The organism is Umezawaea sp. (assembly GCF_057122925.1).
This window is the reverse complement of sequence record NZ_DBNGPQ010000093.1, coordinates 56,652-114,322: the sequence shown is the minus strand read 5'-3', so window position 1 is coordinate 114,322 and position 57,671 is coordinate 56,652. Positions and strand designations below refer to the sequence as shown.

General features: G+C 71.7%; 51 protein-coding genes, 1 pseudogene and 1 riboswitch (1 of these 53 only partly in view). Of the genes and pseudogenes, 12 read left to right on the top strand and 40 right to left on the bottom strand.

All coding sequences use genetic code 11. From position 1 onward, the window contains the following. Positions 1–181, bottom strand: the start of a protein-coding gene (locus AC156L_RS21275) for a cytochrome P450 family protein (protein WP_330876979.1). 1,049 nt of this gene lie to the left of the window's left edge; 181 of the gene's 1,230 nt are visible here — the first part of the coding sequence; the start codon lies at positions 179–181; its stop codon lies beyond the left edge, outside the window. A gap of 252 nt (positions 182–433) precedes the next feature. Between AC156L_RS21275 and AC156L_RS21270 the strand changes: the two genes are divergently transcribed. Then, positions 434–1,252, top strand: coding sequence for an AsnC family protein (locus AC156L_RS21270; RefSeq protein ID WP_330876980.1), 819 nt, complete (start codon positions 434–436; stop codon positions 1,250–1,252). A gap of 67 nt (positions 1,253–1,319) precedes the next feature. On the opposite strand, the gene AC156L_RS21265 is transcribed toward AC156L_RS21270, so the two are convergent. The 4 genes from AC156L_RS21265 to AC156L_RS21250 form a co-directional block, all read right to left on the bottom strand. Continuing rightward, positions 1,320–2,249, bottom strand: a complete 930-nt coding sequence (locus AC156L_RS21265) for an RluA family pseudouridine synthase (RefSeq protein ID WP_330876981.1) — start codon at positions 2,247–2,249, stop codon at positions 1,320–1,322. After that, complete coding sequence (lspA, locus tag AC156L_RS21260; protein WP_330876982.1) at positions 2,246–2,800, bottom strand: signal peptidase II; 555 nt, start codon at positions 2,798–2,800, stop codon at positions 2,246–2,248. The genes AC156L_RS21265 and lspA overlap by 4 nt, the downstream gene beginning before the upstream one ends. Positions 2,801–2,823: 23 nt before the next feature. Then, the gene (locus AC156L_RS21255; RefSeq protein WP_484407189.1) at positions 2,824–4,158 is read right to left on the bottom strand and encodes an aminotransferase class V-fold PLP-dependent enzyme; all 1,335 of its coding nucleotides are present in this window, start codon (positions 4,156–4,158) and stop codon (positions 2,824–2,826) included. 34 nt (positions 4,159–4,192) lie between these two features. After that, positions 4,193–4,307, bottom strand: a riboswitch (SAM riboswitch). Positions 4,308–4,355: 48 nt separating this feature from the next. Next, positions 4,356–5,846, bottom strand: coding sequence for a potassium/proton antiporter (locus tag AC156L_RS21250; protein ID WP_414719924.1), 1,491 nt, complete (start codon positions 5,844–5,846; stop codon positions 4,356–4,358). Positions 5,847–6,102: 256 nt separating this feature from the next. On the opposite strand from AC156L_RS21250, the gene AC156L_RS21245 reads away from it, so the two are divergent. After that, positions 6,103–7,059, top strand: a complete 957-nt coding sequence (locus AC156L_RS21245; RefSeq protein ID WP_330876984.1) for a M28 family metallopeptidase — start codon at positions 6,103–6,105, stop codon at positions 7,057–7,059. A gap of 240 nt (positions 7,060–7,299) precedes the next feature. Here AC156L_RS21245 and AC156L_RS21240 read toward each other — a convergent pair whose 3' ends face one another. Beyond that, entirely contained in the window at positions 7,300–7,860 is a 561-nt protein-coding gene (locus tag AC156L_RS21240; RefSeq protein ID WP_330876985.1) for a TetR/AcrR family transcriptional regulator, read from the bottom strand. Positions 7,861–7,919: 59 nt separating this feature from the next. Between AC156L_RS21240 and AC156L_RS21235 the strand changes: the two genes are divergently transcribed. After that, entirely contained in the window at positions 7,920–8,492 is a 573-nt protein-coding gene (locus AC156L_RS21235) for an RNA polymerase sigma factor (RefSeq protein ID WP_414719919.1), read from the top strand. A gap of 60 nt (positions 8,493–8,552) precedes the next feature. On the opposite strand, the gene ileS is transcribed toward AC156L_RS21235, so the two are convergent. The 21 genes from ileS to mraZ form a co-directional block, all read right to left on the bottom strand. Further along, complete coding sequence (gene ileS, locus AC156L_RS21230) at positions 8,553–11,663, bottom strand: isoleucine--tRNA ligase (RefSeq protein WP_330876986.1); 3,111 nt, start codon at positions 11,661–11,663, stop codon at positions 8,553–8,555. Between the two features lie 468 nt (positions 11,664–12,131). After that, a complete protein-coding gene (locus tag AC156L_RS21225) occupies positions 12,132–12,656 on the bottom strand; it encodes a hypothetical protein (protein WP_330876987.1) in 525 nt (174 codons plus the stop codon). 39 nt (positions 12,657–12,695) lie between these two features. After that, entirely contained in the window at positions 12,696–13,520 is an 825-nt protein-coding gene (gene wag31 / locus AC156L_RS21220; RefSeq protein ID WP_259623835.1) for a DivIVA-like cell division protein Wag31, read from the bottom strand. Between the two features lie 46 nt (positions 13,521–13,566). Further along, entirely contained in the window at positions 13,567–13,851 is a 285-nt protein-coding gene (locus AC156L_RS21215; protein ID WP_259623836.1) for a YggT family protein, read from the bottom strand. A 19-nt stretch (positions 13,852–13,870) separates the two neighbouring features. Continuing rightward, a complete protein-coding gene (locus AC156L_RS21210; RefSeq protein ID WP_330876988.1) occupies positions 13,871–14,515 on the bottom strand; it encodes a cell division protein SepF in 645 nt (214 codons plus the stop codon). Between the two features lie 70 nt (positions 14,516–14,585). Further along, on the bottom strand, positions 14,586–15,293 hold the full coding sequence (locus AC156L_RS21205; RefSeq protein ID WP_330876989.1) for a YggS family pyridoxal phosphate-dependent enzyme: 708 nt from the start codon (positions 15,291–15,293) through the stop codon (positions 14,586–14,588). Continuing rightward, complete coding sequence (pgeF, locus tag AC156L_RS21200) at positions 15,280–15,987, bottom strand: peptidoglycan editing factor PgeF (RefSeq protein ID WP_330876990.1); 708 nt, start codon at positions 15,985–15,987, stop codon at positions 15,280–15,282. The genes AC156L_RS21205 and pgeF overlap by 14 nt, the downstream gene beginning before the upstream one ends. Positions 15,988–16,816: 829 nt before the next feature. Further along, complete coding sequence (gene ftsZ, locus AC156L_RS21195) at positions 16,817–18,112, bottom strand: cell division protein FtsZ (protein WP_330875956.1); 1,296 nt, start codon at positions 18,110–18,112, stop codon at positions 16,817–16,819. Between the two features lie 219 nt (positions 18,113–18,331). Further along, complete coding sequence (locus AC156L_RS21190; protein WP_330875872.1) at positions 18,332–18,838, bottom strand: DinB family protein; 507 nt, start codon at positions 18,836–18,838, stop codon at positions 18,332–18,334. A 53-nt stretch (positions 18,839–18,891) separates the two neighbouring features. Continuing rightward, positions 18,892–19,656: a cell division protein FtsQ/DivIB gene (locus tag AC156L_RS21185; RefSeq protein ID WP_330875873.1), complete on the bottom strand. Its 765-nt coding sequence runs from the start codon at positions 19,654–19,656 to the stop codon at positions 18,892–18,894. Next, entirely contained in the window at positions 19,653–21,050 is a 1,398-nt protein-coding gene (gene murC / locus AC156L_RS21180) for a UDP-N-acetylmuramate--L-alanine ligase (protein ID WP_330875874.1), read from the bottom strand. Before murC ends, AC156L_RS21185 begins: the two co-directional genes overlap by 4 nt. Next, positions 21,047–22,159, bottom strand: coding sequence for an undecaprenyldiphospho-muramoylpentapeptide beta-N-acetylglucosaminyltransferase (gene murG / locus AC156L_RS21175; RefSeq protein ID WP_330875875.1), 1,113 nt, complete (start codon positions 22,157–22,159; stop codon positions 21,047–21,049). The genes murC and murG overlap by 4 nt, the downstream gene beginning before the upstream one ends. Before the next feature lie 36 nt (positions 22,160–22,195). Continuing rightward, positions 22,196–23,659, bottom strand: coding sequence for a putative lipid II flippase FtsW (ftsW, locus tag AC156L_RS21170; protein ID WP_414719868.1), 1,464 nt, complete (start codon positions 23,657–23,659; stop codon positions 22,196–22,198). A gap of 100 nt (positions 23,660–23,759) precedes the next feature. After that, positions 23,760–25,148, bottom strand: a complete 1,389-nt coding sequence (gene murD, locus AC156L_RS21165) for a UDP-N-acetylmuramoyl-L-alanine--D-glutamate ligase (protein WP_330875876.1) — start codon at positions 25,146–25,148, stop codon at positions 23,760–23,762. A gap of 5 nt (positions 25,149–25,153) precedes the next feature. Next, positions 25,154–26,242 carry a phospho-N-acetylmuramoyl-pentapeptide-transferase gene (gene mraY / locus AC156L_RS21160; protein ID WP_330875877.1) on the bottom strand — a complete coding sequence of 363 codons (1,089 nt, stop codon included), beginning with the start codon at positions 26,240–26,242 and terminating at the stop codon, positions 25,154–25,156. Continuing rightward, positions 26,239–27,738 carry a UDP-N-acetylmuramoyl-tripeptide--D-alanyl-D-alanine ligase gene (locus AC156L_RS21155; RefSeq protein ID WP_330875878.1) on the bottom strand — a complete coding sequence of 500 codons (1,500 nt, stop codon included), beginning with the start codon at positions 27,736–27,738 and terminating at the stop codon, positions 26,239–26,241. The genes mraY and AC156L_RS21155 overlap by 4 nt, the downstream gene beginning before the upstream one ends. Next, positions 27,735–29,207 (bottom strand): UDP-N-acetylmuramoyl-L-alanyl-D-glutamate--2,6-diaminopimelate ligase, encoded by a 1,473-nt coding sequence (locus AC156L_RS21150; protein ID WP_330875879.1) that lies wholly within the window; start codon positions 29,205–29,207, stop codon positions 27,735–27,737. The genes AC156L_RS21155 and AC156L_RS21150 overlap by 4 nt, the downstream gene beginning before the upstream one ends. Before the next feature lie 462 nt (positions 29,208–29,669). Next, positions 29,670–31,565: a peptidoglycan D,D-transpeptidase FtsI family protein gene (locus tag AC156L_RS21145; protein ID WP_330875880.1), complete on the bottom strand. Its 1,896-nt coding sequence runs from the start codon at positions 31,563–31,565 to the stop codon at positions 29,670–29,672. A 2-nt stretch (positions 31,566–31,567) separates the two neighbouring features. Further along, positions 31,568–32,230: a cell division protein FtsL gene (ftsL, locus tag AC156L_RS21140; RefSeq protein ID WP_330875881.1), complete on the bottom strand. Its 663-nt coding sequence runs from the start codon at positions 32,228–32,230 to the stop codon at positions 31,568–31,570. Next, a complete protein-coding gene (gene rsmH, locus AC156L_RS21135) occupies positions 32,230–33,183 on the bottom strand; it encodes a 16S rRNA (cytosine(1402)-N(4))-methyltransferase RsmH (RefSeq protein ID WP_330875882.1) in 954 nt (317 codons plus the stop codon). The genes ftsL and rsmH overlap by 1 nt, the downstream gene beginning before the upstream one ends. Positions 33,184–33,355: 172 nt before the next feature. Beyond that, a complete protein-coding gene (gene mraZ / locus AC156L_RS21130) occupies positions 33,356–33,787 on the bottom strand; it encodes a division/cell wall cluster transcriptional repressor MraZ (RefSeq protein ID WP_330875883.1) in 432 nt (143 codons plus the stop codon). 456 nt (positions 33,788–34,243) lie between these two features. Here mraZ and AC156L_RS21125 point away from each other — a divergent pair, with 456 nt between their 5' ends. From AC156L_RS21125 to AC156L_RS21115, 3 genes are all read left to right on the top strand, one after another. Continuing rightward, positions 34,244–35,350, top strand: coding sequence for an AAA family ATPase (locus AC156L_RS21125; RefSeq protein ID WP_414719869.1), 1,107 nt, complete (start codon positions 34,244–34,246; stop codon positions 35,348–35,350). A 1-nt stretch (position 35,351) separates the two neighbouring features. Continuing rightward, positions 35,352–36,617 (top strand): DUF58 domain-containing protein, encoded by a 1,266-nt coding sequence (locus AC156L_RS21120; protein WP_484407186.1) that lies wholly within the window; start codon positions 35,352–35,354, stop codon positions 36,615–36,617. 217 nt (positions 36,618–36,834) lie between these two features. After that, a complete protein-coding gene (locus AC156L_RS21115; protein WP_330875885.1) occupies positions 36,835–39,231 on the top strand; it encodes a transglutaminase TgpA family protein in 2,397 nt (798 codons plus the stop codon). 291 nt (positions 39,232–39,522) lie between these two features. Here AC156L_RS21115 and AC156L_RS21110 read toward each other — a convergent pair whose 3' ends face one another. Next, complete coding sequence (locus AC156L_RS21110; RefSeq protein WP_330875886.1) at positions 39,523–39,912, bottom strand: DUF3040 domain-containing protein; 390 nt, start codon at positions 39,910–39,912, stop codon at positions 39,523–39,525. A 1,282-nt stretch (positions 39,913–41,194) separates the two neighbouring features. Continuing rightward, entirely contained in the window at positions 41,195–41,485 is a 291-nt protein-coding gene (locus AC156L_RS21105; RefSeq protein ID WP_484407191.1) for a hypothetical protein, read from the bottom strand. Between the two features lie 179 nt (positions 41,486–41,664). Here AC156L_RS21105 and AC156L_RS21100 point away from each other — a divergent pair. Next, positions 41,665–41,793: pseudogene (locus AC156L_RS21100) on the top strand (IS982 family transposase); the annotation flags it as partial. A gap of 230 nt (positions 41,794–42,023) precedes the next feature. On the opposite strand, the gene AC156L_RS21095 reads toward AC156L_RS21100, so the two are convergent. The 5 genes from AC156L_RS21095 to AC156L_RS21075 form a co-directional block, all read right to left on the bottom strand. After that, complete coding sequence (locus AC156L_RS21095) at positions 42,024–42,878, bottom strand: hypothetical protein (RefSeq protein WP_330875887.1); 855 nt, start codon at positions 42,876–42,878, stop codon at positions 42,024–42,026. An 87-nt stretch (positions 42,879–42,965) separates the two neighbouring features. Continuing rightward, complete coding sequence (locus tag AC156L_RS21090; RefSeq protein WP_330875888.1) at positions 42,966–43,190, bottom strand: hypothetical protein; 225 nt, start codon at positions 43,188–43,190, stop codon at positions 42,966–42,968. 86 nt (positions 43,191–43,276) lie between these two features. Continuing rightward, the gene (locus AC156L_RS21085; RefSeq protein ID WP_330875889.1) at positions 43,277–43,930 is read right to left on the bottom strand and encodes a Crp/Fnr family transcriptional regulator; all 654 of its coding nucleotides are present in this window, start codon (positions 43,928–43,930) and stop codon (positions 43,277–43,279) included. An 849-nt stretch (positions 43,931–44,779) separates the two neighbouring features. Continuing rightward, positions 44,780–46,057, bottom strand: a complete 1,278-nt coding sequence (locus AC156L_RS21080; RefSeq protein ID WP_330875890.1) for a DNA polymerase IV — start codon at positions 46,055–46,057, stop codon at positions 44,780–44,782. A gap of 37 nt (positions 46,058–46,094) precedes the next feature. Then, positions 46,095–47,198 (bottom strand): amidohydrolase family protein, encoded by a 1,104-nt coding sequence (locus AC156L_RS21075; protein ID WP_330875891.1) that lies wholly within the window; start codon positions 47,196–47,198, stop codon positions 46,095–46,097. Between the two features lie 26 nt (positions 47,199–47,224). Here AC156L_RS21075 and AC156L_RS21070 point away from each other — a divergent pair, with 26 nt between their 5' ends. After that, on the top strand, positions 47,225–48,499 hold the full coding sequence (locus tag AC156L_RS21070; RefSeq protein ID WP_330875892.1) for a glutamine synthetase family protein: 1,275 nt from the start codon (positions 47,225–47,227) through the stop codon (positions 48,497–48,499). Here the strand turns inward: AC156L_RS21070 and AC156L_RS21065 are convergent. The 5 genes from AC156L_RS21065 to AC156L_RS21045 form a co-directional block, all read right to left on the bottom strand. Further along, the gene (locus tag AC156L_RS21065; RefSeq protein WP_330875893.1) at positions 48,480–49,211 is read right to left on the bottom strand and encodes a class I SAM-dependent methyltransferase; all 732 of its coding nucleotides are present in this window, start codon (positions 49,209–49,211) and stop codon (positions 48,480–48,482) included. The two genes, AC156L_RS21070 and AC156L_RS21065, sit on opposite strands and share 20 nt — an antisense overlap. 10 nt (positions 49,212–49,221) lie before the next feature. Continuing rightward, positions 49,222–49,830 (bottom strand): sigma-70 family RNA polymerase sigma factor, encoded by a 609-nt coding sequence (locus tag AC156L_RS21060; RefSeq protein WP_330875894.1) that lies wholly within the window; start codon positions 49,828–49,830, stop codon positions 49,222–49,224. A gap of 610 nt (positions 49,831–50,440) precedes the next feature. Next, positions 50,441–51,022 carry a sigma-70 family RNA polymerase sigma factor gene (locus tag AC156L_RS21055; protein ID WP_330875959.1) on the bottom strand — a complete coding sequence of 194 codons (582 nt, stop codon included), beginning with the start codon at positions 51,020–51,022 and terminating at the stop codon, positions 50,441–50,443. A gap of 200 nt (positions 51,023–51,222) precedes the next feature. After that, complete coding sequence (locus AC156L_RS21050) at positions 51,223–51,978, bottom strand: RNA polymerase sigma factor (protein ID WP_330875895.1); 756 nt, start codon at positions 51,976–51,978, stop codon at positions 51,223–51,225. Between the two features lie 95 nt (positions 51,979–52,073). After that, positions 52,074–52,805: a class I SAM-dependent methyltransferase gene (locus AC156L_RS21045; RefSeq protein WP_330875896.1), complete on the bottom strand. Its 732-nt coding sequence runs from the start codon at positions 52,803–52,805 to the stop codon at positions 52,074–52,076. 106 nt (positions 52,806–52,911) lie between these two features. Here AC156L_RS21045 and AC156L_RS21040 point away from each other — a divergent pair, with 106 nt between their 5' ends. The 4 genes from AC156L_RS21040 to AC156L_RS21025 are packed head-to-tail and all read left to right on the top strand — an operon-like array spanning position 52,912 to position 56,217. Continuing rightward, positions 52,912–53,754 (top strand): ParA family protein, encoded by an 843-nt coding sequence (locus AC156L_RS21040; protein ID WP_330875897.1) that lies wholly within the window; start codon positions 52,912–52,914, stop codon positions 53,752–53,754. After that, the gene (locus tag AC156L_RS21035) at positions 53,751–54,386 is read left to right on the top strand and encodes a LysE family translocator (RefSeq protein WP_330875898.1); all 636 of its coding nucleotides are present in this window, start codon (positions 53,751–53,753) and stop codon (positions 54,384–54,386) included. Before AC156L_RS21040 ends, AC156L_RS21035 begins: the two co-directional genes overlap by 4 nt. Continuing rightward, complete coding sequence (locus tag AC156L_RS21030) at positions 54,373–55,158, top strand: Fpg/Nei family DNA glycosylase (protein WP_330875899.1); 786 nt, start codon at positions 54,373–54,375, stop codon at positions 55,156–55,158. The genes AC156L_RS21035 and AC156L_RS21030 overlap by 14 nt, the downstream gene beginning before the upstream one ends. A gap of 33 nt (positions 55,159–55,191) precedes the next feature. Then, a complete protein-coding gene (locus tag AC156L_RS21025; RefSeq protein WP_330875900.1) occupies positions 55,192–56,217 on the top strand; it encodes a quinone-dependent dihydroorotate dehydrogenase in 1,026 nt (341 codons plus the stop codon). A 12-nt stretch (positions 56,218–56,229) separates the two neighbouring features. Here AC156L_RS21025 and AC156L_RS21020 read toward each other — a convergent pair whose 3' ends face one another. Beyond that, a complete protein-coding gene (locus AC156L_RS21020; protein ID WP_330875901.1) occupies positions 56,230–57,450 on the bottom strand; it encodes a uracil-xanthine permease family protein in 1,221 nt (406 codons plus the stop codon). Positions 57,451–57,671: the final 221 nt, after the last annotated feature.

Here is a 57,671-nt window from a genome sequence, read left to right as displayed (position 1 = left end):
AGCGCGGGTCGGACAGCGCGATCCGCGCCTCCTCGTGCCGCGTCACCACCCACACCTTCAGGCCGCGCGGCAGCACCAGCTCGGACACCGGACCCGTCCGGCGCAGCCGCTCGTGCACCGCGTGCGGGTCCTGCTGGTACTCGCCCCCGAGTCGCTCAAGACCGGCCTCGGTCGTGTGCATGACACCCCTCCCGTGGTGAGTTAACTGTGTTAACTGAACGTCCGGGCATCCGTCCGTGTCCCGTGAACCCGACCTTGTCACTCGAATGGCGCAGCCACTTCCGACAAACCCGACCAAGCACCACCCGAGGTGTCCCGGAACCCCGGCACCTCACGCCCGGCCACCACCTGCTCCTCCTCCGCGCGGGGAGGCCGTCCCGCGCCCGGGGTGGCGGCCACACGACGATCACCCCGGACGGGTAGCGTTCGAAGCGTGGTATCGCCTGATCCCGTTGACGCCCGCCTCCTCGCCGTGATCGCGGAGATGGGCCGTGCGGCCGTGCACGAGGTAGCCGCGAGACTGGGCATGGACCCCCGCGAGGCCGCGTCGAGGTTGATCACCCTGTCGGGCAGCGGCCTGCCCCTGCTGGTCGGCGTCGAGTGCGACCCCAACGGCATCCGCCAGGCCCTGTCCAACAGCATGGTGTGGGGCTCCTACAGCGGTCCCCCGGCAGGCCCCAGGCCGTACCCGCCGTACCAGTCGCCCCCCAGCGTCCCGTTCCCGGCGCAGCAGGCCCCACCGCAGCAAACGTGGGGCCCGCCCCAGTCGGCGGGCTGGGCGAGGGGTGACCAGCAACCGGTGTTCGGCGGCTCGAAGGGGGCGACGGGCCAGCGCACCGGCAAGATCGGCACCTCGCTGGAGACGGAGGGCCTGGAAGGCGCCACCTTCTCCATCCAGCTGATCGAGGTGGTGGACCCGGCGGACTTCCTCTTCACCGCGGCGGGCTACAAGCTCGCGGACGGCGAACGCGCCGTGGTGGTGCACACGGAACTGACGAACACCGGCACCATCCCGTTCAACTCACTGCCGGACATGTACCTGGTGCTGATGGCCCGCACCGGAGAACCGGTGGCGAAGGCCCCCGTGTCCCTCTCGTCCCGCCCACCGCACAAGATCGGCGTGCAGCCGGGCGAGACAGCGGGCGGGCACACCGTCTACGTGCTGCCGGAGGACACCGCGATCACGGCGGTCCGCTGGAGCGCCAGACCGGAGATCGACCTCAACACCCTCGTCTGGACGATCGACGACTGACGAGCGGACCGCGAGCGAAACCGGCACGCGCCGCGGCCCCCGCCCACGACGAGCGGCCGCCGAGCCCCTACCCCTCGGCCCGCAGCAGCTCCAGGGCGTCGGCCAGGTCGGCCGGGTACTCGGACGTGAAGGACACCCACTGGCCGTCGGCGGGGTGGTGGAACCCCAGCGTCCGGGCGTGCAGCCACTGCCGGGTGATCTTCAACCGCTTGGCCAACGTCGGATCGGCCCCGTACGTCAGGTCCCCCACGCACGGGTGGTGCAGCGCCGAGAAGTGCACCCGGATCTGGTGCGTGCGCCCGGTCTCCAGGTGCACGTCCAGCAGCGACGCGGCCCGGAAGGCCTCCACGACCTCGTAGTGCGTGATGCTGGGCCGTCCGTTGGCCATCACGGCGAACTTGTAGTCGTGCTTGGGGTGCCGGTCGATCGGCGCGTCGATCGTCCCCTTGATCGGGTCCGGGTGCCCCTGCACCAGCGCGTGGTACAGCTTGTCGACCGTCCGCTCCTTGAACGCGTGCTTCAACGCCGAGTAGGCGTTCTCGGACTTCGCCACCACCATCACCCCGGTGGTGCCGACGTCGAGGCGGTGCACGACGCCCTGGCGCTCGGCGGCACCGGAGGTTGCCACGTGGATCCCCGCGCCTGCCAGGCCGCCGACCACCGTGGGTCCGGTCCAACCGGGACTCGGGTGGACGGCCACCCCCACCGGCTTGTCCACCACGATGATGTCGTCGTCCTGGTACAGCACGACGAGGCCCTCGACCGGCACGGCCTGGATCGACACCGGCCGAGGCGGCTCGGGCAGCGTCACCTCCAGCGTCGCCCCGGCGACCAGCCGATCCGACTTCCCGGCGGCCTGCCCGTCCAGCACCACGTCGCCGGACTCGGTCAACGCCGCGACCGCCGTCCGCGACAGCCCGAGCAACTTCGCCAACCCGGCGTCGACGCGCATCCCGTCGAGACCGTCCGGCACGGGCAGGGTGCGATACCCGCTCATCCTTTGTCCTTCTTCACGGCACGAGTGCCGTCGTAGTCGCGCTGGAGCAGCGCCATCGTCACGATGAGCACCCCGCCAACGCAGATCGCCGAGTCGGCGACGTTGAACACCGGCCACACCCGGCCGTAGGGGTCGAACAGGGACAGGAAGTCCACCACGTGCCCGCGCAGCGGCCCAGGGGCCCGGAAGATCCGGTCGCCCAGGTTGCCCAGCGCGCCGCCCAGCACCATCCCGAGCCCGAGGGCCCACGGGCCGGACCGCAGCTTGCGCGCGATCCACACGATGAACCCGACCACGCCGAGCGAGATCAGGGCCAGGACGGCCGTCCAGCCCTCGGCGAGGCCGAACGCGGCGCCGCCGTTGCGGATCAGCGGCAGGTACAGCGCGCCGCCCAGCAGCGAGACCGGCTCACGGCCCTCCAGGAGGGCCACCGCGACGATCTTGCTGACCACGTCGACGACGAGCACCACCACGGCCGCCGAGGCGAGCAGCGCCAGGCGCCGCCGGGGCAGCGCGGCAGGCGTCACGTCGACGTCGGGTTGGGTGGACACGCACCCATTGTCCCAGTCGCCGCTCAGGACAGGAACGGCGGGAGCGGACGCGGGTCGTTTTCCGGCTCCCAGCGCCCGTCGCGCTGGACGTAGCTCCACTTCGGCCCCTCCGACACGAGGGTGCGCAGGGCCGCGACCAGCCGGTCCACGTGGTCGACCGTGCTGCCGAGCCCCAGCGACGCCCGCAGCGCGCGGTGCTCGTGCGCCCCGACCCCGTCCAGCAGCCTGGTCACGGCGACGTGGGCGCAGAACGCCCCGTCCCGGACCCCGATGCCGTGCTCGGCGGACAGCGCGGCGGCGAGGTAGCCGGCGTCGTGGCCGCTGATCGTGAAGCTGACGACCCCGACGCGGTCGTGCTCGGCCCCGAACAGGCTCAGCTCGCTCAGGCCGGGGATGGTGGCCAGCCCGGCGCGGAGGCGGGCGAGCAGCACCCGCTCGTGCTCGACGGTCTGCTCCCAGTGGCGCCCGAGCACGTCGCAGGCGACGGCCAGCGCGTGCACGCCGACCACGTTCGGCGACCCGGCCTCGTGCCGCTCGGGCACGGCGGACCAGGCCACGCCGAGCCGGTCGCCGTGGTCGGTGACCAGCTTCGTGGCGCCACCGCCGACGAGGTACGGCTCGGCGGCCTGCAACCAGTCGGACCGGCCGACGAGCACGCCGGAGCCGAAGGGCGCGTAGACCTTGTGGCCGGAGAACACGGCGTAGTCCACGTCCAGCGCCCGCACGTCCACCGGGCGGTGCGGGGCGAGCTGCGCGGCGTCCAGGGCGATCCGCGCGCCGTGCCCGCGGGCGACCTTCGCGAGTTCGGCGACGGGCCACACCTCGCCCGTCACGTTCGACGCGCCGGTCACCACGACCAGCCTCGGTCCGACGGGGCAGGACGCGAGTTCCCGGTCCAGCACGGCGACGGCGGCCTCGGCGGAGGACGGGGTGGCGATCCGGCGGACGTTCGGGCCGCGCCACGGCAGCAGCGCCGCGTGGTGCTCGGCGTCGAACAGCACGACCGACGTGTGCCGGGGAAGGCTGCGCGCCAACAGGTTCAGCGCGTCGGTGGTGTTGCGGGTGAAGACGACGGCCTCGGTGGGGCGGGCGTTCACGAAGCGGCGCACGGAATCCCGCGCCTGCTCGTAGACCCGCGTCGACACCTGGGAGGCGAACCCGGCGCCGCGGTGCACGCTGGCGTACCAGGGCAGCAGCTCGTCGACCGCGTCCCGCACCTGCTCCAGGCAGGGCGCGCTGGCGGCGTGGTCGAGGTTGGCGTACTCCACGCGCTCCCCGGTCACGAGCGGCACGCGCAGCGACGAGCCGACGACTCCGGGAACGGCGGGAGCGGTGCTGCGGGGGATGGCGATGGTCATGGTGACTGCCCTTCGGGTCCAGGACCCCGGCGAGGGCCCGCGCTTGCCCGGACGCGCTGCGCGCCGGACCAGGTCCTCACCGTGGGCACCCCACCGCGGAGGAGGGTTGCCGGCCAGCTAGCACGGGCTTCGCGCTGGCACTCATGACCTTTCGTGGACGACGCTAGCCGACGGGCACGCCGTCCGTCGAGCCCCGCTCAGATGCTGGGAAACGCCGGGCGCCCGCCGTCCTCGCCCTTCCAGCGGGCGTACCGGCCCGCCCTGTCGATCGACCGCAGCCGCTTCTCGGTCGCCTCCCGAGCCGCCTCGGTCGACACCACGAGCATCTGGTCCTCCACCTGGAGCCTGGTGGTCGGCTGGGGTGTGAAACCCTTGCCACCGCGGGAGATCAGGCTCACCACGGCCCCCTGCGGCAACCGCAGTTCCGACAGGTACACGCCGTGCAGCTTCGACCCCTGCTGGATGCGCACCTGGAGCAGCTCCGCCCCCAGCTCGTCCAGCGGCGCGGCGTCCACGTGCACCTCGTGCGCCTCACCCGTCCGCACCAGCCCGAGCAGCTTCGCCAGCGCGGGCAGCGTGCTGCCCTGCAGCAGGGTCAGCACCACGACGAGCACGAAGACCGCGTCCACCAGTTCCTGCGACCCCGGCACGCCCTGGATCACCGGGATGAGCGCGAACACGATCGGCACCGCCCCGCGCAGCCCGGACCAGGCGACGAACACCTGCTCCCGCCACGGCACCTTGAACGGGATCGCGGCCAGCGCCACCGACAGCGGTCTGGCCAGCAGCACCAGCACCGCCCCGGCGACCAGCGCGGGCACCAGCGCGTCCAGCACCCGCCCCGGCGAGGCGAACAGGCCGAGCAGCACGAAGAGGCCGATCTGCGCCAGCCAGCCGAGGCCCTCGGCGAACGACAGCGTGTCCGACCGGTGGGGCAGCCGGGAGTTCCCCAGCACCAGCGCGGCGATGTACACGGCGAGGAAACCGGACGCGTGCGCCAGGTCGCCCGCCGTGTAGGCGAGCACGCACACCGCGACGGTCGCCAACGGGTACAGGCCGGTGGCGGGCAGGGCGGCCCGGCGCAGCGCGGCGGCACCCATCCAGCCCAGCGCCACCCCGATCAGCCCGCCCACGACGAGTTCGTAGACGAGCAGCAGCGGGGCGGTCCACGTGATCGGGTCGGGCGAGGCGAGCAGCACGACGGCGATGTACACGGGCGCGTCGTTGATGCCGGACTCCAGTTCCAGCGCACCGGTCAGGCGTTTGCCGACACCCACCGCGCGCAGCACGCTGAACACGGCCGCCGCGTCGGTGGACGACAGCACCGCGCCCCACAGCAGCGCGATCCGCCAGTCCAGGCCGAGCAGGTGGTGCAGCGCCGCGCCGGTGACGGCGACGCTCACGCCGACGCCCACAGTGGACAGTGCGATCCCCAGTCCCAGGGCGGGTTTCACCGCCGACCACCGCGTGGTGAGGCCACCTTCGGCGAGGATGAGGACCAGCGCGACGGTGCCGAGCGACCGGGTCAGGTCGGCGTCCTCGAAGTCGATCCCGAGCACGCTCTCGCCCAGCACCACACCGATGCCGAGGTACAGCAGCAGCGACGGCAGGCCGAGTTTCGTCGACAACCTCACCGCGATCACCGAGACGAGGAGGACCGCCGCGCCTATGCCGAGGATGGCCGTGATTCCCAACGCGACCTCCCTGACGTGCTCGACGGTGACGCCATTGTTCCCCGTCACCACTGAATTGGACTAATCAGACAGCGGATCTTCCCGTGCTCCAGTGCTCAGGGTCACGGCCGATCCGGACACGAAGGCGTGAATCAGCCGAACGTACCTAGCGGCACGCGTCCGGGGCGGTGCAGGTTGGCCAGAGGGCCGCGCGCCACCCCCTGTCCGGTGCCGACCCGTTCCACCCACACCCCTGCATGGAGTTGAGAACGTGAAGCTGCGAACAACCCCAGGCCGGTCGATCCCGGCCCTGATGATCACCAGCGTGCTGATCGGCACCGGGTCCGCCACCGCGGCCCCCGCGCCCGCCGCACTGGCCGCGCCGAACATCTCGGTGGCCGCCGTCCAGGCCGACCTGAACCAGTTGCAGAGCATCGCGACCGCCAACGGCGGCAACCGCGCCCACGGACGGCCGGGCTTCAAGGCGTCCATCGACTGGGTCAGGGGCAAGCTGGACGCGGCGGGCTTCACCACCCAGGTGCAGACGTTCACCCGCAACGGCGCGACGGGCTACAACCTGATCGCGGACATGCCCGGTGGCGACCTGAACAACGTCCTGATGGTCGGCGGCCACCTCGACAGCGTCACCGCGGGTCCCGGCATCAACGACAACGGCACCGGCTCGGCGTCGATCCTGGAGGTCGCGCTGGCCGCGAGGGCGAGCGGGGCCGCGTTCACCAGGCACCTGCGCTTCGGCTGGTGGGGCGCGGAGGAACTGGGCCTCGTCGGCTCGACCTTCTACGTGAACTCGTTGTCCGCCGCCGAGAGGTCGCGGATCAAGACCTACCTGAACTTCGACATGACCGGTTCCCCGAACCCCGGCTACTTCGTCTACTCGGGCGCCAGTCAGCCCTCGGGCTCCGTCGCCGTGCAGCAGACGCTGGTCGCCTACTTCACCTCGATCGGCGTGCAGCCCGAGCTGACGGAGGTCGGCGGGCGCTCCGACCACGCGGCGTTCGCGCGGGCGGGCATCGCCACCGGGGGCACGTTCTCCGGTGCCGAGGTCGTCAAGACCGCGGCGCAGGCCGCCAAGTGGGGCGGCACGTCCGGGGTCGCGTTCGACCGCTGCTACCACCGCTCGTGCGACACCACGGCGAACGTCAACGCGACGTCGCTCGACCGGAACGCCGACGCCATCGCGCACGCCGTGTGGACGCTGGCCGCCTAGCGGTTCGGTGAGCCGTTCCACCGCGCCCGCCGGGGCGGGGTCGATCTCCACGACCCCGTCCCGGCCCGGTCGCCCCACCACCGGCACGTCCTGCTCGCGCACCCCGAAAGCCCTGGCCAGAGCCTTGCGCACGACCTCGTTCGCCTGTGCCCTCCGCAGCCGGTGCCGCGACCGGCGCGGCGTCGGCCCACCACCTCGCGCCGGGCGCCCGGCCCCACCCCGATGCCGAGCCGGAGACGCTCAGCCGTGCGCGCTCAGCGCGACGAGCGTGTCGTCGAGCAGCGTCAGGCTCCCGCTCACGACGTGCGGCGCCGTGGCGCGCAGCTGCGCCTGCCCGAGGTACACCGAGTACGCCAGCAGGGCCCGGCGGCAGCTCGCCTCCGCGGTGAAGCCGAGCGAGGAGAACAGGGCCTCCAGGTAGCGCAGGCGCCCGTCGGTGACCCGCTTGAGGATCGGCGCGACGATCGGGTCGTCCGCGGCGGCCAGCAGGGCCGCCTCGACCGCGCGGCCCCCGCCGCACTCGTCCAGCACGCGGCCGAAGATCAGCCTCAGCCTGGCGAGCGGGTCGTTCTCGCCGTTGACGAGCTGCCGCATCTCCGCGAGGTGCTCGCGCTCCCAGCGCTCGACCGTCGCCAGCAGCAGCGCGTCGCGGTTGGGGAAGTGCCAGTACGCGCTGCCCTTCGTGGCACCGACGCGGGCGGCCAGCGGTTCGACCGCGACGGCGGCCAGACCTCCCTCGGCCAGCGCCTGAAGCGCCGCACGGGTCCAGTCGTCCCGTGTCCGTCGTCTCCGCTCGGCCACGAGTCCATACGCTACCGTATGGTCGGCTCCGCACGGTGCCGTTCGGATGGTGGTGGACGTTGATCGAGACCCCTGACACCCCGTGGGAAGACCTGACCGGGATCGACCGGCACGCGGCGTGCCTCCAGGCCGCGCGCGGGGGCGACCGCAAGGCGCTCGACGCCCTCGTGGCCGACCTGACCCCGTTGATCTGGCACGTCGCCAGGGGCAACGGCCTCGACCGGCAGGCCGCGGAGGACGTCGCGCAGAACGTGTGGCTCGGCTTCCTGCGCCACCTGCACCGGATGCGGGAACCCCGCGCCCTCGTCGGGTGGCTCGTCGTGGCGGCCCGCCGCGAAGCCCGGCGCACGTGGCCCGAGTCGAAGCGCGTCACCACCGGGGAGACCGAGGAGGTGCCGTCGAACTTCGGCCTCCCCGAGGTCGAGGCGCTGCGCGACGAGCGCGACCGCACCCTGTGGGCCGCCTTCGCCCGCCTCCCCCGCCGCTGCCAGGAACTGCTCCGCCTCACCGTGCTGGAGGGGCGGGCGCAGTACGAGGCCGTGTCCCAGGCCCTCGTGATGCCGCGCGGCAGCATCGGCCCCACGCGGGGCCGGTGCCTGAAGAACCTGCGGGCGGAGCTGGAGCGGGGCTGACGCCCCGGAACGCCGAAGAGGGCGCCCGCCAGGCGGACGCCCTCCCCACGACGCTCGGGATCAGCTCCGGGTGACGTGCACCCGGACCTTCACGCCGTCGCCGACGACACCGTCGGACCCCTCGGCGACCTCACCGTGGACGACCACGTCCGCCAGCACCTCGCCCGCGAGGAACGCCTCGTGCGTGCGGACCGCACCGACGACCGACTCCGGCACCTGGAGGGTCAGCGCGATCCGGTCGGACACGTCCAGGTCGGCGTCCTTGCGGGCCTGCTGGACCACGCGCACCAGGTCGCGCGCCACGCCCTCGTCGGCCAGCTCGGGGCTGACGACGGTGTCGAGCACGACCAGGCCACCGCCACCCGGCAGCGCGGCCGTGGCGGCCGGGTCGGTGGCGACGAGCCGCTGCTCGTACTCCTCCGGGAAGAGTTCGATGCCCGCGGCGACGATCGCGCCGGACTCCGTCGTCGTCCAGTCCCCCGCCTTCACGGCCTTGATCACCGTCTGCACGTCGCGCCCGATCCGGGGACCGGCCGCGCGGGCGTTGACCGCGAGCTGGAAGTGGCCGTGCGCGTCGACGTCCGTGGTCAGCTCGACCGCCTTGACGTTGACCTCGTCGCGCAGGATCTCCGAGAACGGCTCCAGCGACGCGACCTCGTCGGCGGCGATGACGAGCTTCGCCAGCGGCAGGCGGACGCGCAGCTTGGCCGCCTTGCGCAGCGACAGCGCCGTCGACGCCACCTGGCGCACGCGGTCCATCGCCGTGACGAGCGCGGCGTCGGCGGGCAGGTCGGCGGCGACCGGGAAGTCGGCCAGGTGCACCGAACGGCCACCGGTCAGCCCCCGCCACACGACCTCGGTCGTCAGCGGCAGCAGCGGCGCGGCGACCCGGCTCACGACCTCCAGCACGGTGTGCAGGGTGTCGATCGCGTCGGCGTCACCGGACCAGAAGCGGTCGCGCGACCGGCGCACGTACCAGTTGGTCAGCACCTCCAGGAACTCGCGGATCTGCGCGCACGACCCGGAGATGTCGTACACGTCCATCGCGGCCTGCACGTCCCGCACCAGGTCGTGCGTCTTCGCGAGCACGTACCGGTCCAGCACGTTCTGCGAGTCGGTGCGCGAGGTGCCCTCGCGGCCCGCGGCGTTGGAGTACAGCGCCAGGAAGTACCAGGAGTTCCACAGCGGCAGCACGGCCTGGCGGACGGCGTCGCGGATGCCCCGCTCGGTCACCACCAGGTCGCCGCCCCGGAGGATCGGCGAGGACATCAGGAACCAGCGCATGGCGTCCGAGCCGTCGCGGTCGAACACCTCGTTGACGTCCGGGTAGTTCTTGCGCGACTTGGACATCTTCTGGCCGTCGTCGCCCAGCACGATGCCGTGCGCCAGCACGTTGGTGAACGCGGGCCGGTCGAACAGCGCCGTGGCCAGCACGTGCATCGTGTAGAACCAGCCGCGCGTCTGGCCGTTGTACTCGACGATGAAGTCACCGGGGAAGTGGTCGTCGAACCACTGCGCGTTCTCGAACGGGTAGTGCACCTGGGCGAACGACATGGACCCGGACTCGAACCAGCAGTCCAGCACCTCGGGGACGCGGCGCATGGTCGACTTCCCCGTCGGGTCGTCCGGGTTGGGACGGGTCAGCAGGTCGACGTGCGGGCGGTGCAGGTCGGTCGGGCGCGTGCCGAAGTCGCGCTCCAGCTCGTCCAGCGAGCCGTACACGTCGACGCGCGGGTGCTCGGGGTTGTCCGACACCCACACGGGCAGCGGCGAGCCCCAGAACCGGTTGCGCGAGATGTTCCAGTCGCGCGCGTTCTCCAGCCACTTGCCGAACTGGCCGTCCTTGATGTGCTCGGGCACCCAGTTGATCTGCTGGTTGACCTCGACCATGCGGTCCTTGAACTGCGACACGGCGACGAACCACGCCGAGACGGCCCGCTGGATCAGCGGGTTGTCGCAGCGCCAGCAGTGCGGGTACGGGTGGTCGTAGGTCTCGTGGCGCAGCAGCAGACCGGCGGCCTTGAGGTCGCGGATGATCGTCTTGTTCGCCTCGAACACGTGCACGCCCTGGTACGGCGGCACCTCGGCGGTGAACTCGCCGTTGGGGCCGACCGGGACGACGACCTCGATGCCCGCGGCGTCCGTGACGACCTTGTCGTCCTCACCGAACGCGGGGGCGATGTGCACGATGCCCGTGCCGTCCTCGGTCGTGACGTAGTCCGCCGCGAGGACCTGGTGGGCGTTCTCGCGGCCGACGAAGAAGTCGAACGGCGGCGTGTACCTCCGACCGACGAGGTCGGCGCCCTTGACCCGCGCGACGACCGGCGGCTCCTCGCCCAGCTCGCGGGCGTACGCGGGCACGCGGGCCTCGGCGAGCAGGTAGCGCTCGCCGTTCGCCTCGACGGTCACGTAGTCGACGTCCGGGTGCACCGCGGCGGCCAGGTTGCTCGGCAGCGTCCACGGCGTCGTCGTCCAGACCAGCGCCAGCTCACCGGTCTCCAGGCGCAGGCCGACCGTGACGGCCGGGTCCTGCCGGTCGCGGTAGACGTCGTCCATCTTGGTCTCGGTGTTGGACAGCGGCGTCTCGCAGCGCCAGCAGTACCAGAGCACCCGGAAGCCCTCGTAGACCAGGCCCTTGTCGTAGAGCGACTTGAAGGCCCACATGACGGACTCCATGTAGTCCAGGTCGAGGGTCGTGTAGTCGTTGTCGAAGTCGACCCAGCGGGACTGCCGGGTCACGTAGTCGCGCCACTGGTCGGCGTACTGGAGCACGGACGTGCGGCAGGCGTCGTTGAACTTCTCGATGCCCATCGCCTCGATCTCGCTCTTGTGCGAGATGCCGAGCTGCTTCTCCGCCTCGACCTCGGCGGGCAGGCCGTGCGTGTCCCAGCCGAAGCGGCGCTCGACGTGCTTGCCGCGCATGGTCTGGTAGCGCGGGACGACGTCCTTCACGTACCCGGTCAGCAGGTGGCCGTAGTGCGGGAGGCCGTTCGCGAAAGGGGGGCCGTCGTAGAAGACGAACTCGTTCGCGCCGTTGTCGCCCGCCGGGCGGGCCTCGACACTGGCCTGGAAGGTGCCGTCGGCCTTCCAGTACGCGAGCACGTCCTGCTCGACCTGGGGGAAGGACGGCTGGGAGGGGACTGCGCCCTCGCCCGCCTTGGGGTACGCCATCGTGCTGCTCCTCGCGCGTCGATCCGGCTCACGGGGACGACACGCCTGTTCGGCGCACCGCGGTACCACCCCGCTTGCCGACGCTCGCGCGACGGCCACTCTGTGACGGCTGTGACGGGCCGATCCCGTCCGGTTCTACTGAGGCCCTCGCGGGCCCGTTCTTCCGGAGGCTCCCCGGTGATGGCCGGATCGACGCCTGTTCTCGTCCAAGCCTAACGCCCGCGGGCAAGCGACTTGTTCCGGGCCGCTCGGAGTGGTCGTCCGACCACGCGGGGGCGGGGCACCGCACAACCCACGACCAACCACACGATCGAGTGAACCGTTCCGCGGTGCGGCTCGTGTTCCGGGTGTCGAGGGTGGCGAGCGGCTCGGAACCGGGCCGCGTGGGAACGGGCCTGGACCGGACCTCGGCGAGGGGTGGGGGTCGGGTCCGGGCCCGGCACGCGGGAGGAGGTGGCTCCGGTGACGTCAGGACCGCGCATCGGAGCGGTGGGCCTCGGCGAGGGTGTTGTCCGGGCGGCAGACGGCGCACGGGGTGAAGCCGAGCTGGCGGGCCTCGTTGACGGGCAGCCCCAGGGAGGGGCGCCGGTCCAGCCAGGCGCACGCGGCGAGGTGGTACCGGGGGCGCTCGTCGAGCACGCGGACCTCGGCCGTGAGATCGGTGACGATCAGCAGGTCGGCCGCGTCGGTGTCTTCCTCGACGGGCTCGGTGCCCTGATCGGGCGAAACGGGGGTGTCAGTTGGCACCCGGTCCAGGTGTCCTTGATCATCAGCGCTAATCTTCTGATCAAGGGACACCGGAGCGGCAGCCATCGGGGCGACCGCGGCCTCGTACCTCGACCGGCGGCGGAGCCACCAGTCGAGCACCAGGACGCACGCGGCCGCTCCGCTCGCTCCCACGGACAACCACGCCCAGACGTGCTCGGACGTGGTCAGCGCGGGAACGAGCAACCCGAGGGCTGCCAGCACCAGCAGCAGAACTATGTACAGCACGTTCCGCACCTTAGTTCAGCGCGGCACGACCGTTGTGGATCAGCCCGCCTCGGCGCGCGCACCGAACGAGTAGCCCTGCTGGCCACCTGCCCGACCGTCGGACGGCGCGGCGGGGCCGCGGTCCTGGAGGTCGCGCAGAGAGGACTCCAGCATGGTCTTGAGCCTCGTGCGGTACTCGCGCTCGAACGTCTGCAACTTGTCGATCTGCTTCTCCAGCGCGTTCTTCTCCGACGTGATGTTGCCCATCACCTCGGCGTGCTTGCGCTGCGCGTCCCGGTCGAGCGCACTGGCCTTCTCACGGGCCTGCCGCTCAAGCGTCTCCGACCGCGTGCGGGCGTCGTTCAGCATGGTCTCGGCACGCGTGCGCGCCTCGTTCACCATGGTGTCCGCCTTGGCCCGCGCCTCGGACAGCAACTGCTCGGACTTGGTCCGGGCCTCCGACAGCATGCCGTCGGCTTCGGCCTTCGCCTCACCGGTCAGCCTGTCGGCCATCTCCTGGGCCAGTCCGAGGACCTTGGCGGCCTGGACGTGGTGGTCACCACCGCCGCCGGGAGAGGTCTGCTCCATGACCGAGGGCGGTGGCACCGGCGCGAGACGCCGGGGCTCCTCCACGACACGGCTGGGGCCGACGGGACCGGCCGAGACCTTGGCGCGGGCGTCATCGAGGTCGGCACGCGCGGTCTCGACCTGCTGGTCGAGCTGTTCGACCTGCTGGCGCAGCTCGTTGTTCTCCTCGATCAGGCGGGCGAGCTCGCCCTCAACCAGGTCGAGGAACGCGTCCACCTCGTCCTCGTTGTAGCCCCGCTTGCCAATCGGTGGCTTGCTGAATGCAACATTGTGCACGTCAGCGGGGGTCAACGGCATCAGATCACCTCACGCACTCCTGGGCTGTTGGCATCCCTGGTCCCCGTCACCTGGGATCTGCCGTTCGCATCAGAATGATAACGAGCAGCAACAGCACAATAATGGACAAGTCCAGCCCGATGCCTCCGATCCGCACCGTCGGTATGACCCGGCGGAACAAGCGGATCGGTGGATCGGTCACTGTGTACACGGTCTCCAGGGCCACCGCGACCCCTCCAGCCGGACGCCACTCCCTGGCGAACGACCGGACGAGCTCCACCACGACACGTGCCGTGAGCAGCAGCCAGAACGAGAACAGCAGGTAGTACAGCACGAACAGGAGGACATCCACCCCTCAACTGTGCCACCACTCAGGTGAGACTTCCGAACCCACCCTCGGCTAGACGCCTGCGGTCCTCCGCCGTGACGTCGATGTTGGGTGGTGAGAGAAGGAACACCTTGTTCGTGACCTTGTCGATCGAGCCGCGCAGCGCGAAGGCCAAACCCGCCGCGAAGTCGACGAGCCGCTTCGCGTCCGCGTCGTCCATCTCGGTGAGGTTCATGATCACCGGGGTGCCGTCGCGGTAGTGCTCGCCGATGGTCCGCGCCTCGTTGTAGCTGCGCGGATTCAACGTCGTGATGCGCCCCAAGGGGTGGCCCGTCTGCTCTGCCGCAGGCCTCGGCCTGCTGATCGGCTCGCGCACCGGCTCGACAGCCAGTGCACCGTGGACGGGTGCGTCGGTGTTCCAGCTGCGGCGAGTGGTCCGCGACCGGGCCTCCGGCTCGAAGTCGTCGGACTCGTCGAGCTCCGACCGGTACTCCGACCTCGCCCCGCTGAACACGCGACGACGCCCTCCACGCTCAGGGTACGGGTCGTACTCCTCGGCCTCGGTGCCGTACTCGGACCGGTAGTCGGCTTGGTAGCGGCCTCGCTCGTCCTCGTAAGCCCCAGGGTCGTCCGCGTACTCGGCGGGAACCATCCCGAAGTAGGCCTTCAGCTTGTGAAATCCACTCATTGCCAGGGGACCCTTCCTCCGCGATTCCCACCACCAAGGACGGTGCGGCCACCCCTGAGGTTCCATACAGTTACGGCGAGGCTAGCGTTCGGCCTCCCAGCAGCGCCGTTCCGACACGCACGCAGGTACTTCCGTGCGCGATCGCATCTTCCAGGTCCCCGCTCATGCCCGCTGAGACAACAGTCGCAGCGGGATGATCACGACGCAAGCGGTATACCTCATCCGCGAGCACGGAAAACGCGCCTGCGGGGTTCATCCCGATCGGTGCGACGGCCATCACACCCCGCAGGAAAAGTTCACCCGTTCCAGCGACGTGGTCCGCGAGCGCCGACAGCTCGGGGACCGGACATCCGCCGCGGGCCGGATCGCCGTCGATGCTCACCTGGATCAACACGTCCAGCCGCCGCCCCCGCCGCGCCGCGGCCTTGGCCAGCGCGTCGGCCAACCGCACCGAGTCGATCGTGTCCACCCGGTCCGCCCACTCCACGACCGACCGCGCCTTGTTCCGCTGCACGTTGCCGACCATGTGCCACCGAGCGGCCACCTCCGGCCGGAGCCCGCCGAACTCGACGACCTTCGCGGCCGCCTCCTGGTCCCGGTTCTCCGCGAAGGCGGACAGGCCCAGGTCGCTCAGCAGTGCCACGTCGGACGCGGGGAAGGTCTTGGTGACGGCGAGCAGCTCAACCTCGGCCGGTGACCGCCCTGCGGCCCCGCAAGCCGCCTCGATGCGCGCGCGGACGTCGGCCAGGTTCGCGGCCAGCTCGTCACGACGGGTCAACCCAGATCACCCCTCCCAACCGACCGGTACCGGGCTCCCGCCGGTGGCTGAACAGCGTGCGCTCCTCGAAGGTGCACCGCGGGTCCACCCCCAGCTTGCCGACGCCGAGCCCGGCGAGCTGCGCCCAGAGGCCCGCCCGCAGGTCCAGCGCGGGCTTCGCGGCCCGCGACTTCGACGCGCTGCCGGGCAGGTGCTTCTCGACGTCGGCCATCATCGCTGCGGGCACCTCGTAGCACTTCCCGCAGACGGCGGGCCCGAGCAGCACCTCGATCCGCTCGACGGCGGCCCCCAGCTCGACCATCGCCTTCACCGCGGCGGGCACCACCCCGACCCGCGCCCCGACCCGCCCGGCGTGAACGGCCCCGACGACCCCGGCGACCGGGTCGCCGAGCAGCACGGGCACGCAGTCGGCGGTCAACACCACCAGCGCGAGCCCCGGCTCAGCCGTGACGAGCGCGTCGGTGGCCTCGGCGGGCGCGGCGAGCGGCCCGGACACAGCCGTCACGGTCCGCCCGTGCACCTGCTCCATCCACACCAGTCGTTCCCCGTCGAGCCCGATGCCCTCGGCCAACCGCTTGCGGTTGGCCGCGACGGCGGCCGGGTCGTCACCGACGTGGTCGCCGAGGTTGAAGGACTCGTAGGGCGGCTTCGACACCCCACCGTCACGGGTGGTCAGAACTCGACGGATACGCACGGGTACAGCTTTCCACGTGCCGGGGCGACGACGGCGACAGCGCCGGCCGAAGGGAACCCGCCCAAGGCGAGACACCACGCCAAGCAGACCACTCAAGCCACCTGACCACCGCAAAGCGGACCCCACAAAGCCACCCGACCACCGCAAAGCGGACCTGCTCAAGCCGCCCGACCTGCGCCCAAGCGAACCCGCTCAAGCCGCCTGACCACCGCAACGCGGACCCGCTCAAGCCGCCCGGCCACCGCAACGCGGACCCGCACAAGCCGCCCGGCCACCACCCAAGCGGACCCGCACAAGCCGCCCGACCACCACCCAAGCGGACCCGCACAAGCCGTGTGACCAGGGCAAAGCGGACCCGCCAAAGCCGACTGTCGCCCACACCCCACCCTGCCCCCCGATCCCCCGCGCCCTCATGGCCGGACGTGCCGGGTCAAGGCATCTTTCCCGCCTTGACGCGGCACGCCCGGCCATGACGACACCCGCGCACCGGGGGGACAGCCCCACCACCCCACAGGGCCACACACCCACAGCCCCACGAACCCGGAGGACCCACAGCGACAGGCGCCGGCGGACTCAGAGGACCCGCAGCCGCACAAACCCGCTGACCCCACAGAACCCACAAACCCGCAGGACCCACAGCCGCACAAAACCGCAGGACCAGCACGCCCCACAACCCCCTGACCAGCCCAAACCAGGAGTCCCCCATCAAGCAAGACCCCCCGACGCACACGCTACGACAAGGGTCCGACATTCCCCGAAACCCACGACGGGCAAACGAAAAGGCCCCCCGCGTTCCCGCGAAGGGCCTCCCCAAGCACCGCTGAACCACCTACCGCCGCATGAACGGCGGCACGTCCACCTCGTCGTCCGGGTCGTCCGTCACCGGCAGCGGCCGACTGGGCAGTGAAGACCCCGTCCCGTGCTGGTTGGGCAGGTTGCTCTGCGGGAACGTCCTGGGCATCGTCGGCTGGGGCGTCTGGAACGCCCCGGTGTTCTGCACCGGCTGCGCCTGCTGCGGCACGGCCGCCGGTCGGGGCGGGATCGGCGGCGGGGCCTGCTCCACCGGCGGCTGGGGCGCCACCGGTGCGGGCTGGCTCAGCTGGCCCGACTGGCCGGACACCACGGTGCCCCGCTGCGGTGAGCTGAGCACCTGCGGTTCCAGCTTCTTGTGCGTGGGACCGCCGCTGTCGAAGCCCGCGGCGATCACCGTGACCCGCACCTCGTCGCCGAGCGAGTCGTCGATCACCGTTCCGAAGATGATGTTCGCGTCCGGGTGCGCGGCCTCCTGGACCAGCGACGCGGACTCGTTGATCTCGAACAGCCCGAGGTCGGACCCGCCCGCGATCGACAGCAGCACCCCGTGGGCGCCCTCCATCGACGCCTCCAGCAGGGGCGAGTTGATCGCCTTCTGCGCGGCGGTGACGGCTCTGCCCTCGCCGCGCGCCGAGCCGATGCCCATCAGGGCCGAACCGGCCCCGGACATCACGCTCTTCACGTCGGCGAAGTCGAGGTTGATCAGACCGGGGGTCGTGATCAGGTCGGTGATGCCCTGGACACCGGACAGCAGCACCTCGTCCGCGGAGCGGAAGGCGTCCATCAGGCTCACGCCGATGTCGCCGAGCTGGAGCAGCCGGTCGTTCGGGATGACGATCAGCGTGTCGCACTCGTTGCGGAGCTGCTGGATGCCCTCTTCAGCCTGCTTCGCGCGCCGCTTCCCCTCGAAGGAGAACGGCCGGGTGACGACACCGATCGTCAGGGCGCCCTGCTTGCGGGCCATGGCCGCGATGACGGGCGCGCCACCGGTGCCCGTGCCGCCACCCTCACCAGCGGTGACGAACACCATGTCGGCGCCCTTGAGGACTTCTTCGATCTCTTCGCGGTGGTCTTCGGCGGCCTTGTGGCCGACGTCGGGGTTCGCCCCGGCGCCGAGTCCGCGGGTCAACTCGCGGCCGATGTCCAGCTTGACGTCGGCGTCGGACATCAGCAGTGCCTGTGCATCGGTGTTGACCGCGATGAACTCGACGCCCTTGAGCCCGACCTCGATCATGCGGTTGACGGCGTTCACGCCGCCTCCACCGATACCGACGACCTTTATCACCGCGAGGTAGTTGTGCGGGGGCGTCATCGGATCCGCCTTCCTGATCGTGTTCGTGCCCATGCGCTGGGATGGTGGTCGCCGGGTCAGCCCGGAAGGACCTCCACCCGGATTGAAACCCTCGACCTCAACCAGAGGTCCAGAGTTGTGTCAACCCCGTATGTTGTTTCTGGACGGTATGCACCAGTGGTGCGTCGGTCCAGCAGCCACGCCGTACGCCGCGACACCTATCAGCACTGTGCGCTACCACTACTCGCCGGTCAGACCGTCCAGCAGCTCGCGCACGACGTCCAAGTGCCCTGCGTGCCGCCCGGTCTCCTCGACCATGTGGATCAGCACCCAGCGCACGGAAACCGTGCTTCCGTCACGGAACGGAACCTCGTGGTCGAACTCCAGGCCCGTGACGATCTCGCGACTCACTTCGCACTGCGCAGCGTAGTCGTTCAGCAATCCGGAGATCGTCTCACCCGTCTCGACCCGCCAGTCGGCGTCCGGATCCTCCCGGCTGTAGGGCGCCCGGTCCTGCTTGCCGAGGAGGACCGTCTCGAACCAGTACGCCTCGACCCACCGCAGGTGCTTGACGATCCCGGCCGCCGTCAGCAGCGGCGAGGGCAGCGTCGAGCGCGACGCCTGCTCGTCCGTCAGGCCCTGGCACTTGTACACGATCGTGTCGCGGAGGTAGTCGAGGAACCCGCCCAGCTGAACGCGCTCGCCGCCGGTGAGGGCGGGGTCTACCCGGTCGTCCTTGATGTCCATGCCGGAAGTATCAACGGCCGCCCCGTCGGTCTTCGACCGATTTCGGGAACCGCTCAGGACACCGTCGGCAGCTCGGGGCTGGACACGTCGAAGACGGTTCCCTCCCTGGTCAGCAGCACCTTGAGGACCGCGGCCTTGCGCGCGGTGTCGTCGAGGTCGCCCCACCGCACCTCGCGCCCGCCCGAGAGCGCCAGCTTCACGTCGGCGCCGGTCTGCGCCGACATCGTCAGCACCTCGGCGCGCAGCTCCTCCGGCAGCTGCACCAGGATGCCGACCGCCGACGTCACCGCGGGCTTCGCCTCGACGGGCAGCTGGAGCTCCGGCAGGCCGATGGGCGGCACCGCCACGATCGCGTAGTCCTCGGCCGTGGCGTCGACGAGGTGGACGCCGTCGTTCGCCTTGACGAACGCGACCGGCGACCGCTCGACGATGGTCAGGCGGATCGTGCCGGGCAGGCTGCGGGCCACCTCCACCGATTCGACGCGCGGGAGCTGCCGCACCCGGTCGGCGATGCCGTGGACGTCGACGCGGACGATCGGCGAGCCCTGCTTGACGCCCGCCTTCGCCCTGACCTGCTCGACGGTCAGCTCCTTCGCGCCGCGGACGTCGACCTCGTCGACGCCGAGGAGCGGGGTGAAGAAGATCCCGACGACCAGTCCGACGATGCTCAGCAGGACGAGGAGGGCGACGACCCGCCGCCGCACCACGGTCCTGCGGGTCACCCGGCCCGGTACCCGCCGGGCCCGACGGGCGCGGGCCCGGTCCGCGGCGGGCGACGTCCCGGTGCGGGGTGGCCGACCGCGAACCGGCGTGCTCATGCCTCCTGCCCCAGCTCGCTCACGATCTCCGGGCCCAGCATCGTGACGTCGCCCGCGCCCATCGTGACGACCAGGTCACCCTCGGTGACGAGGCTCGCCACCAGCGCGGGCACGCGGTCGAACGACGGCTCGTAGTGCACCCGCTCCGGCGGCAGCGGCACGGCCTCGGTGACCAGCGCCCCGGTCACGCCGGGCTCCGGGTCCTCGCGGGCGCCGTAGACGTCCAGCACCACGACCTCGTCGGCCAGGCCGAGGGCCGTGCCGAACTCGGTCGCGAACGTGCGGGTGCGCGAGTACAGGTGCGGCTGGAACACGACGACGAGCTTGCCCTCGCCCGCGACCGGGCGGGCGGCCGTGAGCTGCGCGGCCACCTCGGTCGGGTGGTGGGCGTAGTCGTCGTAGACGCGCACGCCCGCCTCGCGGCCCTTGAACTCGAACCGCCGCCGGACACCGCCGAACGCCGCCAGCCCCTCCAGGAGGCCGTCGCGGTCCGCACCCAGCTCCAGACCCGCGAGGAGCGCCGCGAGGGCGTTGCCCGCCATGTGCTCGCCGGGAACGGCCACCTCGACGTCGACGGTCTCGCCGTCGAGTTCGACGGTCGCCAGGCCACCGCCGCCGTGCGGGCGGAAGCCGGTCAGCCGCGCGGAGCCCTTGCCGGACGCGGTCCGGCCGTACGGGCGGACCCGGATGCCGAGCTTGCCCGCGCGCTCGGCCAGCGCCCCGGCGCCGGGGTCGTCGACGCAGGCGATCAGCACGCCGTCGGGCTCGATGCGCTCCAGGAACGAGTCGAACACGGCCACGTACGCCTCGACGGTGCCGTGGTGGTCGAGGTGGTCGGCCTCGACGTTCGTCACGACCGCCACCGACGGCGAGAAGTACAGGAACGAGCCGTCGCTCTCGTCGGCCTCGGCCACGAACACGCCGCCGGTGCCCTGGTGGGCGTTGGCGCCGGACTCGTTGAGGTCGCCGCCGATCGCGAACGACGGGTCGACCCGGCAGTGCTGGAGCGCGACGGTGAGCATCGACGTGGTCGACGTCTTGCCGTGGGTACCGGCGACGCAGGCGACGCGGTGGTCCAGCATCAGCGCGGCCAGCGCCTCGGCGCGGCGCAGCACGGTGATGCCGCGCGACCGGGCCTCGACCAGCTCCGGGTTGTCCTCGCGGATCGCGGTGGACACCACGACCGCCGTCGGACCGCCGTCGAGCTGGTCCAGGTTCTTCGGGTCGTGGCCGACCGCGACCAGCGCGCCCTGCGCGCGCAGCGCGAGCACCGTGCGCGAGTCCTTGGCGTCGGTCCCGGACACCTGGCCGCCGCGGGCGAGCAGGATGCGGGCGATGCCGCTCATCCCCGCCCCGCCGATGCCGACCAGGTGCACCCGCTCCAGCGTGCTCACTTCTTGATCACCTCGAGGACCATCCTGGCGAGAACTTCGTCGGCTTCGCGTCGACCGGTGCCCAGGGTCGCGGCGCTCATCGCGGCCAGCCGCCCCCGGTCGGCCATCAGCGGGACGATCTCGCGGGCGACCCGCTCCGGCGTCAGGTCGGCGTCCATGATCATCATGCCGCCGCCCGCCGACACCACGGGACCGGCGTTGAGGGCCTGCTCGCCGTTGCCGATCGGCAGCGGCACGAACACCGCGGGCAGGCCGACCGCCGACACCTCGGCCACCGTCATGGCGCCGGAGCGGCACAGCACCGCGTCGGCGGCGGCGTAGGCGAGGTCCATCCGCTCCAGGTACGGCACGGGGACGTACGCCGGGGCGCCCGCCATCGCCTGCACCGCCAGGGTGTTCTTGGGGCCGTGCGCGTGCAGCACGCCGATGCCCGCCGAGGCGAACGCCGTCGCCGCACCGGACACGGCCCTGTTGAGCGACTGCGCGCCCTGCGAGCCGCCGAACACCAGCAGCGTCGGGGCGTGCGGGTGCAGCCCGAAGAACTGGCGGGCCTGCGCGCGCAGCGCCATCCGGTTCAGGCCGGTGATCGACCGCCGCAGCGGGATGCCGATGATCTCGGCCTCCGCCAGCCCCGAGTCCGGGACGGCCGCGGCGACGCGCTCGGCGAACTTGGCACCGACCTTGTTGGCCAGCCCCGCCTTCGCGTTCGCCTCGTGCACGACGATCGGCACCCGGCCGCGGGCCGCGAGGTACGCGGGCAGCGCCACGTAACCGCCGAAGCCGACCACGACGTCCGCGTGGTAGCGCTCCAGGATCTCCCTGGTCCGGCGCACCGAGTCGCGGACCTTCAGCGGCAGCTTCAGCAGGTCCGTCGTCGGCTTGCGCGGCATCGGCACCGGCGGGATGAGTTCGAGCTGGTAGCCCCTGGCGGGCACCAGCTTCGACTCCAGGCCGCGCTCGGTGCCGAGCGCGATGACCCGCGCGTCCGGCCGCAGCCTCATGACCGCGTCGGCCAGGGCCAGTGCGGGCTCGATGTGCCCCGCGGTGCCGCCTCCGGCGACCACCACGCACGGTCCGCCCCGTTGGGGAACCCGGTCCTGCCCCGTCACGCGTTTCCTCCTAGATCGACTGCACGAGTTGTGCGACTAGCGCCCGTCACGACCGGTTCGCCGGTTGCGGGCTGATCTGTCCTGGGTCGCCTTGCGCGATTCGCGGCGACGGTACTCCGACGGTGGTGCGGACCTCCCGGCCATCCGCCGTTCGTCCGGCGGCTGGGGTGCGGCGGCCCGCCTGCCCGGTGCGCGCGGCGGCGACGACGGCCGCACCGGCTTGCGCTTGGGCGGCGGCTTGTAGGCCTCCGGCGCGGGCAGCCGCAGCACGCCGCCGACGCGGCCGGGACCGATGTGCCGCAGCGCGGACACCGCCTCCGCCTCGTGCCGGGCGCAGCTCGCCAGCAGACCGAACACGACCATGGTCGTCACGACGGACGTGCCGCCGGAGGAGATCATCGGGAGCGTGATGCCGGTGACCGGCAGGAGCCGGACGACGTAGCCGATGTTGATGGCGGCCTGCGCGACCAGCCACACCGTCAGCGTCGCGGCGACCATCCGGATCCACGGGTCGGTGTTGCGGGCGGCGATCCGCAGCCCCACCACGGCGAGCATGGCGAACAGGCCGAGGACCATGGCGCAGCCCACGAAGCCGAGTTCCTCGCCGATGACCGCGAAGATGAAGTCGCTGTGCACGTTCGGCAGGTAGTCCCACTTGGAGCTGGCCTGGCCGAGCCCCTTGCCGAACAGCCCGCCCTCGGCGAGCGCGTACTCCGCCTGCTGCGCCTGGAGTCCGGCGCCCAGCGGGTCGGCCTCGGGGTCGAGGAACGACACCAGCCGCTTGAGCCGGTAGGTCGCGCCGATGCCGAGCACGATCGCGCCGCCGACCGCGCCGAGCAGCAGCACGCCGAACACCCGCATCGGGGCCCCGACGAACCACAGCAGGCTGAGCAGCACCACGCCGAGCGTGATCGTGCCGCCCAGGTCGGGCTGGAGCATCACCAGCGTGAAGATCCCGAGCCCGACGGGCACCACCGGCACCAGCAGGTGCCGGTACTGGTTCAGCAGCGCCCGCTTGGTCACCAGCACGTGCGCGCCCCACAGCGCCAGCGCGAGCTTGGCCGCCTCGACAGGCTGGAACGACACCGGCCCCACGACGAACCAGGAGCGGGTGTCGTTGATGTCCGTGCCCAGCGGCGTCAGCACCAGCACCAGCAGCAGCACGCACACCAGCATCGCCATCGTGCTCAGGTGCCGGACCTGGCGCAGCGGGATCCGCAGCGCCACCCAGAACAGCACCGCGCCGACGGCGACGTAGGTGAGCTGCTTCTGGAACACCGAGTACGCCGACTGCCCGACGGCGACCTCACCGGGCACCGACGCCGACAGCACCATCACGAGCCCGATGGCGGTCAGCAGACCGAAGATCGCCAGCAGCAGGTGGAAGTCCGCCAGCGGACGGCTCAGCCACGCCGTCAGCGAACCCTTGACCCCCACGACCCGCCGCCGCCGCGGCTTGGCGGCCTTGACGGCGCCCGTCGGCCGGTCCACCACCGTCACGTCCCCACCACCGCAGTCATGTCCCTACTGTTACACGGCCGCTCCCCCGGAGGCGGCAGGCTCGGCCGCCTCCGGCCTCGCGCGGTGGTCGCCAGGGCGATCACGTCGAAGAGCCCGCCTTCTCGTGCTCGACCAGGTGCAGCACCGCCTCGGTGAAGGCGTGGCCCCTGTGGGCGTAGTCGGTGAACATGTCCATGGACGCCGCGGCGGGTGCCAGGAGCACCACGTCGCCGGGCTGGGCCAGTTCGCGGGCGGCGTGCACGACCGTCGCCATGGCGTCGCGGTCCGTCGCGTCCACCAGCGCGCACGGGACGTGCGGGGCGTGGCGGCGCAGCGCGTCGGCGATCTCCTCGCGGTCCGCCCCGAACAGCACGACGGCCCGCAGCCGGTGCGCCTCGGCGGCGACCAGGTCGTCCACCGACGCGCCCTTGAGCAGTCCGCCCGCGAGCCACACGACGCTGCCGTGCGAGCGCAGCGACGCGACGGCCGCGTGCGGGTTCGTGGCCTTGGAGTCGTTGACGTAGGTGATGCCCGCGGACTCGGCCACGACGACCGCGCGGTGCGCACCGGGCCGGAAGTTCAGCAGCCCCCGGCGCACGGACTCGGCCGGGACGCCGTACGCGCGGGCCAGCGCGGCCGCGGCCAGGGCGTCGGCCAGTCCGGGCGGGCCCGCGGGGAGTACCTCGTCGACCTCGATCAGGTCCTCGTCCACGCTGAACGCGCGGTCGACCAGCCTGCCGTCCACGATGCCCAGCTGGCCGTCGACGGGTTCCCCGAGGGTGAACCCGACGTGCCTGCCAGACGGGGCGGCCTTGAGCAGCGCGGCCACCAGCGGGTCGTCGACGCCGCCGACGGCGATCTCACCGGACAGCACGCGCGCCTTCGCCTCGGCGTACGCGGTCATGCCGCCGTGCCAGTCGAGGTGGTCCTCGGCCAGGTTGAGCAGCACGCCCGCGAACGGCCGCACGGACGGCGACCAGTAGAGCTGGAAGCTCGACAGCTCGACCGCCAGCACCCGGTGGCCCGCCAGCAGGGCGTCCACGACGGGCAGGCCGACGTTGCCGCAGGCGACCGCGTCGATGCCCGCGGTGCGCAGGATCGACTCCAGCATCCCGACGGTGGTGGTCTTGCCGTTGGTTCCGGTGACGGCCAGCCAGACGGGCGGGTCGGCCAGCTCGGCGGCCATCCGCCACGCCAGCTCGACCTCGCCGACGACCTCGATCCCCGCGGCGGTGGCGGCGGCGAGCAGCGGGCTCTCCGGCCGCCAGCCCGGACTGGTGACGACCAGGTCCGTGCCCTGCGGCGGTTCGGTCAGACCGGGCACCAGCGAAACACCGGACAGCAGCGTCTCCAGCGCGAGCAGCCGGTCGGCCGAACCGTCCGTGACGGTCACCTGCGCGCCCGCGGCCAGCAGGGCTTCGGCGGCGGAGCGGCCGGTCACGCCCGCTCCCGCCACCAGGACGTGCTTGCCGTCGAGGAAGGTCGTCACCGGGTTCAACTCCCGACCGCGGTCAGCCACTCGCTGTAGAACAGGCCGAGCCCGAGCATGCAGCAGATGCCCGCGAGCAGCCAGAACCTGATGATCACCGTGGTTTCGGCCCACCCGGCGAGTTCGAAGTGGTGGTGGAACGGGGCCATGCGGAAGAGCCGCCGCCGGGACGTGCGGAAGACCGCGACCTGGAGCACCACCGACAGCGCCTCGACCACGAACAGACCGCCGATGACGACCATCAGCAGCTCGGTGCGGGTGGTGATGGACAGACCGGCCACGAGACCACCGAGCGCGAGCGAGCCGGTGTCACCCATGAAGATCTTGGCCGGGGCCGCGTTCCACCACAGGAAGCCGATGCAGCCCGCCATCGCGGCGGCGGCGATCAGCGCGAGGTCCAGCGGGTCGCGCACGTCGTAGCAGCCCGCGAGCGGCGAGGTGGAGCAGTTGTAGCGGAACTGCCAGAAGCTGATGACCACGTAGGTGCCGAACACCATCGCCGAGCTGCCGCCCGCGAGGCCGTCGAGGCCGTCGGTCAGGTTCACGGCGTTGGACCACGCGGAGATGGCGGCGTAGCAGAACACCACGAAGCCGACGACGCCGAACGACACCACGGGGATGTCGCGGACGAACGAGAGGTTCACCGACGCGGGCGTGATGCCCTCGCGGTTGGCGAACTGCACGACCAGGACCGCGAAGATGATGGTGGCCACGAACTGGCCGACCAGCTTCGCCGTCTTGTTCAGGCCGAGGTTGCGCTGCTTGCGGATCTTGATGAAGTCGTCGAGGAAGCCGACGATGCCGAGCGACGTCGTCAGCATCAGCACCAGCAGGCCGGACGCGCTCGGCGTCTGCCCCTGCGCGGAGTCCGACATGGCGTTCACCGCGTGCGCGCCGAGGTACCCGGCCCACATCGCGATCAGGATCGCGACGCCACCCATGGTGGGCGTGCCGCGCTTGGTCTTGTGGCTCTGCGGACCCTCTTCCCGGATCTCCTGGCCGAACCCCTGCCGGGAGAAGACCTTGATCAGGTACGGGGTCAGCATGATCGAGACGAGCAGCGCGATGGCCGCGGCGATCAGGATGCTCTTCACTTGGTGCCCGCCTCCAGCAGCGCGTCCGCGACCCGCCACAACGCGGCGGCCTTCGATGCCTTCACCAGCACAACGTCATCTCCCCGCAGCTCCTCGCGCAGTAGCGCGATCGCCGCCTCGACGTCCGGCACCAGCACCGACTCCTCTCCCCACGAACCTTCGAGGTTCGCGCCCTGGTGCATCGGCCTCGCCTGCTCGCCGACCACAACCAAACGACTGATGTCCAAGCGGACCGCCAAGCGCCCGATCTCGTCGTGCGCTGAGACGGTGTTGTCCCCCAGCTCACCCATGACGCCGAGCACCGCCCAGGCGCGCCGCCTGGGGTTGCCCGCGCGCGCCATCGTGGCGAGCGTCTTCAGTGCGGCGCTCATCGACTCCGGGTTCGCGTTGAAGGAGTCGTTGAGCACGGTCACGCCGTCGGGACGGGTGGTGACCTCCATGCGGCGGTCGGACCGCCGCTGCGCGGTGGACAGCCAGTCCGCGACCTGCGCGGTCGTGGCGCCCAGTTCCAGCGCGACCGCGGCGGCGGCCAGCGCGTTGCCGACGTGGTGGGCGCCGTGCAGGTCGAGTTCGACCGGCGCGCTGCCCTCCGCCGTCACCAGCGTGAAGCGGGCGCGGGCCTGGTCGTCCAGCTCCACGGCCTCGGCGCGCACGTCGGCCGTGGACTTCTGGCCGACGAACACGACCCGCGCCTTCGTGCGCTCGGCCATCGCGGCGACCAGCGGGTCGTCGGCGTTGAGGATCGCCACGCCGTCGGCGGGCAGCTCCTCGACCAGTTCGCCCTTGGTCTTCGCCACGGCCTCCTGCGAGCCGAACTCGCTCAGGTGGGCGGTGCCGACGTTCAGCACCGCGCCGATGCGCGGCGGCGCGGTGCGGCACAGCGCCGCGATGTGGCCCGGTCCGCGGGCGGACAGCTCCAGCACCAGGTGCTTGGTGGCCTCGGTCGCGCGCAGCACGGTCCACGGGTGGCCCAGCTCGTTGTTGAACGAGCCGGGGGGCGCGACCGTGGAGCCGAGGTGCTCCAGCAGCTGCGCGATGAGGTCCTTGGTCGACGTCTTGCCGGACGAGCCGGTGACGCCCACCACGGCGAGCCCGTCGGCGGCCAGCGCGTCCGTCACGTGGCGGGCCAGCTTCGCCAGCGCGGCGAGCACGGCGGCTCCCGAGCCGTCGGTGTCGCCGGTCAGCGCCACCGAGCGGCGGTGCGCGTCGTCGACCGGCGGCACGACCACGGCGGGGGCGTCGACCTCGCGGGCCGCCAGCACGCCCACCGCGCCCGCGGCGACGGCCGAGGCGGCGAAGGCGTGGCCGTCGACCCGGACACCGGGCAGCGCCACGAACAGGCCGCCCGGCCCGACGGCGCGGGTGTCGAACTCCACGGAGCCGGTCACGACGGTGCGGCCGACCTCGTCCGCGCTCGACCCCGCGAGCAGGGCGTCGGGCACGTGCAGGGTCCCACCGACGATCGTGGCGATCTCGGCGAGGCTGAGTCGGATCACGTGCGGGCTCCCCTGATCGCGGCGGCGAGCGTGTCCACGTCCGAGAACGGCTGGATCACGCCCGCGACCTCCTGGCCGGTCTCGTGGCCCTTGCCCGCGACGACGACGACGTCACCGGGACGTGCCTGGGCCACGGCGTGCTCGATGGCGGCCCCTCGGTCGCCGATCTCCACGACCTCACCACGCTCGCCCTCCGGCACCGCGAGCGCCCCCGCCAGCATGGCCGCCCGGATGGTCGCCGGGTCCTCGCTGCGCGGGTTGTCGTCGGTGACGACCAGCAGGTCGCTGCGCCGCGCCGCCTCCTCGCCCATCAGCGGGCGCTTGGCCGTGTCGCGGTCGCCGCCGCAGCCGAGCACGGTGATGACCCGGCCCTCGACCTGCCTGCGGACGGCGTCGAGCGCCAGCGCCACGGCGGCGGGCTTGTGCGAGTAGTCGACGACGGCGGTGAACGCCTGGCCCTCGTCGACGCGCTGCATCCGGCCGGGCACCCGCACGGCCGACAGGCCCGCCTGGATGTCCGCCGGGGCGACCCCCGCGGCGTGCAGGCAGCCGATGGCCAGCAGCGCGTTGGCGACGTTGAACGAGCCGGGGAGCCGGAGCGTGATCGGCAGCGCGAGCCCGTCCGGGCCGTGCGCGGTGAACGACTGCTCGCCGGTCGGCGTCACGGACACCTCGCCGGAGGTCCACGCGGCGTCGGTCGTCATCGCCACGGTCACCGTGTCCGGCGTGACCAGGCGGCGACCCCACTCGCCGTCCACGCAGACCACCTCGGTGCGGGCGCGGCCGTCGAACAGCTGCGCCTTCGCCCGGAAGTAGTCCTCCATGTCCGGGTGGAAGTCCAGGTGGTCCTGCGACAGGTTGGTGAACGCGCCGATCGCGAACTCGGTGCCCGCGACCCGACCGAGGTCGAGGGCGTGGCTGGACACCTCCATCACGACGTCGAGCACCTCGCGCTCGACCATGACGGCGAGCAGCGCCTGGAGGTCGGGCGCCTCGGGCGTGGTGAACGCGCTGTCCAGGCGCTCACCGGCGATGCGGGTCTCGACCGTGCCGATGAGGCCGGTGCGGTGGCCCGCGGCGCGCAGCGCGGACTCGACCAGGTAGCTGGTCGTCGTCTTGCCGGACGTGCCGGTGATGCCCCAGACGGCGAGCTTCGTGGACGGGTAGCCGTAGACGCGGGCGGCGAGCAGGCCGAGCACGCCGCGCGGGTCCGGGTGCACCAGCACCGGCACGCGCGCGTCGCGCAGGGCGGGCCGGGCGGCGCCCGCTTCGTCGGTGAGGACGGCGGCGGCCCCCGCGGCCAGCGCGCCTTCGACGAAGTCGGCACCGTGCGCACGCGCGCCCGGCAGGGCGGCGAAGAGGTCTCCGGGGACCACGTGCTGGGCGCGCAGCGTCGCGCCGCTCACCCGCACGTGGGCGTAGGTGGGCGTGGTCAGGTGCGCGTCGACCACCGAGGCGAGCTCGGACACGGTGACAGGCTGGATGCGGGAAGGGCGAGGCGGGGCGGTCGCGACCTTGCCCTGGAGCTTGGCAGGCACGCGCGGAAGGCTACCGGCGCACGGAGCGTGGCCGACCGGCGCATGCGCGTTCGGCGGGTGATCAGCCAAGATCGAACTCTCCGCCCGCTCGGTGGTCCAAGGTGGACATCTCGTCGTCCCGCCCGGAAACTACACGGCCACGGGGTCGCTCCGACGACCGCGGTGGCTCCGGACCGCACCTGATTCCCCGGTGCCGCAAGGCTTGTGACGTCCGACGGGCCCTCGCGGTTGCCCGTGCTGCGACATCGGCCGCGGTGTCCCGATCGGACCGACGACGGTCTTCACGGGGACATCCGGTCACGGAGCGGGGTGAACGCGACCACCTCCGCGGCGGACCGGGCGGCCACCGCGTGGACCGGTGGGACGCAGATCACGTCCCGTGGCGAGCCGTGCTCACGGCGTGAGCGTGATCAGCGGGGACTGCTCGGCCGACAGCGGCACCTGGTACCGCTGGGCCAGGTACGAGGCGATGTCGTGGAACAGCGGCGCCGCGGAGCTGCTGAACGGCGTGCCCGTGGGCCCGTCGAGCATGATCCCCACGACGTAGCGGGGGTTGTCCGCGGGCAGGATGCCCGCGAAGGTGATCCAGTAGTCGGTGCTGCTGTACCGGCCGTCCGGGTCGATCTGCTGCGCCGTGCCCGTCTTGCCCGCGATCTGGTAGCCCGACAGGGCGGCGGCGGCACCGGTTCCGGTCTGGCCCGGCGCGTCCTGCACGACCGAGCGGAACATCTCGCGCACCGTCTTCGCGGTCTCCGGGCTCACCACGCGGACGGCCTCCGGCCGCTCGGTCTCCTTGCGGGAGCCGTTGCCGTCGACCTCCGCGCGGATGATCCTCGGCGGGATGCGCAGACCGTCGTTGGCCATCGCCTGGTACATCCCGGTCATCTGGAGCAGCGTCATGCTCAGGCCCTGCCCGATCGGCAGGTTGCCGAACGTCGACCCCGACCACTGGTTGAGCGGCGGGACCAGCCCGGCCTCCTCGCCGGTGAGGCCGGAACCGGTGCGCTTGCCGAGCCCGAACTTGCGCAGCAGGTCGGCGTACCGCTCCTCGCCGAGCTTCTGCGCGGCCATCAGCGTGCCGACGTTGGAGGACTTGCCGAACACGCCCGTGAACGTCATGTCGAGGTCGCCGTGCGGCCAGGCGTCCCTGATCCAGCGGTCGGCGACCTGGATGCGGCCCGGCACCGTGAGGACCTCGTCCGGCTTGAACAGCCCGTCCTCGATCGCGCCCGCCGCGGTGATGATCTTGTTCACCGAGCCGGGCTCGTACACCGAGGTCACCGCGATGTTGCGCTTCTCGTCCTCGGTGGCCTTGCCGAAGTTCGCCGGGTCGAACGTCTTGTCGTTCGCCATGGCCAGGATCTCGCCGGTCTTGCTGTCGAGCACCACCGCCGAGCCGCTCTTCGCGCCGCTCTTGGCCGTGTAGTCGGTGACCATGTTCTGCACGACGTACTGGGTGTCGATGTCGAGCGTCAGCTCCAGGCTCTTGCCCGGTGTCGCGGGTTCCAGCTCCCGGTCGCGGTCGGCGCCGGGGATCACGACGTCACCGCCCTGGATGGTGTCCACGACCCGGCGGCCGTTGCGGCCCGCGAGCAGGTTGTCCTGCGAGCTCTCCAGCCCGAGCTGGCCGTGCGTCGCGCCGGGCGTCATGTCCTTGCGCCAGTTCGCCGCGCCGACGATGTTCGACGCCAGCTTGCCGTTGGGGTACACCCGGACCGCGCGGAACTCCGAGCCGATCTCGTTGAACTGCTTGCGGATCGCGGCGGCCTTCGTCGGCTCGACGTTGTCCACCAGCTCGATGTAGGTGGTGTCCCTCAGCAGCTTCTCGGTCATGGTCTGCTCGTCGGTCCTCTGACCGTCGACCTCGGTGCCGAGCACCTGCTGGATCGCCGCCCCGATGGCCTTGGCGTGGTCCTCGAAGCTGCCGATCGACGGGTCCTTCTCCAGCTGCTCGGCCCAGTTCTTGCGCATCAGCTTCGGCACGGCGTAGAGCGCCCGCGCCTCGATGCTGAACGCGAGCTGGTTGCCGTTGCGGTCCAGGATCGCCCCGCGCTCGGCGGGGATGTCCTGCGGCGTGGCGCGCTGCTGCTGGGCCTTGAGCGACAGCTCGGCGGCCTCGAAGCCCTGCACCTGCACGAGCTTGATCCCCGCCAGCAGCAGGGCGCTGACGAGCAGCAGCCGCCCGACCGTGAGGCGGACGCGGGCGTTGGCTCCCCGCCGCTTGGCCGGACGGGTCGCCCGCACCGACAGCGGACGTCGTGCTTGCCTGCCGCTGCTGGGCCCCGGCATGACTAACCTCCTGGCACCGCTGGCGGCTGTTGGGCTTGCGTGTCGGTCGGTGTCTGCTGCTGCTCGCCGGGCGGCGGCGTCGCGGACTGGCCGGTGGTCGGCGCGGTCGTGCTCGGCGCGGTGGTGGCCGACGGCGGGGGCGCGGGGGCCTCCACGGCGGAGGGCTTGCCGTAGACCTCGACCGTGCCGTCCGGGAGCTGCTTGAGCTTCGCCGGGTCGCCCGCGAGCACCAGCCCGAGCTTCGCCGCGGCCTCGGCGAGCTTGGTCGGCGACTCCGCGAGCGCGACCTCCTGGCGCAGCTGCTCGACCCGCAGCGAGAGCTGCGTGGCCTGGTTGTGCGCTTCCTGGAGCTTGTAGGAGTCGGCGGCGGCCTGCGTGGACAGCCACATGATCGTGGCGAGGCCGACGATCAGCATGGCCATCACCATGACGACGAACGGCGCCTTGGCCACCGGGCCCGGCTTGCGCCGCGGCGCGGCGACGCTCCCGCCCCTGAGGTTCTGGGCGCGCTGGGCCCGCCGGGCGTAGGCGCGCTCGGTCGAGGCGGACCTGGACCGCGGCGAGCCCGCCGGTGCGGGAACGGACTTGAGGGCGCGCTCGCGCGGCTTCTCCGGGCGGGGCCGCGGGTTCGGCGAGGTGCCGCCCGCCCTGGCTGGTGCGGTCACTACGCCTCCTCGATCCGTTCCGCGGCCCGCAGGCGGACCGGTGCCGCCCTCGGGTTCTCCTCGATCTCCTGCTCGTTGGCCAGCTCGGCGCCCTTGGTGACGAGCTTGAACCGCGGCCCGTAGCCGGGCAGTTCCACGGGCAGGCCCTGCGGACTGCGCGACACCGCGACCTCGGCGATGGCCCGCTTGACCATCCGGTCCTCCAGCGACTGGTAGGCCTCCACGACGAGCCGCCCTCCGACGCCGAGCACCGACAGCGCGGCGGGGAGCGCGAGCCGCAACGACTCCAGCTCCTCGTTCACCTCGATGCGCAGCGCCTGGAACGTCCGCTTGGCCGGGTGGCCGCCGGTGCGCCTGGTCGCCGCGGGCACGGCCGCGTACAGCAGCTCGACGAGCCGCCCGCTGTTGGTGAACGGCTCGCGCTCGCGCTCCCGGACCACCGCGCCGACGATCTTCTTGGCGAACCGCTCCTCGCCGTAGTCGCGCAGGATCCGCACCAGGTCGCCGGGCGGGTAGGTGTTCAGCACGTCCGCCGCGGTCTGGCCGGTGCCCGCGCTCATCCTCATGTCCAGCGGCGCGTCCCTGGAGTACGCGAACCCGCGCTCCCGGGCGTCGAGCTGGAGCGAGGAGACGCCGAGGTCCATCAGGACGCCGTCCACGTGGGACAGTCCGAGGTCCGAGACGGCGTCGGCGATGCGGTCGTAGGTGACGTTGACGAACGTGACGCGGTCGCCGAAGTCCGCGAGCCGCTTGCTCGACAGCTCGATGGCCTGCGGGTCGCGGTCGAGGCCGATCAGCCTGAGCCGGGGGTGCGCCCGCAGCAGGGCCTCGGCGTGACCGCCGAGCCCGAGGGTCGCGTCCACCACGACGGCGGGCCGGTCGGCCAGTGCGGGAGCCAGCAGCTCGAGGACGCGGTTCAGCAGGACCGGTACGTGCCGTGGTCGCTCCGCCATCTCAAGCCCCCTCCCTTGCTTCGTGATCGACCGCCACAACGTGGAGATCGGGTGTCGTCAGGTCCCCGCCCGCCCGTCGAACCTGGCGCCGGGGAAGGTGCGCCAGGGCCGAAAGCCGAGCGGACCGAGGCCTCACGGCACCCGAACCACGTCGTGCTCTACTCACGGCCGATCAGAAGACGCCAGGGAGGACCTCCTCCCGCGCTTCGGCGTAGCTGTCCTCATGGGCCTCGAGGTAGCGCTGCCAGGCCTGGGAGTCCCAGATCTCCAACCGGTTGATGGCGCCGATGACCGCGCACTCCTTGGTCAAACCGGCGTAGTTGCGCAGCTCCTGGACGATCGAGATGCGGCCCTGCCCGTCCGGCCGCTGCTCGTCCGTGCTGGCGAACAGGTAGCGCTGGTAGGCGCGAACGGACTCGTTCGTGAAGGAGGCGCTCGCGACCTTCGTCGCCATCTGCTCGAACTCGGCTCGCGGGAACACGAAGAGGCAGTGGTCCTGGCCCTTGGTGACCATGACACCCCCCGCTAGCGCATCCCGGAACTTCGCGGGCAGCGTCAGCCGACCCTTGTCGTCCAGCCTGGGGAGGTGAGTGCCGAGGAACATGGCACCTCCACACCTCCTGCCGACCGGACTCCGAGCGGCAGTGGAGCCCCCGTCAGCCCCACCGGGCGCCACAGTACCCCACTTTTCACCACAGTCAACGCTGAAACGGGTGTTTCCATCGGGTGCCGTTTGATATAACCGCAGGTAGAAGGCTTGCGAGCGGCGTGGAGCCAGGTGGGGGAAGCGAGCGACACCCACCTCCCCGAGTGAGCTTCCAGGGCCGTTTTGCCACCCGGATGGACCAGTGAAATCGGCGAAAACGGGTTCGCGGACGCCCGTGGTGGGGAATCGTGGGGATGGGGGAAAATGAACCGCTGTGCAACCCCGCACGTCCTCACTACCGTCAGGATCCTGTCGAATCGGGGGTAGGGCACTTCGCCCTGGTTTGACACACTGCGTGAAACGCTCACCGCTTCCGTGCACCGGTCGCGGGCGAGCCCCGCTCCAGGAGGTCGAGTGACCCCGAGTACCCAGCCAGCAGCACTCCCGGACCACGCGTTCGGACAGGGCGCGCAGGCCGTCAACCCCACGGTGAACAGTGCTGCCCACGCACCGCAGACGCGACCTGACGACGTGCTCGGAGAGCTGCACACCGCGGTCCAGCGGATCGCCGCCAACGTGGAGAAGGTCCTCGTCGGCAAACCCGACGTGGTCCGGATCTCGCTGGTCGCCCTGCTCGCCGAGGGTCACCTGCTGGTGGAGGACGTGCCCGGCGTCGGCAAGACGTCGCTGGCGAAGGCGCTGGCCCGGTCGATCGACTGCACGGTGAGCCGCATCCAGTTCACCCCCGACCTGCTGCCCAGCGACATCACCGGGTCGTCGATCTACAACCGGCAGGGCAACGAGTTCGAGTTCCGGCCAGGCCCGGTGTTCGCGAACATCGTGGTCGGCGACGAGATCAACCGCGCCTCCCCCAAGACGCAGTCCGCGCTGCTGGAGTGCATGGAGGAGCACCAGGTCACCGTCGACGGGAAGACCTACCCGCTCGGTGCGCCGTTCATGGTGATCGCGACCCAGAACCCGATCGAGATGGAGGGCACGTACGCGCTGCCCGAGGCCCAGCGGGACCGGTTCACCGCACGCGTCTCCATCGGCTACCCGGACCCGGCCGCCGAGCTGGCGATGGTCGACGAGCACGCGGGCACCAACCCGATGGACGAGCTGCGGCCGGTGTCGGACGCCGCGCAGATCCTGAAACTGGTGCAGACGGTCCGCCGGGTGCACCTGTCGCAGGAGATCCGCCGGTACGCCGTGGAACTCGTCTCGGCCACCCGCAGGCTGCCCGAGCTGCGGCTCGGCGCGTCCCCGCGGTCCACGCTGCACCTGGTCCGCGCCGCTCGCGCGCAGGCCGCGCTGGCGGGCCGCGACTTCGTCGTCCCGGACGACATCCACGCCGTCGCGGTCCCCGTGCTGGCGCACCGGCTGGTGCTCACCGCCGAGGCGCAGGCCGCCCGCCGCTCCCCCGCCGACCTGGTCCGCTCGCTGATCCAGCGGGTGCCCGTGCCGCAGGCGACGGCGTCGCCGAACGGCCAGTTCCCCAAGAACGCAGGGACGAACCGCTGAGATGCGCGGAGCCCTCTCCGGCCTGACGACCCGCGGCCGCTGCCTGCTCGCCGCGGGGTTCGCCGCCGGGCTGTGCGCGCTCGTCCTCAACGAGCGCGACCTGCTCAGGGTGGCGGCCTTCGTGGTCGCCCTGCCGCTGCTGGCGGCGTGGCTGGCCACCCGAGCCAGGGTCGGGCTGCACGCGTCCCGCTTCCTGCACCCCAGCCGGGTGCCGGTCGGCTCCGCGACCGAGGTGCGCGTCGAGCTGCGGAGCACCGGCAGGCTGCCCACCGGCGGCCTGCTCCTGGAGGACAACGTCCCGTACGCGCTCGGCAGCAGGCCCCGGTTCGTGGTGGAGCGGCTGCCCCGCAGCACGGCCACCGCGCTGCGCTACCCCCTCAAGCCCGTCATGCGCGGCATCCAGCAGGTGGGCCCGCTGATGGCCCGCATCACCGCCCCGTTCGGGCTGGTGGAGTACGACCGCGAACTCGCGGGCCGCAGCAGGCTGGTCGTGGTGCCCCGGATCACCGGGCTCAGCGGCCTGCCCAGCGGCTCCGGCATGGGCGCGGGCGACGACGGCTCGATCCGGCTGCGCAGCGGCCAGGGCGAGGACGACGCGATCGTCCGCGAGTACCGGCACGGCGACGACCTGCGCAAGGTGCACTGGCGCTCGACGGCCCGCCGCGACCAGCTCATGGTCCGCGTGGAGGAACGCCCGTGGCGCGGCGGCACGACCGTGCTGCTCGACCACCGGCTGACCGCGCACCGCGGCAGCGGTCCGAGCGCGAGCCTGGAGTGGGCCGTCTCCATGACCGCCAGCATCTGCCTGCACCTGCACCGCTTCGGCCACCAGGTGAAGCTCGTCGCCGAGGACGGCCGCGTCCTCGCGGGCGGCTCGGGCGACGGCGGCCACAGCGACGCCGTGGTGCTCGACTCGCTGGCCGCCCTGCAACCCTCGCACCGCAAGGAGTTGGCGGCAGGCCTCGACCCCGGCGCGGGCCAGGAGGTCATCGCCGTGCTCGGCGCGTGCACCCCGGCCGTCGTGGACGGGCTCGTCCGCTACCGGCCGCGCGGCATGCGCAGCCTCGCCGTGCTGCTCGACGTCGGCGAGTGGGCGGGCTCGACCGAGGACCCGTCGCCCGACGTGACCGAGGCCCAGCGCCTGCTGCACATCGCGGGGTGGGGCGTGTCGATCGCCAAGCCCTCCAGCCCGATGAACCAGGTCTGGCAGGAGCTGTGCCACAGCGCGGGCAACCGGGGCCCCGTGGTGCGCACGGAGGTCGGCTGATGCCGCGACCAGCCCCGTCCCCGACCACCGACCGAACGCCGCGCACCTCGACCACCCACCCGTCGAGCCGCGTGAGCCGGGTCCGGCACGAGCTTCACCACGGCAGTCCCGTGGTGCCCACGGAGGTTGGCTGATGCCCGGAGCTTTTCAGCAGAGACCGCCCGCGGCGGCACCTCCCGGCCGCCCCCCGGCCGCCGGGGGGGACTGGTCGGGGTCGGTGACGCCCGCAGTCGCCGCGCTCGCGGTGGTGTGCTCGGCGACGGCGCTGTCCGGTGTCGTCACCGGCGGGCTGTGGATCTTCTACGTGCTGATCGCGGTCGCCGTGGTCAGCGGCACCGGCCTGCTGCTGCGCGCGGTCCGGCTGCCCGCCCCGCTGGTGGGCATCGGCCAGATCCTCGCGCTGCTCTGCCTGCTCGTCACGCTGTTCACCAGGACCGGTTTCCTGGTCGTGCTGCCCGGTCCCGAGTCGCTTGGCGATCTGTGGTCGGTGCTCGGCAACTCGATCAGCGAGGTGCAGACGGGCGTGCCGCCGGTCGCGGAGAGCCCCGCGATGCGCTGCCTGATCATGCTCGCGATGGGTCTCGTCGCGGTCCTCGTGGACACCCTCGCCGTCGGCGCGGCGGCCCCCGCGGCCTCCGGTCTGGTGCTGCTGTGCGTGTTCGCGGTGCCCGCGTCGCTGGCCGACGAGATGCTGCCGCTGTGGACGTTCGTGCTGGGCGCGGCCTCGTTCGCGCTGCTGCTGGTGGTCGACGGCCAACACCGGCACGAGGCGTGGCGAGGACGGATGAGCGGCACCGGGGGCAGCAGCTCCGGCGGCGCCGCCACCGCCGTGGCGGGCATGGCCGTGGTGATCGCGCTGTTCGCGGGCGCCACCTTCACGCTGATCGGCACCGTGGGCAGGCTGCCCGGCACGGGCACCGCGGCGGGCGGCGGCGCCGACGGGCTCGGGCTCAAACCGCTGACCGAGCTGCGCGGCATGCTCAGCCAGGGTGAGACCAGGGAGATGTTCCACGTCCGCGGCCTCCCGGACTCGGCCTACCTGCGGGCCATGACGCTCCAGCAGTACGACCCCGGCAGCGGCGAGTGGTCCGTCGGCGGCGCGCTGTCCGAGGGCAGCCCTGCGCGGGGCGACCTGCCCCCGCAGCCCGGCGACCCCGGTGACGGCAAGACCACCAAGGTCCAGATCGACCCGGTCGGCTGGAACGACGTGTGGCTGCCCGTCTACGGCAAGCCCCGCAAGATCGAGAACACCGACGACACGTGGCGCTTCGACAACGCCCGCGGCATGATCTACAGCCTCAAGAAGCACAAGGTCGGCCCGTACACGCTGGAGACCGTGCTGGAGAACCCGTCGGCCGACGAGCTGCGGCGGGCCAACGGCAGCGCCGAGGGCGTCGACCCGGTGTACTTCCAGATCAACGGCATCGACCAGTCGATCACGGCGCTGGCCAGGACCGTCACCCAGAACGAGAGCACCAAGTTCGACAAGGCCACGGCGCTGTACCGGTACTTCACCGACGGCACGCAGGGCTTCAAGTACTCGACGAAGACCGAGGGCGACTCCAACGCGGACGCGCTGGTCGACTTCGTGATCAACAGCAAGACCGGCTTCTGCCAGCAGTACTCGGCCGCGATGGCCGTGATGGCCCGCTCGATCGGCCTGCCCGCCAGGGTGGCCATCGGCTTCACCGGCGGCTACCCGACCGACGACTACAAGACCATCACCAGCCTCGACGCGCACGCGTGGGTGGAGATCTACTTCGCGGGCCACGGCTGGATGGTCTTCGACCCCACGCCGCTCACCGACGGCCGCGGCGTCATCCCGTCCTACATCGGCGGCACCGGCGACGACGGCCAGGCGCAGGCCCCCGACGAGGGCGACCAGTCCGCGGCAGCCTCCTCCAGCGCGGTCCCGACCACCAGCTCCGCCGCGCCGGTCGTCGACGCGCAGGACCTGGCGGGCGCCACCCCGGTCGAGACGACTCCGGGCTGGCACTGGATCACGCTGGCCGTGACCGGCGGCCTGGCCGCTCTCCTGACCGCGCTGCTGTTCCTCATGCCCTCGGTGGGCGCCCTGGCGTCGTTCCACCGCCTGCCCTGGGCCCGTCCGGCCGTGGCGGCGGCGGCCGCCGCCTCCTGGGCCCTCACGGTCGCGCTCCTGATCGCCCTGTTCTCCTGGTGGCTCGCGGTACCGCTGCTCCTGCTGGCGGTGGCGGCGTCCCCGGCCGCGATCCGCGCGCTCCGCCGCCACAACCGCCTCCAGTCCATCGCGGGCCTGGGCGCTCAGGCCGCGAACGCCGCGTGGGAGGAACTGATCGCGGAGTCCGTGGACCGCGGCACCCGCATCCCGCCGACCGAGACGGTCCGAGTGGCGGCCCGCCGCATGGCCCGCGCGCACAACCTCGACGAACAGGGCCGCGACGGCCTGCGCTCCGTCGTGGGTGCCGTCGAGCGGTCCTGGTACAGCGGCCGAGCGGACGCCGACCCGCAACTGCCGCAGGCGGTGGACGACGTGCGCCGCAGCCTCTCCCGCAACGCCCCCCTGGCCCTGCGGGCCAGGGTCCTGCCCCGGTCGGTGCTCCAGCCGACCGTGCCGGACGAACCCGAGGACTGAACCGAGCGCGGGTGTCGGCTGGATCTGCCCGACACCCGCGCTCCACGTCCCGACCGCGTGGGGCGCGGTCCGGTGGCGCGACGAGCCGACCCGCCGGCAGCCTTCTCGCCTTCAGATCCCCATCCGCCGGGGCCTCCACGGACGCACCGCACGACCGGCGGTCTCCGGTTCACGCGTGGTTCCCGGTCGTCGGCGATCCGGGCGACGTCGGACCGGTCGAACGCACGCGAAGACACCGCGGCCCGCCCCTCGGCGGGGCGGGCGCGCGGTGCGGATCTTCGGTTCGGAGTTCTACTCGTCCTCGAAGCGGCGACGGAAACGTTCTTCCATCTTTTGTGAGAACGAGCTGCGGCTGCGGCTGGGCCGGCTGCCTTCCTGCTCTGCCTCCTCGGAAACCTGATCACCGCGACGAAGGGTCGTCAGGGTGACCAGCACGCCGAAGAACATCAACAGGAAGCCGACCACGCTCACCACCGGGATACCAGCGAGCTTCGGCAACATCACACCCGTGACGAGCAACGCCACACCCACGGCGAACAAAGCGATGCCCTGGATACGACGCCGTCGAGACGGTTTGCGCAGCTTGGCGCCACGCACAGTGGATGCGAACTTCGGGTCCTCGGCGTAGAGCGCGCGCTCGATCTGGTCGAGCAGTCGCTGCTCGTGCTCGGAGAGTGGCATGGCTCCTCCTCCGGCACAGCGGTCGCGGGCGCCGGGTGTTCACGGTTGCCGCCGGTCCCGGCGGACGCCCCCCCTGGGGGCGTCATCCCCCAGGATACGATCCGCAGAGCCCGCCGACTACCCAGTCTGGGCTCCCAAGCGGTTGGTTCTGTCACCATCATCCTCACGGGTCAATGGTCAGACCACCGTGAGGTGACGGTTCGGACCCGTACCGGAACCGCGCGTAACCGCATTACTGCAGGTGCAGCCCTTTCCACGCGACGAAAACCATCGAACGGGTTCGGCTACTGATCTTGAGCCCAGAGGTCACTCCGATGGCGTAACGACGTCGACCTCAGCGGAAATTTGACCACCCATGATCACGCTCTTGCTCTGAGCGCCGGGTGACACAGGTGTGCGACGGCTCAGCGCGGGTCACGGAGATCACCCGCGGGTGTTTTGAGGTGTCGGTGGGATCGGACTGTGAAGGCCTCCTGTCGTGGTGAGGCTCGGTGGGGTCGGGCGGGCAGGCCGCGGTGGGGGCCGGCAGACCTTGGGTTCGGGCATCGGGGTCCGGTGGCCTGCTGTGTGGATCCGGGTCGGCTTCGGCGGAGCGGGTGGTGGCTGGACCGGCGGACCGGTATTCGGACGAGCCAGCGCGGCGTTGCCTGGTGGGTTGGCGGACCGATAGATCGACCGGGCCGATGAGTTGCCGGGGCGTGGCTCGACGGGCCGGCGGGCCGGCGGGCCTGCGGGTCGGCGGGTCGGCGGGTCGGCGGGTCGAGGCACGGTGTCCTCGGCGTCATCGACAAGCGCCTTGCGTTGGTGGTTGCGGAGGGGGCGGCTGCCGGGGGTTGGTAGTTGTCACTGGCGGTTGTCACGTGGAGGCGTCGGCGGCCGAAGGTGAAGGCGGCGGGTCTGTCCTCGGAGCCAGATGAGCAGGGTGGCCAGGTCGGTCATGCCTCGGTGGGACACGGCGGTCTTGTCGAAGCGGGTGGCGTTGGCGCGGAACTGCGTGAGCCGGTTGAAGCGGCGGTCGACCGCGGTGCGTCGTGTGCAGGCGGTGCGGTTGAAGGTCGGTGGGTGTCCGTCTGTCCGGCTTTGGTGCTTGTGGTCGGCGTGCTGGTCACGGCGTTGCGGGATCGAGGCCGGGATGCCATGTGTGCGGGTGGGCGCGGATGGTCTTGGTCGAGTAGTCCTTGTCCGCGAGGACGCGTGCGGACTTGGTCGCTGGGCGGCCGGGCCGTCGAACGTGAGGTGGCTCCTGGTGGTGGGTCCGCCGCGGGAGCGGCCGATGCCATGATCACCTGGCTGGCTGGGCCCGCCGCACGAGCCGTCCGCCCTCTGCGGGGGACGCGTTCGTGCCCGTGCGGCGTGTTGGCGCGCCCGCACGATGCCGGACTGCACCGGCACCTCGCGGTCGAGTTCGCCGATCGCCTCGGCGACCACCCGCACCTTCCCGACCAGCGTGGTGAGGGTGCCGTTGCGGCAGGTCCCGCCAGGCGGTACCTGTCGTGGCCTTGAACAGCATCCCGTTGATCACCCGACGGTCGTCCGCCAGCGGACGGTGTTGCGCGCCCGAGACGGGCGGCAGCGGCTCGATCGTCTACCACTGCTCGTCGATCGGCTCTTGCTCGCGGATGACGATCCAGGATCAAAGCAGATCAGCCACACCCCCTTTGAGGACAGGCGCTGGCGCTTGTGGCTTGGGCTAGCCGAGCAAGGCGCAAGTCGAGGCGGTAGCCCGAGACGGACGAAGGGTGTTCAAGATCAGTGCGTGACGGCCGCCTGTCGGGCAGGAGCCGCATCGGCAGACCGGCAGAGCTCACCGACGCGGAACTGATCACCCTCGCCGTGGCCCAAGCACTGCTCGGGTTCACGTCCGAGGCCCGCTGGCTGCGATTACTCGTCCAGGGCCGTCCGGCTGCCGGAGGGGCGCGGTGCGGTGGTCTGGCTGGTTCGGTCGCCGGGTTGGTCAGTGGGGTGAGGTGGGCGGCCAGTGGGACGGATTGATCTGGCCACCGCCGAAAGCGATCAGTCCGACCAAGCCACCAGTCCACCCTGACTGGACGACCGGAGCGGCGCGAGGCGCAGCGTCAGGGCCGTTGGTGGCTCCAGCCGCGTCCGGCCGCTCAGCCGAGGATGACGTCGGGGCGGGGGCGGGTGGTGGCGTGTGCTGCCGCACGGCGCAGTTGGGCGGCTGTGGAGGCCGGTGGCTGGTTCGGAGTCGTGCGGAGCACCACGATTCCTGCCGCCGCCAAGTGGTCCGGTCTGGGCGGTGTGCGGAACTGCCAGGCCAGGCCCAGGGTGTTCCACCACGCGTCCGCTGTGCCCAGTGGGCGGTCGTCCGGGGTTCGCAGGGAGATGTGCCACCTCGGAGTCGGCAGACCGGCCATGGCGATGGCCTCCGTCGGGCCTGGCGGCAGGTCGGAGAGTGCGGCCTTGAGGGCCGGGCTGCCTCTCGGGTGGAGTTCGGTCGGGTCGGTGCCCGCTCGGATGGTTTCCGCGAGCACGGCCCGTTGGGCGGGCGGGGCGAGGTGCAGAGCCGCGTCCAGCGCCGCCCTTGCCGGCGGGACGGTGAGGAAGTCGTTGCGCAGCACGGGATTCGGCATGTCACGGGTGCGGGTCACGCGGAGCTGCGGTGGAGCCTCCACCTGGCGGCGGTGGGGAATCAGGACGTGCACCGGGCCCGTGGCGGGAACGGTGCGGATGCCGTGCAGGTGGAGGGCGTCCAAGCCGGTGAGGAGGGTGTTCGGACCCGCGTAGCGGAGGGCGGCCTGGACGCGCTGCGCTCGGGTCGGCGGTGAACCGCTGAGGAGCAGGATGCCGGGCAGCAGGTTCTGCCACGGGCCGCCGTGGCTGCACCGCAGGTGCAGGAGGGCCGAGGACAGGCCCAGGTGGAGCAGTTCGGTCACGGTGGCCACGCCGTGGCGGAACAGGCAGGCCAGCGCGTCCAGGTCGATCAGGGTGCGGTTGGTGGGGTGCATGGGTCCACTTTCGGCCGGACCCACCCCTCGGTCTACTGGGTCCGGCCGAACTGTGGACAAGTCTCCTGGCTGTGGACAAGTCGAGGGTCACGAGTTGACGAGTTCGCGTTCCTCGGCTAGGTCCTTCGAGGTGTCGCGGACCTCGCGCCACGCGTCGTGCACGGCGACCAGCCCGCCCGCCATCACGAGCGCGGCGGCCCCGGCGACGAAGCCCGAGACGTCGAGTTGGAGGAGCAGCACGACGACCGCGCCCACCTGGAGGACGGTGAAGACGATGGTCGTGCCGAGTCGTTCGATCTGCTGCCTGGTCATGTCGGGAAACCCCCTGGATTCGGTGTCCCCACAGTTGTAGGCCCGTTCTCGCGGGTCTTCCGCGTCAGATGCCGCAGAACGCGGGATCAGCCGACCAATTCGTAGAGGCGGTCGGGCGCGAGGATGTCGATGCGCCGCCTGCCCGTCCGCACGATGCCCTGCTCGCGCATCAGGCGCAGCACGCGCACGAGGGATTCGCGCGACGTGCCCGCGGCGCTCGCCAGTTCCTCCTGGCTCAACGCGACCGCGCCCGCCGAGCCGACACCCCGGTGCAGCACGACGTCGAGGAGCACGGCGGCCACGCGCTGGGTGGAGGTGCCGCTGAACTGGACGCGCTGCCGGTCCGCGTCGCGCTGCCGAGACACCACGACGACCAGCACGGCCCAGGCGATGTGCGGCTGCTTGCGGCACAGGTCGGAGAACCGCGCGGGCGCGATCACCAACGCCGAGGCCTCACCGAGCGCCCGAACACTGGCGGACCGCGGCAGCCCGTCCACGGCGGACCGCTCCCCAACGATGTCACCGGGTCCACGAATCGCCAGCACCTTCTCGTGACCGCCGTGCGAGACAGCCGTGACCCGCATGAGTCCACGCCGAACGATCAACACGTGTTGCGACGGCTCACCTTCATGACAAACGATCGCGCCGGGCTCGTACTCGCGCACGCTCCCGGCCGCGTCGAGCAGGGCATGCCCAACGGGGTCGAGCAGCCCCCAGAACCGCGCCACCTCGGATTCCATCCCGCCAGCGTGCAACAGCATCCCCAGTAGTGGGAACAAATCGGCAGGTCGGTACCCGATCAGCGGTCCGCCTCCAGCCTCGCTACCACCGAACGGCGGAGGAAACGATCAACGTCTTCGATGGGAGGGCGGAGAAGGGACGGCGCTGTCGGGTGGTGGGTCGAGCAGCACTGCCGGGTAGCGGGTCGGGTGGCAGGTGGCGAGTCGGGTGGCGGGTTGCGCTGTTGTCGGGTGGTGGGTCGGGTGATGGGTTGCGCTGTCGGGTGATGGGTGGCGCTGTCGGGTGGTGGGTCGGGTGGCGTTGTCGAGGAGAAGGGTGGAGGAGGTCACAAGCCAGGGCTGTGGCCGGACGGAGCCGGGTCGGAAGGAGTCGGGCAGGGCTGTGCCGGGCTGTGCTGTGCCGGCGCGGGGCTGTGTCGGGGCAGGGCGGGGCGGCACAGCCGGGCGAAGACAGGCCAGCGCAAAGCGGACTGACTGGCAGGGGAGGGAAGCGGCCGGGTGGGCAGGCAGGACAAAGCGGGCGGCTGGGCACGGCAGGGCAAAGCGGGCCAGCTGGCAGCGCAGGGCAAGGCAAGGCAAAGCGGGCGACTGGGAAAGGCAGGGCGAAGCGGGCCGGCTGGCAGGGCAAGGCGAAGCGGCCAGCTGGGAAAGGCAGGGCGAAGCGGGCCGGCTGGCTGGGCAGCACTCTGTTGGATTGGGATTCGGCTGGGTTGGGTTCAGTCGGGGCGGAGTTCGGTTGGGTGATGAGGGCGGGATTGGTGGAATGAGATTGTGTGGGACCACGCAAGCTGACAACTGATTTCGTGGGTGAGTGTGCCGTCTGGGGCAACGGGAATTACCGGAACCCCGTCACTCGTCCGGCTTGGGCTTCGTCACCCCCGACCGTCGAGGCTGCGCGCCCAGCAGTGAAGCAGGCCCGACCGCGCCCAACCCGAACTTCGAACGAGCCTGGTCAGCAGCCTGTTCAGCTTCCCGCCACCCGCGCTCGGGAGCATCGAACATCAACTGCTCCCCGCTGTCCCCCTCCACCAACTGCTCCAACCGCACACCGATCAACCGCACCGCCCCGTCGGGCACGTGATCATCCAGCAGCGCGGAACTGGTCGCGTAGACCTCGTGCGTCAAATCAGTGGCCACCGGCAGCGTGCGCGACCGGGTAATCGTGGAGAAGTCCGAGAAACGCACCTTGATGGACACGGTCCGACTGCGCAAACCCTTGGCCCGCAATTGGCCGGCCGACCGTTCCGCCAATCGGAGAAGCTCACGCTTGAGCAACGCGCGGTCGAAGTGGTCGACCTCGAACGTCTCCTCCGCCCCGATCGACTTCTCCTTCGACTCGGGCACGACCGCTCGGTCGTCGTGCCCCTGCGCGAGAGCGTGGAGGTGTTCGGCGAGCGCGACGCCGAGCAGCTTCCGCAGCCTCGGCAGCGGAGTGGCGGCGATGGCGCCGACGGACTCCAGGCCGACGCGGTCCAGCTGTTCGGCCGTCTTCTTGCCGACGCCCCACAGCGCGGACACCGGCAGCGGGTGCAGGAAGTCGAGCACGGAAGCCTTGGGCACGACCATGAAGCCGTCCGGCTTGCACATGCCGGACGCCAGCTTGGCCAGGAACTTGGTGGGCGCCACCCCCACCGAGCACGTGATGCCGTACGCCTCCTGCACCTGCGCCCTGATCAACGCGGCGATGGCACCGGACGTGGCGTTCATCCGCCGCAGGGCCCCGCTGACGTCGATGAACGCCTCGTCCAGGCTCAACGGCTCCACCAGCGGCGAGATGTCGCGGAAGATCGCCATCACCCCCCGCGAGGTCTCCTGGTAGAGCCCGAAGCTCGGCGGGAGGAACACGGCGTGCGGCGCCAGGCGCCTGGCGTGGGCCGTCGGCATGGCCGACCGGACGCCGAACTCGCGGGCGATGTAGTTCGCCGACGACACGACGCCGCGGTTGCCGACCCCGCCGACGATCACGGGCTTGTGGCGCAGCTCGGGACGCTCGCGGATCTCCACGGCGGCGTAGAACGCGTCCATGTCGACGTGCAGCATCGGACAGCCGGTGTCGTCCGGCCACCGGCCGTCGCGCGCGATGAAGCGGTCGACCAAGCCGCGCGGCAGGTTCGCGCTCCGCCCCACAGCCAACCCCCCGTTGTTCGAACGCCCGTTCGACACTCTAGTCCAAGCGGTAGGCCCGGTGCGCGTTCTCGTACCCGATCAGGTGGGCGATCCGCACCGCGTCAGCCTCCAGCAGGTCTCCGGACGCCATCGCGGCGGCCAGGAAGTCCGACAGCGCGCGCCGGAACAGCAGCGCGCCGAGGTGGTACAGCTCGGCGAGGCCGTAGGCGTCGGTGGAGAACAGGAACTTCCCGAACGGCACGACCTCCAGCGCCTCGGCCAGCAGCCTGCTCGCCTGGTGGCCGACGTTGTGCGTGGCGAGACCGAGGTCGACGAAGACGTGCGGGAACACCTGCGCGAGGTAGCCGGCGTTGCGGTGGAACGGGTAGTTGTGCAGCAGCACCACGGGAACGCCGAGCCCCGCGGTGGCGCGCAGGAGGTCGGTCAGCAGCAGCGGGTCGCAGCGGTGCAGGTCGGCGTCCGAGTCGCCGTAGCCCACGTGGAACTGGACGGGCAGCCGCCGGTCGAGCGCCTCCCACACCAGGAAGCGGGACAGCACCTCGTCGGCGCACCGGCCGCCGCGGGCGAGCCACCGGCCCGCCGCGTCGGCCACCTCGCGGGCGGTGGGCCGCTCGGGTCGCAGGGCCAGGCCGACGCGGTAGGCGGCGATGGACTTCGCGCCCACGGCGGTGGTGGCGTCGAGCCGGGCCCGCACGGCGTCGGCGAACCCGGTGGCCGTGCTCCCCGCCGAGACGACCTCCTCGGCCAGCCGCTCCAGCCGGACGACCTCGAACGACGACGCGCCGGTGACGGCCGCCAGCTCGCGGTGGTCCAGCAGCGGCTCCGGCGACAGGCCGCCGTCGACCAGGTAGGTCCCGACGTCGGCGGCCGTCAGGAACGCCCTGGTGACCTCCGCCGCGCCGAGCGACCTCCGCCGGGCCACGTACTCGTCGGCGGGGGCGTGCGGCTCCAGGTCCAGGACCGGCGCGCACCAGCGGCGCACCGCCAGCCCGATCGAGGAGTCGAACAGGCTGGTGCCCAGCGGGCTCACCCGGTCGGCCTCGGTCAGCAGCTCCTCGAAGCCCGCGCGGTCCACGTCCGCGCGCAGCACGCCGTGGCAGTGGTGGTCGACCAGCCTGAGGTCCGCTACGAACGGCAGCATCCTCCCGTTGTAGCAGCATGGAGGGCATGGACACCGCGCACCTCGAAGAACTGGGCGTCGTAGCCGTGGCGCTGACCTGGGTCGACAACAGCGGCGTCACCAGGGTCAAGTCGGTCCCGCTGAGGGAACTGGGCGGGGCGGTCGGCGCTTCGCCGGTGTTCGACGTCTTCCTGCTCCAGGACACGATCATCGAGGGCCGGTTCGTCGGCGGCCCGGTGGGTGACCTGCGGCTGCACCCCGACCTGGGCCGGTTGACCGCGCTCGCCGCGCAGCCGGGCTGGGCGTGGGCGCCCGCCGACCGCCACCACCAGGACGGGAGGCCCTACGCGCTCGACCAGCGCCTGGCGGCGAGGGCGGCGGTCGAGCGGCTGGCCGACGCCGGGTTCGCCGCGAAGGCGGGCTTCGAGGTCGAGTGGGCCGTGGGGAAGGGCGGCACGGACGACTTCGTGCCCGCGACGTCCGGCCCCGCCTACGGCCACGCCCGCCAGGTCGAGCTGTCCGACTACTGCGCCGAGCTGCTCCGGGCGCTGCTCGCGCAGGACGTGCGGGTCGTGCAGTTCCACCCCGAGTACGCGGCGGGCCAGTTCGAGGTGTCCACGGCGCCGTCGGACCCGGTCGCGGCGGCCGACACGGCGGTGCTCGTGCGCGAGACGATCCGGGCCGTGACGCTGCGGCACGGGATGCGGGCGTCGTTCTCGCCGAAGGTGGCCGTGAACGGGGTCGGCAACGGCGGCCACCTGCACCTGAGCCTGTGGCGCGACGGCCGGAACCTGTTCACCGGCGGGGTGGGCCGGTTCGGCCTGTCCCCCGAGGCGGAGCGGTTCACCGCGGGCGTCCTGGAGCACCTGCCCGCGCTCACGGCCATCGGGTCGCCGTCCGTCGCGAGCTACCTGCGGCTCGTCCCCTCGCACTGGGCCGCGCCGTTCGCCGCGTGGGGCCTGGAGAACCGCGAGACGGCGTTGCGGCTGGTCGCGGGAGGGAACGCCAACCTGGAGGTCAAGTCGTTCGACCTGTCGGCGAACCCGTACCTGGTGATCGCCGCGACGCTGTCCGCCGGGCTGGCGGGCGGCGGGGAGCTGCCCGACCCGCTCGACGTCGACCCGGCCGGGCTGGACGGCGTGCCGAGGCTGCCGTCGTCGCTGGAGGAGGCCGCGGACGCGCTGGAGGCCGACGGGGTGCTCGCCGGGGCGCTGGGGCGGGAACTGGTGGCGACGGTCGTGGACGTGCGGCGCGGCGAGGTCGCACTGTTCGCGGACTCGACGCCGGAGGAGGTGGTGGCCGTCACCCGCTGGCAGCACTGAGCACGGGCTGGAAGAAGTCCGTGTCCGGCCAGCGCACGTCGGTGAAGCCCGCCTCGACCAGCAGCCTGCCGAGTTCCGCGCGGGTGATCGCCCAGCAGGTCGCCCGCCGTACCGCGGTGGTCCACCCGTCGCCGCGCGGTTCGACCTGGAAGAGCTCCAGGTCGTAGTGGGTGCCCTCCGCGTTCCAGGTCCACAGCTGGAACGTGACGGTTCCGTCCGCGTTGCGCCGCGGTGGCGTGGCCTGCGGCCGGTCGCGGCGGAGGGTGTCGTAGTCGCGGGTGGACAGCACCAGCCCGCCGCCGGGCCGGAGCACCCGCCGCATCTCCCGTGCCGCCGCCGCGACGTCGGCCGGGGTCAGCAGGTGCGGCACGGCGTTGTCGGCCGCCAGCACGACGTCGAAGCTCCCGGAGGCGAACGGGAGCGCCCGCATGTCCGCCGCGACGACCGGCAGCGCGAGCGACCGCGACGCGGCTTCCCGCGCGGCGCGCGCCACCGCGGCCGGGCTGAGGTCCGAGCCGGTCACGGGGTAGCCGAGCGCGGCGAGGCCAAGCGCTTGCGTGCCGATGCCGCAGGCGCAGTCCAGCACCCGTGAGCCCGGCGCGAGCAGCGGGGCGAGCGCCGCGGCCTGCCGTGCGACGCTCGCGTCCCAGTCGCCGAAGACCAGGTGGTAGGTGGCGGCCAGGTCGTCGTAGAACCGGCGGGGATCCCCCATGCCTCCCGTCCTACCGCATCTGGTCGGGGGTGACCGTCCTGCGCAGCTTGGTCAGCGCCCGGTGCTGCGCCACCCGGACGGCGCCGGGGGTCGACCCGAGGGCGGTGGCGGTCTCCTCGGCGGACAGGCCGACGACGATCCGCAGCAGCAGGATCTCCCGCTGCTTCTCCGGCAGGACCTTGAGCAGCTCCACCATCTCGCGCGACAGCTCCCCGCGCAGGGCCTGCTGCTCGGGACCGGCGTCGGTCTCGGGGAGGTCCGGCACGTCCGCGACGGGCTCGGAGCGGTTGCGCGAGGACGCCCGGTGCGCGTCCGCCACCTTGTGCGCCGCGATCCCGTAGACGAACGCGAGGAACGGACGCCCCTGGTCGCGGTAGGACGGCAGGGATTTGAGGACCGCGAGGCACACCTCCTGGGCCGCGTCGTCCGCCGAGGCGAACGAGCGCTCCTGGGGGCCGATGCGGGCGCGGCAGTAGCGGACCGCCAGCGGTCGGATCACCCTCAGGAGGGCGTCCACCGCCTTCCGGTCGCCCCTCATCGCGGCGACGACGTCCGCGGCGACGTCGTCCGTTCCGGGTTCCGGTTCGCGCTCGCCCCCCTTCTCCGGGGTGCGCGCCACCGATCCGATGCGGAGGTCGTTGCGGGATGGACGATCAGCCCCAATAACAGCGTTGCCAATACCCGCCATCACAGGCCCCCTTTGCAATTCATGTGCGCACGAGCGGTCGTACGAGCCCTGGAAATGCGCACGGTCCCAGCGTGCGTGCTGCTCAACGCGGTTTCGCCGCATTTCAGCGGCCCAACACGGCCGAAGTCCGGGAAACCCACGCGCACTGCATCAGTCACCAATTCATTCCCCACGAACCGGCCGATCTGCGAGCCGGGCAACGCACCCCCAGGTAGCGCCGTCCCCAGCCTCGACTCCTGGGACCACTCCAGGAGATCACCCATCGGCCCATCCCTACGTCGACGACATTTCCACGTTCACCTATGGACATGTCCCCAAACAAGACGACACTCACGAGATTTTCTTAAGCAAATTGAATCCATAGGGAATATGAATGCGGCCATTGCGACTCTACCCGGTATCGAAAGACTGCGATTCACCAGGAACGACTTGCCGTCGTTAATCGCACACAATTAATGACGCGGTTATTATCCGCAATTCTGCGGAGGAGGAACGCGAACTGATCGGACGCGACCGGGGAACGACCTGGTCGCGGGGTCGATCAGACGCGGTCCCGCACGTCCGCCGGGTCGATCACCTTGCGCAGGCGGGTCAGGGCGCGGTGCTGGGCGACGCGCACGGCGCCGGGCGTGGACCCGACGGCGTCGGCGGTCTCCTCGGCGGACAGGCCGACGACGATCCGCAGCAGCAGGATCTCCCGCTGCTTCTCCGGCAGGACCTTGAGCAGCGCCGCCATCTCGCGCGACAACTCCCCGCGCACGGCCCGCTGCTCCGGACCGGGCTCGGCCTCGGGACCGTCCGGCACGTCCGGAACCGGTTCGGAGCGGTTGCGGGCCGACGCGCGGTGCGAGTCCGCCACCTTGTGCGCCGCGATGCCGTAAACGAATGCGAGGAACGGGCGCCCCTGGTCCCGGTAGGACGGCAGCGCCGTCAGCACACCGAGGCACACCTCCTGGGCGACGTCGTCCGCCGAGGCGAACGAGCGCTCCTGGCGGCCGATGCGGGCGCGGCAGTAGCGGACCACCAGCGGGCGGATCGAGCCGAGCAGGCGCTCCACCGCCGCGCGGTCGCCACCGATGGCCAGCGCGACCTCGACGGCCAGGTCGTCGGGACGCGCGGACAGCACGGCGATCGAGGGCTCCACCGGGGTGACGGCCTTGCCGGTGGCCGCGCGGGCGACCAGCTCGTCCAGCTTGGTGCCCTGTGCGCGCTTCACGAGGCTCGCGGCGCCCACCTCGCCCAGCGAGGACCCGCCGAGGGTCTCCTCGGAGTCGACGATCCTGCGGTGCCGCTCAGCGCTGACGTCGATCGGCGACGAAGCCATCACAGGCCCCCTTCACGGCTGAGGTACCGGCGGGCCACCGCGCGCGCCCGCGAGATGCGGACCTCCACGGTGTGGGGCTTGAGCCGCATCAACTCTCCGATCTCAGCGGGGCTGTACCCGCCGCGCACGAGTGCCAGCAGCGCGCCGTCACCGTGCCCGATGTGCTTGAACAGCGAATCCAGCACCGCCTGCGTGACCACCGTGTCCTCGGCCGACCGGTCGGCCTGGAGCTGGTCCACGGTCGACCACGCGTCCAGCAGCTCCACGTCCACCCAGTCCCGCCTGCCCCGCTGCCACCTGCGGTAGGTGTTCGGGAAGGTCAGGACGCAGGCGTTGGAGTAGTACTGCTTGAGCGACAGGCCGTCGTACGGCGACCACCTGCCGCCGATCAGCCCGCGGTCGCGGAACATCTCGAACCCGTCCCACACGACCTCGCTGGACAGGTCCTCGACGTCGTGCGGCGGCACGTTCTGCCGCAGGACGCCGCGCCCCTGCCTGCTGGAGCTCGCGAAGATCCCCCCGGAGCGCACCAGGCCCTTGACGTACTCCAGGCCGTAGCCGAGGAGCTGGTTCAGGACCATCTTGGACACCCCGTCGGCGAGTCCGCGTTCGCGGAAGTGCTGGTGCAGCAGCATGTCGACCCGGACGCGGTGCGCTTCGTCCACGCCCGACCTGAAGTAGCGGTCGACGTCGTGGTTGGAGAGTTCCTCTAAGACCGGGTCGGCCGGCTCCCGAGGGCCCTCGACAAAACCCATCCACCGATCCCTACGTCGACACGTCCGCGGCCTTCACTGGTCCTAATGTCGCTGACCAACGCTTTCCTCACAAGATTTACGAAGGAAAATTTCACTCACGCCGGTCGGCGGGCCAGGACGTGCAGGCGTGCGGCGACGTCCCGCAGGGGGGACCGCGTGGCCGCCGCCAGCTCCAGCTCCGCGAGCGCCTCCGCGGCGCCGGGACTCGACTCCAGCACGGATCCGGGCACCAGGTCGGACACCACGCCGTAGCCCTGGAGCAGTTCGACCTTCAGGCCGGTGGCCATGACCAGCGCTTCCAGGCCGTCGATGTCGAAGCGGCGCAGCAGCGGGTCCTTGGTGCCCGCGAGCTGGCCCGCGGCGTCGTCGAGCAGGCGGCGGGCGTCGACCAGGCGTCCCGCGATGGCCCGGTGCAGCACGGCCGCGAACCGGTTCGCCACCAGCACGGACACCGCGCCACCCGGTGCGGCGGCCGCCGCCAGCGCGGACGCGGCCACCGCGGCGTCGTCCACGACCTCCAGCAGCCCGTGACCGAGGACCAGGTCGGCCTCGCCCGCGGGCGCGAGGTCCCCGAGCGCGTCGGTGTCGCCCTGGACGGCGGTGATGCGATCGGGCACCCCGGCCTCGCGGGCCCGGCGGTGCAGCGTGGCCAGCGCGTTCGGGCTGGGCTCGATGACCGTGACGGCGCACCCGGCCACGGCGAGGGGCACGGCCCAGACGCCCGTGCCGCCACCGACGTCGAGCACCCTGGGCGGTTCCCCGCCCCGGCGCTCCCGCGCGGCGATCAGCTCGGCGTCGAGCACCCTGTGTACGGCGTCCGGTCGCATGGTCGTAGAGCGTAGAGCCTGGAACACGGCCTCGACCGTCCGCTCCGGCGGTCGGGCGGCGACCGACGTTCTTCCCCGATCTGGTAAAGACCGTAGGCTGCACACCGTGCATACGGTCGCAGTGCTGAGCCTCAAGGGTGGCGTGGGCAAGACGACGGTGGCGCTCGGTCTCGCCTCGGCCGCGCTCCGCCGGGGCGTGCGGACGCTGGTGATCGACCTGGATCCGCAGTGCAACGCCACGTCGACCCTCGAACCCGCCGAGACCGAGGCGACCATCTACGACGTCCTGAGAGAACCCACGCTGGAGGTGCTGGAGCGGGCCATCGCCCCGAGCACGTGGGGCGAGGGGGTCGACGTGCTGACCGGCTCCGAGGACGCGGAGTCGCTCAACCACCCCGACCCCGGCCAGACCAGGCTGAGCAGGCTGCGCGAAGCCCTCGGCCTGCTCAAGGACCGCGACGACGACTACCCGTACCAGCTCGTGCTGCTCGACTGCCCGCCGTCGCTCGGCCAGCTCACCCGCTCCGCGCTCGTCGCGGCCGACCGGGCTCTGCTGATCACCGAGCCGACGATGTTCGCGGTCGCGGGCGTGCAGCGGGCGTTCGAGGCCGTGCAGAACGAGCGGGAGAACAACGCCGACCTCCAGCCGCTCGGCGTCGTGGTGAACCGGGTCCGGCCGCGCTCGCACGAGCACCAGTTCCGCATCGACGAGCTGCGCGACATCTTCGGTCCGCTGGTGATGCCGGTCGCGCTGCCGGACCGGCTGGCCGTCCAGCAGGCGCAGGGCGCGTGCATGCCGATCCACGAGTGGGGCACGCCCGGCGCCCGCGAGGTCGCGCTCGCGTTCAACCTGCTGCTCGCGCGGGTGCTGCGGGTCAGCCGCAGCAGGCGGCGGGCCGTGCACCGCGACTTCGACGACGAGGAGATCCAGGAAGCGGTCGACGCGTGAGCGGTGCCGCCCTGCTCGCCTTCTGCACCGCCGCGGTCCTGCTGACGATCACGCCCGGCCTGGACACCGCGATGCTGCTGCGCACGGTGCTCGGCGGGGGCCGTCGAGCGGGTGTCGTGGGCGGGTTCGGCACGACGCTGGGCTGCCTGGTGTGGGGCGCGGCGAGCGTCGCGGGCCTCACCGCGCTGCTGGTGGCGTCGCGGTTCGCCTACGACGTGGTGCGCTGGGCGGGCGCGCTGTACCTGCTGTGGCTCGGCGGGTCGGCCCTGTGGAGGTCGTGGCGCGGGCGGTCGGCCCCGGAGGAGGGCGAGCCCGTCCGGATGACGCCGGCCCAGGCGCTGCGGATCGGCTTCACCACGAACGTGCTCAACCCCAAGATCGGCGTGTTCTACCTGAGCCTGCTCCCCCAGTTCCTGCCGACCGACACGACCGCGACGGGTTGGGCGGCGCTGCTGGTGGGCATCCACGTGGGCATCGGGCAGCTGTGGCAGCTCGTCGTGGTCTGGTTGGCGGGACGGGCGGCCGTCGTGCTCACCAGGCCGCGCGTCAAGGAGTGGGCGGAGCGCCTGACGGCGTCCGTCCTGATCGGCTTCGGCCTGAAGGTGGCGTTCGACACCAGTGCCAGAGGGTGACACGGTTTTCCTGGCAGGCCACCGCCTCAACGAGGCGCTGGCCGGCAAAGCGCTGCTCCGTGCCGAGCTGCGCCATCCACGGCTGCCCTCCGGGGCCCTGAGCGGGCGTTCCGTGCTCGGGGTGCACACGGTGGGCAAGCACATACTCATGCGGTTCTCCGGAGAGCTGAGCCTGCACAGCCACTTCCGGATGGACGGCGCCTGGCACCTCTACCGGCCGGGCCAGAAGTGGCAGCGGCCCGCCCACCAGGTGCGGGCGATCATCGAGGTCGAGAACCGGATCGCGATCGGGTTCGCCCTGCACGACATGGAACTGCTGCCCACGGCCGAGGAGAAGTCGCTCGTCGGCCACCTCGGCCCCGACCTGCTCGGCGAGGACTGGTCGGACGCCGACCTCCACGAGGCCGTCCGGCGGTTCAGCGCCGACCCGACGCGGCAGCTGGGCCCCGCGCTGCTCGACCAGCGGGTGATGGCGGGCGTCGGCAACCTCTACAAGACCGAGGTGTGCTTCCTGCTGGGCGCGTCGCCGTGGGCGCCGGTGTCGGCGGTGAACGCGGTCGAGGCCGTGAAGCTGTCGCGCAAGCTGCTGCTCGCGAACGCGTGGGCGCCGGAGCAGAGCACGACCGGGCAGCGGGGGCGCGGGAACCAGCACTGGGTGTTCGAGCGCGGTGGCAAGCCGTGCCGCCGGTGCGGCGACCGGATCAGGGTGCAGACCCAGGGCGACGACTACATGGCGCGGATCTCGTACTGGTGCCCGACCTGCCAACAGTAGGCTGACCTGGGTCTACTTCCAGGAGGTCGTTCGGTGGTCTACAAGCGCGTGATCCGCGGGGCGTTGTTCCGCTTGCACGGCGGGGACGCGGAGCGGGTCCACGAGACCACCCTCGGCGCCCTGTCGCGGCTGAGCCCGGCGCTGCGGTTCAGCACGGGCACCCGCAACGAGCGCACGGTGTTCGGCGTGCGGTTCCCGAACCCGGTGGGGCTCGCGGCCGGGATGGACAAGGACGGCCGCGCCCTGCCCGCGTGGGCGGCGATGGGGTTCGGGTTCGTCGAGGTCGGCACCGTGACCCGCCACCCGCAGCCCGGCAACCCGCGACCGCGGCTGTTCCGGCTGCGCGAGAGCGAAGCGATCATCAACCGGATGGGCTTCAACAACGCGGGCGCGCAGGCGCTGGCGGACCGGTTGGAGCGGCTGGGGCCGCTGAGGGTGCCGCTGGGCATCAGCCTCGGCAAGTCGAAGGTGACCCCGGTCGAGGAGGCCGTGGAGGACTACCGCGCCTCGCTGCGGACCCTGTACCGCCGGGGAGACTACTTCGCCGTCAACATCAGCTCGCCGAACACGCCGGGCCTGCGCAGCCTCCAGGACCGGACCGCCCTGACCGAACTGCTGGGCGAGCTGACGTCCACCGCGGACGAGCTGGCGCAGGGGGGCGTGCGGAAGCCGATCCTGGTGAAGATCGCCCCGGACCTGACGGACGACGCCATCGCGGAGCTGCTGGAGGTGTGCGACCAGCACGGGATCAACGGGCTGATCGCCACCAACACCACGCTCGGCCGCGACGGGCTCGCCGCGGCCGACCAGGGGCTCGCGGGCGAGGCGGGCGGGCTGAGCGGACGGCCGCTGGCCTCGCGGGCGGTCGAGGTGGTGCGGTTCGTCAGCAAGGAGACCGGCGGCGGGCTGCCGATCATCGGCGTCGGCGGGATCCTCGGCCCGGACGACGCCCTGCGGATGGTGGACGCCGGGGCCGACCTCGTGCAGGTGTACACCGGGTTCATCTACGAGGGGCCGGGGCTGGTGCACCGGGTCAACAAGGCCCTCGTCGGCCGGTAGACGTCCACCGGGCTACGAGGGCCGCCCCTGCTGGGCCGGGCGCGCGGCCCCCAGCCAGCGCATCACCGGGTGCAGGATCACGATCAGCAGCGAGCCCCAGACCAGGCCGCCGAGCTCCATGCTGCCCAGCTTCATCGTCAGGTCGCCGACCCCCGCCACCAGCGCGGCCCCACCGACCAGCGCGTTGGCCGGGTTCGTCAGGTCCACCCTGTTGTCCATCCAGATGCGGAAGCCGATGAGACCGATCAAGCCGTAGAGGACGAGGGTCGCGCCGCCGAGCACACCGGGCGGGACGGTCGCCATGGCCGCGGTGAACTTCGGCGAGAACGCCAGCAGGACGGCCCCGCACGCGGCCACCGCGCACGCCGCCGTCGAGTACACCTTGGTCACGGCCATCACCCCGATGTTCTCGGAGTACGTGGTGGTGCCGGACGCGCCGCCCAGACCGCCCAGGAGGGTCGAGAGTCCGTTGGCGATGATCGAGTCGCCGACGCTGCCGTCCAGGTTCCGCCCGGTCAGCGCGGCCACGGCCTTGACGTGCCCGACGTTCTCGGCGACCAGGACGATCACGACGGGCAGGAAGAGCAGCGTCACCGACGGCCGCACCTCGGGCGTCTGGAAGTCGGGCAGCCCCACCCAGGCCGCGTCGCGCAGGGCGCGGAGCCGGTCGGCGGGGATCTCGCCGAGCAGACCGCCCAGCACCCAGCCGGCCGCCACGCCGAAGAGGACGGACAGGCGGAAGACCAGCCGCTTCCCCAGCACGCCCGCCAGCAGGATGAAGCCCATGGTGACGGCGGCCAGCAGCGGCTGCCTGGAGAACGAGTCCGTGGCGGAGTGCGACAGGTTGAGTCCGATGAGGATGACCACCGCGCCGGTCACGACGGGCGGCATCACCGAGTCGATCAGCCGAACGCCCAGCGCTTTGACCGCGATGCCGACGACGACCACCAGCAGGCCCACGACCAGCACACCACCGAGCTGCGCGGCGACACCGTCCTCGCGGGACGCGGCCAGCGGGGCGATGAACGCGAACGACGCGCCGAGGTAGCTGGGCACCCGGTTGCGCGTGAGCAGGAGGAACAGCAGCGTGCCGAGGCCGGAGAAGAGCAGGGTGGTGCTGACGGGCAAACCGGTGACGGCGGGGACCACGGCGGTAGCGCCGATCATCGCCACCAGGTGTTGGGCGCCGAAGCTCATCGTGAGCGGCCAGCTCAACCGCTCCTGTGCGGCCACGGCTTCATCGTCGGTGACCCGACCATCGCCGTGCACGGTCCACAACGCCACTCAATGCCCTCCCGGCAGCTCGGCCGGACGCCCCTGTCCGACTTCGGAATCCTGCCACGCCAAGTAGCCAATAAGGCTATATAACGGTCTGATAATCACACGAAGGCACTAAGATTGTTCGGTTGAACCACAGGTTCGGGCCAACTTGACTACGCTTGGTGACGTAGTGG

Excerpts from the sequence above, each read along its gene's own strand:
- AC156L_RS21265 (WP_330876981.1), bottom strand. The coding sequence starts at position 2,249 with ATGAGCGGGTATCGCACCCTGCCCGTGCCGGACGGTCTCGACGGGATG.
- AC156L_RS21255 (WP_484407189.1), bottom strand. The coding sequence starts at position 4,158 with ATGACCATCGCCATCCCCCGCAGCACCGCTCCCGCCGTTCCCGGAGTC.
- ileS (WP_330876986.1), bottom strand. The coding sequence starts at position 11,663 with ATGGCGTACCCCAAGGCGGGCGAGGGCGCAGTCCCCTCCCAGCCGTCC.
- wag31 (WP_259623835.1), bottom strand. The coding sequence starts at position 13,520 with ATGCCGTTGACCCCCGCTGACGTGCACAATGTTGCATTCAGCAAGCCA.
- AC156L_RS21210 (WP_330876988.1), bottom strand. The coding sequence starts at position 14,515 with ATGAGTGGATTTCACAAGCTGAAGGCCTACTTCGGGATGGTTCCCGCC.
- ftsZ (WP_330875956.1), bottom strand. The coding sequence starts at position 18,112 with ATGACGCCCCCGCACAACTACCTCGCGGTGATAAAGGTCGTCGGTATC.
- AC156L_RS21190 (WP_330875872.1), bottom strand. The coding sequence starts at position 18,838 with ATGGACATCAAGGACGACCGGGTAGACCCCGCCCTCACCGGCGGCGAG.
- AC156L_RS21185 (WP_330875873.1), bottom strand. The coding sequence starts at position 19,656 with ATGAGCACGCCGGTTCGCGGTCGGCCACCCCGCACCGGGACGTCGCCC.
- AC156L_RS21145 (WP_330875880.1), bottom strand. The coding sequence starts at position 31,565 with ATGCCGGGGCCCAGCAGCGGCAGGCAAGCACGACGTCCGCTGTCGGTG.
- rsmH (WP_330875882.1), bottom strand. The coding sequence starts at position 33,183 with ATGGCGGAGCGACCACGGCACGTACCGGTCCTGCTGAACCGCGTCCTC.
- mraZ (WP_330875883.1), bottom strand. The coding sequence starts at position 33,787 with ATGTTCCTCGGCACTCACCTCCCCAGGCTGGACGACAAGGGTCGGCTG.
- AC156L_RS21120 (WP_484407186.1), top strand. The coding sequence starts at position 35,352 with ATGCGCGGAGCCCTCTCCGGCCTGACGACCCGCGGCCGCTGCCTGCTC.
- AC156L_RS21110 (WP_330875886.1), bottom strand. The coding sequence starts at position 39,912 with ATGCCACTCTCCGAGCACGAGCAGCGACTGCTCGACCAGATCGAGCGC.
- AC156L_RS21095 (WP_330875887.1), bottom strand. The coding sequence starts at position 42,878 with ATGCACCCCACCAACCGCACCCTGATCGACCTGGACGCGCTGGCCTGC.
- AC156L_RS21090 (WP_330875888.1), bottom strand. The coding sequence starts at position 43,190 with ATGACCAGGCAGCAGATCGAACGACTCGGCACGACCATCGTCTTCACC.
- AC156L_RS21085 (WP_330875889.1), bottom strand. The coding sequence starts at position 43,930 with ATGGAATCCGAGGTGGCGCGGTTCTGGGGGCTGCTCGACCCCGTTGGG.
- AC156L_RS21075 (WP_330875891.1), bottom strand. The coding sequence starts at position 47,198 with ATGCTGCCGTTCGTAGCGGACCTCAGGCTGGTCGACCACCACTGCCAC.
- AC156L_RS21070 (WP_330875892.1), top strand. The coding sequence starts at position 47,225 with ATGGACACCGCGCACCTCGAAGAACTGGGCGTCGTAGCCGTGGCGCTG.
- AC156L_RS21065 (WP_330875893.1), bottom strand. The coding sequence starts at position 49,211 with ATGGGGGATCCCCGCCGGTTCTACGACGACCTGGCCGCCACCTACCAC.
- AC156L_RS21050 (WP_330875895.1), bottom strand. The coding sequence starts at position 51,978 with ATGGGTTTTGTCGAGGGCCCTCGGGAGCCGGCCGACCCGGTCTTAGAG.
- AC156L_RS21045 (WP_330875896.1), bottom strand. The coding sequence starts at position 52,805 with ATGCGACCGGACGCCGTACACAGGGTGCTCGACGCCGAGCTGATCGCC.